Genomic DNA, 52,775 nt, shown 5'->3' with positions numbered 1-52,775 from the left:
ACTCCCGCCATCCGTACCCGGGGTGCGGGGTCACTCCACGGTGACGGACTTCGCGAGGTTGCGGGGCTGATCGACGTCGAGGCCCTTGGCCGTGGCGAGTGCCATCGCGAAGATCTGCAGCGGCACGACGGCGAGGAGCGGCTCGAAAAGGGCGCCGGTGAGCGGGATGCGGATGACCTCGTCGGCATAGGGCAGCACGGCCGCATCGCCCTCTTCGGCGACGACGATCACGCGGGCGCCGCGAGCGCGGATCTCCTGGATGTTCGATACGACCTTCGAGTGCACCAGCGATGAGTGCCGCGGCGACGGCACGATCACGAACACCGGCTGACCCGGCTCGATCAGCGCGATCGGACCATGCTTGAGCTCACCGGCGGCGAAGCCCTCGGCGTGGATGTACGAGATCTCCTTGAGCTTGAGCGCGCCCTCGAGCGCGATCGGGAAGCCAACGTGGCGGCCCAGGAACAGCACCGAGCGGGTGTCGGCCATCCAGCCGGCCAGCTGCGACACGTGTTCGGTCTCCTCTGCGAGAACCTGCGCGACCTTCTCGGGCAGGGACTGCAGCTCGGCGACAGCGTCGGATGCCACAGCAGAGGTGAGCGTGCCGCGCACGCGCCCCATGTGCAGACCGAGCAGCAGCAGCGCGGTGATCTGCGCCGAGAACGCCTTGGTCGACGCGACGGCGACCTCGGGGCCGGCGTGGGTGTAGACGACAGCATCCGATTCGCGGGGAATCGTCGCGCCCTGGGTATTGCACACCGACAGCGTGCGCGCACCGCGCTCGCGGGCGTACTTGACGGCCATCAGCGTGTCCATCGTCTCGCCCGACTGGCTGATCGACACAACAAGAGTGTCGTCGCCGATCACCGGGTCACGGTAGCGGAACTCGTGCGCAAGCTCGACGTCGACCGGCACGCGCGCCCACTGCTCGATGGCGTATTTGCCGACCAGCGCCGCGTACGAGGCCGTGCCGCAGGCCGTGATGATGACCCGGTTGATTCCGATGAAGAGCTCGTCGAGTCCATCGAGTTCTGGGATGACGACGGCATCGCCCTGAATGCGGCCGCGGATCGTGTTGGCAACAGCATCCGGCTGTTCGGCGACCTCCTTGGCCATGAAGCTCGGCCAGCCGCCCTTCTCGGCGGCAGCGGCATCCCACGACACCTCGAACGGCTGCGCCTCGACGGTGTTGCCCTCGAAATCGGTCACCGAGACGGCAGCTGGAGTGATGGAGACGATCTGGTCCTGACCGATCGCGAGCGCGTTGCGGGTGTGCTCAACGAAAGCGGCGACGTCGGATCCGAGGAAGTTCTCGCCCTCGCCGAGGCCGATCACCAGCGGAGAGTTGCGGCGAGCGCCGACGACGAGACCCGGCTGGTTCTCGTGCATGGCGAGCAGGGTGAAGGCACCCTCGAGGCGGTTGACGACGGCGCGGAACGCCTGCTGCAGGTCTGCGGATGCTCGGTACTCGCGCCCGAGAAGAGCTGCGGCAACCTCGGAATCGGTCTCGCTGACGAACGTCACCCCTTCGGCTTCGAGCTCTGAGCGCAGGGCTGCGAAGTTCTCGATGATGCCGTTGTGGATGACGGCGAGCTTGCCGTCATCGGCGAGATGCGGGTGGGCGTTGACGTCGGTCGGTCCGCCGTGGGTCGCCCAGCGGGTGTGGCCGATTCCGGTGGAGCCGTCGGGAAGGGCAGCATCCGTCAGCGAATCGCGCAGCGCACTGAGCTTGCCTGCTTTCTTGCGCATCCCGAGCTCGCCGCTCTCATCGATGACGGCGATGCCGGCGGAGTCGTAGCCACGATATTCGAGGCGGGCGAGCCCGGCGAGCAGGATGTCCTGGCTGGGCCGCGAGCCCACGTATCCGACGATTCCACACATGATTTAAATCGTAAACGCCCGATTTTGCGAGGACTCCGAACGAACCTCGCCCCGCGCGCCGGCCTCCCGCTCACGTGCCCCAAATGGTCGCCTCAGCAGAGCGGATGCGGCAATACGCGCCGCCTGAACCAAGGATGCAAACCAGGGATGCAAGCCACAAGATCAGAGCTTGCGCAGGCTCACACTCTCCACCGCGTGGTCGGCACCCTTGCGCAGCACCAGGTTGGCGCGATGCTTCGTCGGCATGACGTTCTCGACGAGGTTGGGCATGTTGATCTCGTTCCAGTACCCGAGCGCCGTGGTCACCGCTTCGTCATCGGTGAGGTGCGCGAAGACGTTGAAGTACGACGACGAATTCGTGAACGCACCTTTGCGCAGCGCCAGGAACCGGTCGGTGTACCAGCGCTCGATGTGCCTGATGTCGGCGTCGACGAAGATCGAGAAGTCGAAGAGGTCACTGACGGCGACCTCGTTCGGCACGGGCGGCGGCTGCAGCACGTTGAGCCCCTCGACGATCACCACGTCGGGCCGACGCACGACCACGTTCGCGTCGGGCACGATGTCGTACCGCATGTGCGAATAGAAGGGCGCCCGCACCTCGCTGGCCCCGCTCTTCACCTCGGTGAGAAAAGTCAGCAGCGCACGGCGGTCGTACGATTCCGGAAATCCCTTGCGGTCCATCAGCCCGCGACGCTCGAGCTCAGCGTTCGAGTAGAGGAACCCGTCGGTGGTGACCAGCTCCACGCGCGGAGTGCCCGGCCAGCGGCTCATCAGCTCGCGCAGCAGCCGGGCGATCGTCGACTTGCCCACGGCGACCGATCCCGCGACGCCGACGATGAACGGCGTCGTCGAGTCCTCCTCCTGCAGGAACTCGCTGGTCGCCGCCCCGAGCCGACGAATCGAACTCGCATACAGGCTCAGCAGCCGGCTGAGCGGCATGTAGACCTCGCGAACTTCATCGAGGTTGAGCCGGTCGCCGATCCCGCGGATGCCGACGAGCTCGGTCTCGCTCAGAGGCTGGTCGAGCCCCGCAGAGAGGCGCGCCCAGTCTTCGCGGTCGATCTCGCGGTACGGCGACAGCGGCAGGTTGGCGGCAACGGACACGGGTACATCGTATCGGCGGGGGCGGATGCCGCGAACCGGCCCACCAACAGCATCCGTCGCGACCATTCCCGCCGACCCTCTCGGCACCGATAGCATGACGCTCATGGTGAGTTCGATACGGCCGATGCGCGCGTTCGCGGCAGCGGTTGCATGGCGCCGCTCGTGAGACGTCGAGTTCGCGCGAGAACACGCATGACCATGAACAGACGCATCGTGGTCATCATCGCGGCAGTCGTCGTTGTCCTCGTGGTGGCTGCGGTGATCTTTGCGATAGCTTCCACCCAACGCTGGATTCTCGCTACCGTGGCGCAGCCCCCCAGCACGACAACCGCCATACTGGCCCCCGAGCAGTCGAAAGCACGCGATGCGCTGAGCGGCGAGAAGATGGACGCTCGCGAACGCGCCGCAGCCGAGTACCTCGCCGACCAGCCCACGGCGTACTGGCTCACCCCTGAGCAGGATCCGATCGGCACGGCCGGCAAGACGGTGTCGTCGCTGACGACCCAGGCCCGCGATCAGGAGGTGGCCATGGCCATCGTCATCTACGGACTGCCCGAAAGAGACTGCGGCAACCACTCGGCCGGAGGATTATCCGGCGACGACTACCGGACCTGGATCGACGAGATCTCGGCGGCGCTCGAAGCGGCCCCCGACGTGCAGAAGCTCGTGATCCTCGAACCCGACAGCCTTGCCCTCGCCCCGGAGTGCGGCAACCTCGACGAGCGTGCGGCGCAGCTGCGCTCGGCCGTCCACGAGCTGACCGCTCCGCACACCTGGATCTACCTCGATGGCGGTCACAGCGCCTGGTTGCCCGCCGCTGAGATGGCGTCGCTGATCGAAGCTGTTGACGTCGCGGACGAGGTGCGGGGCTTCGCGACGAACGTCTCGAACTACCGCCCCACCTACGACGAGTTCACCTACGCGCACGCGGTGGCAGCGCAGCTGCACGGGATGCATGCGGTCATCGACACCTCCCGCAACGGCGGCAGCGTGGATGCCGGTGCGCAGTGGTGCAATCCGCCCGACCAGCGCGTGGGCGAGCCCAGTGGCACCTTCGGCGATGAAGTCGTAGATCTGAATCTCTGGATCAAACCGCCGGGTGAGAGCGATGGCCCCTGCGAGGGCGGACCCGCAGCGGGCGTGTGGTGGCCCGCCGCGGCCGCAGAGCTCGCGCAGGACGCGCGATGACGCTGACGGGTGAATACGGCCTGTAGCATGAGCGGAAGCACGCATCTGCTCCCTTCTCCTAAGGAAACGACATGCTCGATGACGACGCAGCGCCGAAGACAGCGGTCATCGTCGAAGACGATCCAGATGTCCGCCACCTCTTGGCAGAGGTGCTTGAGGCAGCCGGCTTCTCCACGGTGTCCGTGGGCAATGGCATCGACGGCGTTCGGGCTGTTCTCAACTATCAGCCGCTGATCACGACTCTCGATGTGAACATGCCGGGCATCGACGGGTTCGAAGCAGCCCGTCGCATCCGTGCGCAGAGCGACACCTACATCATCATGCTCACCGCACTCGACGAGGAAGCCGATGTTGTTCTGGGCCTCAGCGCTGGCGCTGATGAGTACCTGAACAAACCGTTCCGCCCACGGGAGCTGCGTGCGCGCATCGACGCGCTGCTGCGCCGCCCTTCTGACCGTTGTCGGGGGTGACTTTGGTGATCAGCGAGATGCTGATCGGCTTCACTGCATCGGCGGTCCACCGGTCCATCGACAGTGTCGACCAATAGTCGATCTGGGCGGCGATCGGGCCGGCTGTGAGCTCGCGCTCGGTGCTGCCGCTGGAGAGGTCGTTGGGCACGGGAGGCGCCACGGTCGGCGCGGTGGTGGCTGACGCCTCAGGATCGGGCTCAGTCCAGGGGGCGGGACCGCATCCGACGAGCGCGATGCCCACCGTCATGGCGATGATCACGGTGGTGCTGCGCCGTGCGACTCGTCTGCGCATCTGTGTCCCGCTGTTCGGTGCTGCAGGCTCGGTCCAATCCTAGAGGGCCGCCCGGCTGGCCCGGCCGACCGCGCTGCCGACACCAGCCGGGCAGAGCCGGCCCCTGCGGGCTATGATCGCCGTGGGTAGTCGATGGCAGGGGGGCCGACGATGAATTCGTGGAATGAATCCGAGACCATGGCGACGGTTCAGCACTCGCCGGGCGCGCGCGAAGCCGACAGCACAGCGACGACGAATATTCAGCATCCGGGGCTCAAAGATGCTGATACCTCGCAATGGGAGGCTGAATTCACGGCCCCGACAACGCCCGTCAAACGTCCTGACGTGCCCACTCTGCTGCGCACACTCCGCGATGAGGGCCCGCAGGAGCGCATCGCCGCGGTCTTCGAAGAGCACTACATCGAAGCGTGGTTTGGACTGGATCCGGTAGAGCTTCGCTCTGTGCTGAACGCCGCTACCGAGCGCGAGGTGCGGACCCGACCCATCGTCGGGTACATCCGATCACTCCTGCGCGGCGAGACGGTGCCGCTGCTGAGCGACGTGCGTCAGAACGGCGTCAAGACGCTCCGCGCATCGGAACGCGGCGCGGTCGTCGCCATGGCCGTGCTCGAGTCGCGGCTGCGCGGCGAGTTGAGTACAGCGATGCAGTTGGCAGAGCGGCTCGGTGCGGATGCTCCCGCAGCGAACGCACTCGTGGACGGGTCGCTCGGCACCGCCTCGTTCATGTCCCTGCAGGCGGGCATCACCCGCATGCTCGCCGGCGACTTCGCCCGGGCCCTCGCCGACCTCGAGCGCGTGAAGTGGACCGCCCCGCCCGCAGCCCTGACATTCTTCGTGCGCGACGCGCACGCGAAGGCGGCTCTTGTGCACGCCATCGTCGGTGACCCCGAGCTCGCTCGCCGCGCGCTTGCCAGCGCTCGGCAGGTGCAGAGAACGAACAGCTGGGCGGAGGCGCTCGTCGACGCCACGGCCCAGCTCGCCGAGGTGATCATCGACCGCAACGCCGACTCGACAGCGCTCGGTCAGCTGCTTGCGACAGGGCGCACGGAGATCGGCGAGATGTGGCCGCTGTTCATACTTTCCCTTGCGCCCACGGTGCTCTCCGGCGATGCTGGCGCCGCGCACATGCTGGCGGCAATGGAGGGGGCTGCGCTGCCCGGGTCGAAGAGCAGCCAAGGGCTGACCGGAAGCGCGGCAGCTCTCGTGCGCGCAGCCCAAGCGGCAGAGGCCGGGCACCTCTCGGAGGCGCGTGCGGCGCTCGCCGCCGCCGACCCCGACCTGCCGCTGACGAAGCTCGTGCAAGCAGGAGCGGCACTTGACAGCGGGATGCCGGGGCAGGCGCTGGCCATCGCGCTGGACGTCGCTGCGCACACGGCGGGCCTGCGCCAGCTGGAGCTGTGGCGGCTCAGCATCCTGCACCTTGGGCATCGTGCGCTGGGAGAAGAGGATGCCGCGCAGGCCTCTCTCGATCAGGCCCGTCCCCTCGCCGCTGGTCTTGGGGCCATCGCTCTGCCGGTGAGCGGATCAGCTCGAGCCCAGATTCAGTCGCTGCTTCACGACGTACCGCTTCCCACGACCGCCCCCACGGCTCTGTCGCTCACACCGCGTGAACTCGAGGTGCTCGTGCGCCTAGCGGCGGGAATCAGCCGGCGCGAGATCGCTGAGCAGCTCTTCGTCTCGATCAACACCATCAAGACACAGGTGTCGAGCCTTTACCGCAAGCTCGGCGTGCGCGGCCGGGGCACCTTGTTGGCCGAGGCCTACCGCCGTGGCCTGATCTGAACCGGCGCATGCGAGCGTGTCGCAGGCTCACTCAGCGATTCCACAACGATCCACACGAGATACTGAGGCATGACTTCTCTCGATGACAGCTTCGGTTCGGATGCTGCGCCGACCCGCCGCCGCAGATGGCCGTGGGTCATCGTCTTCGTCCTGGTGGGCGCACTGATCGCCATCGCCGCTGTCGCCGCGGTCTACCTGTGGAACCTCAACACGTCGTATGAGAAGGCCGAGACGCTGCCGACCGAAGAGGTGTTTCCCACGGTGCGCCCCGTCGAAGCGAACCCCGAGGACACCAACATCCTGCTGCTCGGCTCAGACTCGCGCTCGGGCTTGGATGGCGACCTCGACAGCATCCGGGGGCAGCGTTCTGACACCATGCTGCTGGTGCATATTCCGGCCGATCGCTCGGGCGTGCAGGTGATCTCTTTCATGCGCGACAACTGGGTCGAGATTCCCGGGTACGGCAACCAGAAGCTCAACGCCGCGCTCGCATACGGCGGGGTGCCGCTGCTGGTGGAGACGCTCGAGAACATCGTCGACGTGCCGATCAACCACGTCATGATCACTGATTTCGAAGGTTTCAAGGGCCTGACCGATGCGCTCGATGGCGTGACGGTCAACAATCAGGTCGCGTTCACACGCGGCGGGTTCACCTTCGCGAAGGGCCCCGTCACCCTCAGCGGCGACAGCGCACTGCTCTACGTGCGCGAGCGCTATTCCTTCCCCGACGGCGACTATCAGCGGGTGCGCAACCAGCAGGCGTTCATCAAGGGCGTGATCGACAAGATGCTCAGTCGCGAGACCCTCACCGACCCCGGCCGGGTGGCAGCAGCCGTCGATGCGATCTCGCCGTACTTGACGGTGGATGCTGGACTCACCGGTCCGACCGTGGCCAGCCTGGGTGTGAGTCTGCGCAATCTTCGCAGCGACGACATCATGTTCCTGACCTCACCCACACTGGGCACCGACACAGTCGCCGGTCAATCGATCGTGCGACCCGACTTCGATGGCCTGGCCGCACTTTCTGAGGCACTGAAGAACGACACGGTGCCGGAATACGCGGCGGCCCATCCCGCACGCTGACACCGCGCCAGTACCAGGGCTGGGTGTCTGAGCCGGTTCTCACCCTTTCGAAGGCCCCACTGCACCCGAACAGTACGCTGGAGCAATGACCGACGCCGACGGCACGACCCGCCCCAGTCTTCGACGAGCCGATCTTCGTCGGCTCCGTGACTCGCTCGATCGCGGCGACGCTCCCCTGCCCGCCGACCTGCCCGCGGCCGCACAGAGTGCCGCACCCGCGCGAGAGATCTCCGCAGCGAACGGCACCATCCTCACGGTCTGCACCGGCAACATCTGCCGCTCTCCCATGGGCGAGGTGCTGCTGCGCGCGTCGCTGCGCGATCTCGGCGTGCGCGTGCACAGCGCCGGCACGCATGCGCTCGTCGATCACGAGATGACTGAGCAGGCACAGCAGCTCGCGGTGGCCAATGGAGCGGATGCGGCCGAAGCCGCCGCCCACCACGCGCGCCTGCTGGTCGATCCGCTGCTCGCCGAGACCGACCTGGTGCTGGCGATGTCGCGGGAGCACCGCTCTCACGTCGTGCAGATGATGCCCTCGATGCTGCACCGCACCTTCACCGTGCGCGAGTTCGCTCGGCTGGCCGCGACGCTGACCGATGATGAGGTGCGTCGTGGCCTCAGCAGCGCCGGAACGGATCCCCGCACGCGGTTGCGGGCGCTCGCGCGATTGATCGGCGGCCAGCGCGGCCTGGTGCCCGCACAGCCCGAAGACGATGACGTGATCGACCCGTACCGGCGATCGCAGACGACCTACGAGCTCTCGGCGTCGCAGCTGGCACCGGCCGCAGCCGAAGTCGAGCGCGTGGTGCGCGCCACGCTCGTGATCTGAGCCGAACGCAGCTGCTGTTCGGGCTCCGCATCGGCCGGTCCTTCAGCGCACCCTGGTGCCAAGCAGTCCCTGCGCAACCGCCGCGGTGAGTGCCTGCTGGCGCGAGGTCACGCCGAGCTTGCGATACAGCGAGCGACGCTGCGACTTCACTGTGTTCACCGATACATGCAAGTGGTCCGCTATCGCGCTGGCGCTAGCGGTATCGACCAGCTCGCGGAGGATCACGCATTCGCGGTCAGTGAGTGACGCGGTCGCTTCTCCGGCTCGGATCGTCGGGGTGGGCCACGGCATCTCGATGTCGAACAGCTCGCGATCGTCGACGGGAACTAGCAGGAATGGCGTCGTGAGTTCGTACGCCTCGGCAACGGTGACAGCGTGCTGAGCAGCACGCGCGGCATCGGAGGCGCGCCCGAGTCGGTGCAGCACGACGGCTTCGAGTACGGCTGCGTGAGTGCGTTCTGCCGGGCTCACGGCGGTGATGCTTCCCAGCATCCGCAGCGCACGCTCGTACTGCCCGGCGAACATCACCGCGCGCGCAGCCCCGAGGGCCACGAGTGGCGAATCGCTCGCGCGCGGGACGAGCGTGCTCGCGGCGACGGGGTCTCCGGCAGCGAGCGCGAGGCCCGAATCAGCGAGATCGAGCAGCCGGGTGTATTCGCGTGAGATCCGTGCACTCCGGTGACGGCGCAGTGCGCGCAAGCGCTCGAGCCCGACCCCGGCCCGACCGCGGCAGATGTCGATCTGGGCGCGCACGTGGGCGAGCAGTGGCCAGTACTCCACGGTGTCGATCATGTGCCATACGCTGTTGATGGCGTTCTCGGCTGCGTCGAGTTGCCCTTTCTCGATGCAGATCTGTGCCTCAGCGATCCGCAGCAGACACCCCAGGTAGCCATTGCGCTGGTCATCGGACCACGGTCGCGCCACCGCGGTCTGCACCCACCGCTGCGCGGCCATGACGTCTCCGGAGTGCGCGGTGATCCACGCGATCGCACCGAGCGAGAGTATCTCGGTGGCAGGCCTGGCAGCCGTCGCGAGAGCTCGTTCGAATTCTGCGAGGGCTTCAGCATGCTCGCCCGCACTGAGAAGGCTCACCGCAGCGTGCGAGTGCATATCGCCGAGCAGCCCGTGCACGGACTGAAATTCGTCTGACGGCAGCTCGCGGATCATGCGCGAGCCGTCCCGGGCCGCCTTCACACCGGAGTCTCCCGTGCCGAGCAGCCGCTGCAGCACCGATTCGATAACACGCAGCAGCGCACGCTCGGCAGATCCGCTTGGGGCCGTGCGGGCGCCGAGCAGTGCGACGCCCATGAGCTCGACGGCGCGCACCCTGTGCTCGTGTCGCGCGTTGTAGATGAGTGCCAGAGCCAGCGCGACGATCGGCCAGCGTCGCAGCTCCCAGACGTGGAAGCCGCGCAATCGCGCCGCGATCGAGACGCCGTGCATCTTCAGCAGCGGCATGCCTGCACCGCGCAGCGCAGCATCGATCACCGGCAGCGATCGCGCTGCCGCACCTTCGATGAGCGCGCCGTACCAGGCGCCCTGCTGCAGCAGAAAGCGGCCGGCTTGTTCGCGCACGGTCTCGACCCGATCACTCGGATGCGCTTGTGCCGTCGCCGCGCGCACGGGTGCGGTCAGCATGAACAGCGGATGCTCCAGAGTGGACGTCCATTTGCCCCAGCCGGCGCGTTCAGCCCGGTCGATGAAGTCTGACGGACCGCCAAGTTCGACGACCAACTCCTGGGTCAGCGCTTCCGGAGCGGCGAGCACCGCGAGCTCTGCGTCAAGAGGGCCCGGGCTCAGCGTCGCGAGGGCGCTGTCGACGATCTCGCTTCGCATGGTCTTCAGGTGAGCAACGGCCCGCACCGCGGCGGGCAGGCCGCCTGTCGCGAGATGGACGGCGCGCGGGTCGAGATGAGACGCAAGGCGGTAGAGGTATTCACTCGTCTCCTCCAGAGTGAGAGACAGGCTGAATACGAACTCGGCATCCTCCTCCGGCGGAACTTGGCGGAAGCTGTGCACAGCCGTCCGAATCAGCAGGCGCGGATGGGTGCGACGCAGTGCGCGAACCTGCTCCCAGCCAGCGGCGTCGATCGATGTGGCGTCCTCAATGATCAGCACGTCTTCTGCGGTGTCGGGAATCGCCTCGGCGACCGCCCAGGTGATGCTCGCGCTGGTCTGACTTGCCCATTGCCGCAGCAGTGTCGCTGCCTCCGCACCGACGGGCCCCACTAACGCGACGAACGTCGCCGATGAAGAGAGCGCGCTGATCAGCCGGGGACGCTCCAGTGCCGACGGCGCGGATGGTGACGATGGGAAAGGCGAAAGTGCTCTCGCTGACCCTTCCGCCCCCGCTGATGCCATGCCCCCACTCTAGCTAGAGTGCTGTAGGCATCGATCGAGAGGGACATCTTGTCTGCACACGCCGAGGTCGGTCGCGCCGACCAGCGTTCCGTCTATCTGCTGGCCGCCGTGAACCTCGTCACTTTGGGTTCACTCACTGCCCCGGTCGTGGCCGCGATTCCCTTGAAGATTGCAGCGATGCTGCCCGAGCAGCACCGCGCCACGGCATTGGCGACGGTGCTGACCCTCGGCGGCCTCGCCGCTCTGCTCGCGAATCCGCTCTTCGGTGCCCTCTCCGACCGCACTCGAGGACGGCTCGGCAGGCGTCGGCCGTGGATGCTCGGCGGCGCCATCGCCGGGTTCGGCGGCATCGCCTTCCTCGCCGTTGCAGATTCGGACCCCGCCATCATCGTCAGCTGGGTGTTCACGAAGACCGCGTTCAACGCCGTCTTCGCCGCAGCCGCCGCACTGCTCGCCGATACGGTTCCGCCACGACGACGAGCGGCCGCGTCGGGGGTCTTCACGGCGGCGGCATTCGTCGGCACGCTCCCGCCGCTGCTCCTCGCCGCGCTCTTCCCCGAACATGTCGTCCTCGTCTCGTTCATCATGCCGCTGACGGCGCTCGTGGTCGTCGCGGTGGCGATGACCGTGCCCGACCGGGCGGATGCTGGATTCGCCCGCGCTCCTCAGGGCATTCGCGCAGCATCCTTCCGCGTGCCCTTTCCGAAGGCATTCATCGCCGTCTGGCTGCAGCGGCTCGCGATGCAGCTGGCGTTCACCCTGGCGACGGCCTTCACGCTCTATCTCGTCATCGATCGAATGTCGAAGAGCCCGGTCGAGGCGACGCCGATCGCGATGGTTGCCACCCTCATCGGTGGTGCGGGGGTCGTGGTCGGCGCCGCATTAGGAGGCGCCTGGGCCTCGCGCATACAGCGCTACCTTCCGTTCCTCGTCTTCGGCTCGCTGGGCCTGGCGGCAGGAGCAACCGTGCGCTCCATCGCTGATGCCCCCGTGCTGCTCTGGGCCGCGGCGGCGTGCGGTGGCCTCGCGGTCGGCACCTACCTTGCCGTCAATCTGGCGTTGGCGATGCACGTCATTCCCCGCCAGCGGGCTGGCACATACCTGGGTCTTCTGAATGTCGCCGAAGCATTTCCCCAAGTCGTCGCGCCACTGACCGCCGCCGCCCTGCTGCACATCGGCCCTGCCGACCCGATCTCCGGCGTCGCCGACAACTACGTGATTCTCTACGCGACCGCAGCGGTCATCGCGCTGCTCAGCCTTGCGACGCTGCCGGCTCTGCGCCACACAGCGCGCGACCTCGAGAACAACACCGGCACCACCACACCACTGCATGCAGAAGCGGGCGCCCCATCCTCTCGGATGTGACGCCCGCCTCTGGCATAGCTGCTACTGGATCGCGCCTCGGCGTCGGCGCAGTACGAGCACTCCGCCGCCGATCAGCAGCAGCAGGGCCGCCATCAGCACCCACGGTGCGATCTGCCCACCGGTGATCGCCAGCGGCGTGAGCACCGGGTGCTCCGTGCCGCTCGGAGGCGGCGTGATCGTCTCACCACCGGGGGGCGTTGCCGACGCGGTGGCCACGTTGGCCAGCGTCTCGCCGGCGGCATCGGCGTTCACGGTCACCGCGTAGGTGATCGTGACCGTCTCGCCCTCGGCAAGGCTGCCCGTCCAGCTCAGCTCGTTGCCGTCGATGACAGCCGGGGCGACCTCACGGTCTCCGACGGTCACCGTGGCGGCGCCGTTCAGCTTCGCGTGGTTCAGCACCTTGCTGAGGTCATCGGTGATGACGACCTCATCGAGACCCGTCTCGCCGGTGTTGACGCCGGTGAGGGTGTAGGTCACGGTGCTGCCCGTGGCGATCTTCGTGCCGGATGCCGGGTTCGAGGTCTTCTCGAACTCGAAGCCTGGCGTGCCGACAGGGTGCTCGGTGGTCGCCGGAGGAGGCGTGAGCTCCGCACCGCCCGGAGGCACCGCGACACCTTCCACCGTGTTCTGCAGCGTCTCGCCGCCGGCGTCGCCGTTCACCGTCACCGAGTAGGTGATGGTGACGCGCTCGCCGATTGCAAGGGCGCCGCTCCACGTCAGCTCGCCGTCGACGATGGCGGGTGCCGCGGCATCCGTCTCGCCGATGACTGCCGCCACGTCGTCGTTGTAGACGCTGTTCGCGAGCACCGCCGACAGGTCGTCGGTGATCGTCACCGGCTCGAGTGCGGTCTCGCCGGTGTTGATGCCCGTCACCGTGTAAGTGATGACGCTGCCCGGGTCGACGCGCGTTCCCGTTGCCGGGTCAGCGGTCTTGACGATCTCGAAACCGGGCTCGTTGACCGGGTGCTCCGTCGTCGACGGAGGCGTCTCGATCGGCGGCGCGCCGCCGGGAGGGTTCGCCGTGCCGTTTACGGTGTTCGCGATGGTCTCGCCGCCGGCATCCGCGTTCACGGTCACCGAGTAGGTGATCGTGACTGTCTCGCCGACTGCGAGCGCACCGGTCCACGACAGTTCGCCGTCAGCGACGACGGGTGCGGAGGCATCCGCGCCGTCAATCATTGCGGTGACGTCGTCGTTGTACGAAGCGTGCGCGAGCACGTCCGACAGGTCGTCGACGATCGAGACCGGGTCGAGAGCCGTCTCACCGGTGTTGACACCCGTCACCGTGTAGGTGATGGTGCTGCCCGGGTCGACGCGCGTTCCCGACTCCGGATCGGCGCTCTTCGAGACCGAGAATCCAGGCACGTTCACCGGGTTTTCGGTGGTGCTGGGCGGCGGGGTGATCTCGTTGCCACCAGGAGGTGTCGCGGTACCACTTGCCGTGTTCTGCAGCACTTCACCGGGTGCGTTGCCACCCACCGTCACCGAGTAGGTAATGGTGACCGTCTCGCCCACGGCGAGTGCTCCGCTCCACGCCAGCGAGTCGTCTCCGACCACAGGATCCGCAGCTGCGGATCCGTTGATCATCGCGACGGCGTCACCGTTGTAGGTGCCGAACTCGAGCACGCCCGAGAGGTCGTCGCTGATCGCGACGGGATCGAGCGCCGTCTCGCCGGTGTTCACGCCGGTGAGGGTGTAGGTCAGCACGTCGCCCGGGTCGACTGCCGTTCCGGATGCCGGGTCCACGGTCTTATCGAAGGTGAATCCGGGGGTGTTGACCGGGTGCTCGGTGGTCACCGTCGGTGGAACCACCGGGGTGCCGGGCGTGGTCGGGCTGTCGGGGTTGCTCGGGTCTTCGGGCATCAGCGGGGTCGCCGTGCCGTTGACCGTGTTCTGGATCGTCTCGCCACCGGCGTCTGCGTCGACGGTCACCGAGTAGGTGATGACGACGTTCGCGCCGGGTGCCAGCGTGCCGTTCCAGGTGAGCGTGTCACCGTCGACGGCGGCAGAGCCGGTCGTCGCAGAGACGTCACCGTTGTACTCGGCGTGTGCGAGTGCGCCGGCGAGGTTGTCGGTGATCTGGGCGGGGTCGAGCACGGTGTCACCGGTGTTGGTTCCGGTCACGGTGTACTCGATGACGCTGCCCGGGTCGACACGGGTGCCCGATGCCGGGTCAGCCGTCTTTTCGACGGTGAATCCGGGGTTGATGACCGGGTGCACAGTCTCCGCCGGCGGCGGGTTGATCGGGTCACCCGGAGTCGTCGGGCTGTCGGGGTTGGTCGGGTCGGTGGGGATCAGCGGTGTCGCTTCGCCCTCGACCGTGTTGCGCAGCAGCACGCCGGTGGCGTCCTCGGACACGGTCACCGAGTAGGTGATCGAGACGGTCGCTTCTGGCTGAAGCACACCCGTCCAGGTGAGGGCACTCCCCGTGACCTCGACCGTCCCCACGGTCGAGGTCACGTCGTCGTTGTACGACGCATCAGCGAGCACGGCCGACAGGTCATCAGTGATCGATGCGGGGTCAAGGACCGTGTTCCCCGTGTTGGTGCCCGTGATGGTATAGGTGATCGTGTCGCCGCCGCGGACGGCGGTTCCGGATGCCGGGTCGGCCGACTTCGCGATCTCGAAGCCGTTGTCGACGACCGGGTGGGTCGTCTCGGCGGGCGGAGGCGTGATCGGGTCGCCCGGAGTGGTCGGGCTGTCCGGGTTCGTCGGGTCGGTCGGGATCAGCGGTGTGACCGTACCGGTCGCGATGTTCGTCAGCAGTGCGCTCTGCACGCCTTCGTTCACCGTGACGCTGTACTGGATGCTGACAGCAGCACCCACCGGCAGCGAACCGTTCCAGGTGAGGGTGTCGCCCGTGACTTCGACATCACCACGGTCGGCCGTGGCGTCGTCGTTGTAGCCGGCGTTGTCGAGAACAGCCGACAGGTCGTCGACGATCTCTGCCGGGTTCAGCTCGGTGTCACCGATGTTGGTGCCGGTGACCGTGTAGGTGATGGTGTCACCGGCCTGCACTGCGCTGCCCGATGCCGGGTCGGCCGACTTGCTGATCGTGAAGCCCGATCCGATCACCGGGTGCTCGGTGGTGACCGTGGGCGGGTTGATGGGGTCTCCCGGCACCGGCGGACCGTTCGGGTCTTCGGGGTTGGGAGTGATCGGGGTGGCGGTGCCCGAGACCGTGTTGCGCACGATCTCGCCCGAGGTGTCGTCGCTGACGGTCACCGAGTAGGTGATCGTGACAGCGTCGCCGGCCTGCAGCGTTCCGGTCCACGCGAGGTCTTCTCCCGTGATGGATGTTGCGCCGCTGGTGACAGTGGTGCCGTTGATCTGGGTGGTGATGTCGTTGTTGTACTCCGCGTGAGCGAAGACACCGCTGAGGTCATCGGCGATGGATGCAGGGTTCAGCGTGGTGGCACCGGTGTTGGTGCCGGTGACGGTGTAGGTGATGGTCTGTCCGGGCTGCACGACGCTGCCCGTCGCGGGGTCAGCGGTCTTCGCGACCGTGAAGCCGGCGACAGGGTGTTCGGTGATCACAGCGGGTGGCACGATCGGGTCGAACCCGGGAGGGGTACCGGATGCGGTCACGCGGTTGGCGATGGTCTCACCCTCGACGTCTTCGTTCACGACGACCGAGTAAGTGATGGTGACGATCTGCCCGGGCTCGAGAGCACCGGTCCAAGCGAGGTCGGTGCCGATGATGGCGGCTGCCCCTGAAGTGACTTCGGTGCCGTCGATCGATGTGGTGACGTCGCCCTGGTAGTCGGCGTTGTCGAGGACACCGCTGAGGTCATCCGCGATGGTCACAGGGTCAAGTACGGTGTTGCCGGCGTTCTCGGCTTCGACGGTGTAAGTGATCTGCTGGCCGGGCTGCACGGAGGCGCCGGTGGATGGATCCGACGTCTTGCGCAGGTCGAGACCGGGAGTGAGCTTCGCGTTGACGAAGGTACAGACCATGTCTGTGCCGAGCGGACCGGCAGGCTGGTTCGCGACGTTTCCGGTCACGGGAACCGGCGTCGTGCCGGCGGCTGTCACCTGCTCGCACGAGAGTGACGATGCGTATTGACCGAGGTCGGCGGTACCGGCTGCAAATTCAGCAAACGTGAAGGAGTCGCCCTGATTGACGAAGATCGGGCCCGCATAATCGGGCTGCACCCCACTCGCATTGCCGGTGGTGGTGGCCTCGACGGTCGGGACCTGGTAGTCCGAAGGCCCGTCGATGCGCAGCGCGAACTGGTCGCTGGCCGCCTGACGTCCCTCAGGAAGGCTCTTCTTCAGCGTGAGCGTGTTCGGGAACGTGCAGCTCGCCATGTCAGTCGGCGAGAAGCTGCCGAGACTCGTGGTGTTGACGACCTCACCACGAGGCAGGTCGACCTCGATGATGCGGTTCGGGTTCGAGCCGCGAGCTGCCGCCGAGACCAAGATCCGGCCGAGGTTGCCGAAGGCGATGCCGTTGCCTTCGACGCCAGCCGCCATCTGGAAGACTTCCTTGGCGTCGACCATCGCTGTGCTGCCCGAGACGTCTTCGGGCAGATCAGCCGAATAGATGACGTTGTCAGCGACGAGGAGCAGCTGGCCCGACGCGCTGAACGCCATGTCGCCATTCGCTCCGAAGTCTGCGCTGCCGGTGGTGGGGCTCAACGTGCCGACCTGCACCGGTGTGGACGTGCCCTCGTTCCAGGCGTAGATCTTGATCTCGTTGTCCGCGGTGCCGCTGGCGAAGTAGTACACGCCGGTGACGGGGTGCACCGCCCCGCGAAGCAGCGACGCGTCGAGCGGCGCGGTGATCGGGTCCGAGACCGTCGTCACGTTCGTCTGCCGGTCGTGCTTCGACACGCGCTTAGGAGTGCTGCTGTTGGTGATGGTGTACGCGTAGCGTCCGTTGGCAGAGATGCCGAGGCCGTTGTTCTGGTGGTTGGTTCCGAGGCTGGAGGGGTTGAGCGTGCCGCCGGTGGCGCTCACCTGGAACTCGCGCACCTCGGTTGCGCTCTGCACGTAGACCGAGCCCGGTGTGCACGAGAACGGATCTGCCGCCGCGGCGGGTGCCGCACCGACCGTTCCGGCGAAGAGGAACGACGTGGTGATCAGCGCTGTGCTCGCGACGCTGCTGACCGCTCTCTTCAGTCGGCGACCGAAGCGACTATTCAGCCACGGTTGCCTCTCATCTGGCACGTGTTGTTTCTGCCCAGCACGAAATATCAAGATTGCCCCTCCCCTGGTACGAGTCCGATGCCGGTCGGGCGCTCGGACAGCCTCAGAGGCAGGCTGCGAAGTGTAGGTCGTCGGGTAACGACAGGCAGTATGCGGTCTGGGGCCTCTGACAGGTTGGCCTCTCGCCCGCCCGGCGCTGAGGGATTGCGCCGGAATTCACCCCGGAATTCACCCTCTCGGTTCGCGCGGGCGCGGCCGCAGCCTCAGTGCGCGCACATTCCTCTCGCCTAGGCTCTGGCTCATGCCCGTCCCCCGCCTGCCGCTGGTCACGATCGCCGCGCGCGTGATGCTCGTGCCGTACACCGTGGCGCTGGCGCTGATCGTCTGGTTGCCCGCATCGGCGGCGGCGAAGGCCACCGGCATCGTGTTCCGATTCGCGCGCTTCGTGAGCGCACATTCCGAGATCTCGCTCTCGACCAGCTACACAGTCTTCGAGTTCTTGGCCAACATCGCGCTGTTCGTGCCGCTGGGGCTGCTGCTGGTCGCGGCGCGCCCGCGTGCTAATGCCGGGGTGGTGCTGCTGATCGGCTACTCCGCCAGCGCAACGATTGAGCTTGTGCAGACATTGCTGCCCAGCCGATTCCCGACGCTGTCGGACGTCATCGCCAACACGATCGGCACGGCGATCGGATGCCTGACCGCGCGGATGCTCGTGCGGCGGCATCCGCCGCGCACCTACTGGGTGGTCGAGCCCAGTGAGCGCGTGGGACAACGGCAGTGACGAGCCTCCGCGCGCATCTACCTCGTCACCACACACACTTACGATTGAGACCATGTCTTTGACGAGAGCCGAGCTCCGCGCCCAAAAGCAGCGCCGACCCCTGTTGCGCAGCTTCCGCTTCTGGGTTCCGGTCGGAATTCTCGTCTTACTGTTGGCCATCGCCATCCCGGGCGCCATCATCGGCAAGCAGGTATACGACCGCGCCATGTCGGCGAAGACTTCTCTCGAGAAGGCCATGCCTCTTGCGTCGACGGCCGCACAGCAGGTGCTCGCTGGCGACGGCGAGGCCGCGAAGGCGACGACCGCACAGATCGCGAAGCTGACGGCGGATGCCAAGAAGCAGACCGACGACGGCATGTGGAAGGGCCTGGAGTGGGTGCCGGTCGCAGGCCCGAACCTGTATGCGGTGCGCACGGCGGCGGCGGTCACCGATGATCTCGTGCGGGAAGCACTGACTCCGGCGACGGCCCTGTCACTCGACGCAGTCCAGCCGAAGGATGGCGCGATCGACCTGACTGGCATCACCGCGATGCAGAAGGTGGCCGATCAGGCCGCCGCGGCTGTGAACAAGGCATCGACGGATCTCGCTTCAATCGACCGCGGACCGCTCATCACCGAAGTCGATGGCGCTCTCGAGAAGCTCACGAGCGCAATCGGTGAGGTGCAACCGGTGCTTGGCCCCGCCTCTGAAATTCTTGGGGTGCTGCCGCAGGCGCTGGGAGCCGAGAAGCCCCGTCATTACCTGATGATCTTCCAGAACAATGCCGAATCGCGCGGCACCGGCGGTAACCCTGCCACCCTTGTGATGATCGACGTTGACAAGGGCAAGATCAGCATCGGGCAACAGGCGTCCAGCGCGGACTTCGACAACGGCCGCTCCACGCCGGTAACCGCGCTCGATCCCGAAACCGCCGCTCTGTATGGCGACAAGATCGGGCGTTGGATACAGGACTCCACGCTGAGTCCCGACTTCACCGAGACAGCGGGTATCGTGCGCGCATGGTGGTCTGAAGCGTTCGGAACTCCGGTCGACGCAGTCGCCTCGTTCGACCCGGTGGCACTCAGCTATCTACTCGCCGCGGCGGGCCCAGCCGTAGTGCCGAACAAGACAGTTGAGATCGAAGAGCACAGCACGCCCGTGCTCAATGAGCCGCTGACCCTGACAGCCGAGAACGCGGTGCCATTCCTACTCAATGGTGTGTATTCGCAGTACCCCGACCCGCTGCGTCAAGATGCGGTGTTCGGCTTGTCCGCCCAGGCCGTGTTCAATGCCGTGACGTCGGGTGACGTCGACCCCAAGGCTCTTCTCGAGAGCTTGACCCGTGCCATCGATGAGGGCCGGCTGATGTACCAGCCAGCCACCAAAGCCGAGGCAGCTTTGGTTAGTGAATCACGGCTCTCAGGAAAGCTGCCGCGCACGAATTCGGATGAAACGATGGTCGGCGCCTACGTGAACGACTACACCGAGGGAAAGCTCGACTACTACATGCAGCTCGATCTAGCGGCGTCATCCACTCAGTGCAGTGCCCCGGCAGCACCGACGTTCACGGTGAGCGCCACCCTGACGAATACGCTCACGCCGGAGCAGGCACCGGAGTTGCCGAGTTACATTGCCCCTGGCCGGTTCTTCAAGAAGGGCGACGTCGCTACGCGCCTCGTGCTGTATGGCCCCGTCGGTGCGACGTCGGCCACTGTGACGGTCGATGGCAAGTCTGTGAACCGCGTGGCGCGCCCGCACCTCGGGCGACCTGCCGTGCTCGTGCCGATCATGAATGCACCCGGACAGAAGCACACGGTGACGGTGGAATTCGACGGCGCGAAGGGCAAGTACGGTCCGCTCGAGGTACGCCACACACCGATGGTGCGCGATACACCGGTAGCGATCGCCATGCCCGACTGCGGCTAATCGGTTCGTGCGCGAGCGCGCCGCCGGGTCGAAGCGTCGAAAGACCACCCTCTCGGTCGCCTGTGCTCATAAACAGTGCCGACGGCATCACTCGCCCGACTCTGCGTCGGCCTGACCGTGGCCGGGTGCGCGAGGTGCTGATGCACTCTTCACTGCGTTGTCTCGACGCGCGCGCAGGGTGGCCGTGCGCAAGCGCTGGTCAATCACGAGATAGCCGAGCAGACACAGCAGCTCGCTGCGTCGAAAGGAGTGAATGCCGGTGAAGCCGCCGCCCACTGCGCTCGGTTGCCGCCGAAAGTCTGCTCGTCGAGCGCGACCCGGTGCTAGCGACGGCCCGCGAGCACCGCTCGCAAGTGGTGCAGCTGGCACCGGCGATGCTGCACCACCCGTTCACTGTGCGCGAGTTCGGGCACCTGGCAAGCACTCTCGCCGACGCCGCGCGTCGGGGCGTGGCATCGGTAGGTTCAGATGACGTCGCAAGCGCACGACATATGACCTGTCCACTTCGCAGAACAGTAGAGCAGAGCGCTAAACTTTTGGGCGGAGATGCGCACTCGGGCGCAGAGGATCGGGGAACACATGCGAATTGCCGTCGTCGGCACTGGCTACGTCGGACTTTCGAACGCGGTTATTCTTGCACGACATAATCATGTCATCGCGGTCGACATCGATGCGGATCGCGTTGAAATGATCTCGAATCGCCGATCCCCGATCATCGATGCAGAGTTGTCAGAATATTTCGCGAACGTCGAGCTGAACCTGGTGGCTACCCTCGACGCTGAAGCCGCCTACCGCGACGCTGACTACGTCATCGTGGCGACGCCGACGAACTACGACCCAGACACGAACGCCTTCGATACTTCGTCAGTTGAGGAGGTGACAGCCGCAGCGCTGAAAATCAACCCGGCGGCCCGGATCGTAGTCAAGTCGACGGTTCCGGTTGGTTTCACAGAACAGCTGCGCAGGCGGCACCCAAACCGAACTATTCTCTTCTCCCCGGAATTCCTGCGCGAGGGTCGCGCGCTCTTCGACAACCTGCATCCTTCCCGAATCATCGTTGGAGACCAGAGCGAGATCGGGGAGTCGTTCGCGCAGATGATGCTCTCCGGCAGCCTGGAAACAAATGTGCCGGTACTTCTCACGAACGCGACCGAGGCCGAAGCCATCAAGCTGTTCTCAAATACATACCTCGCGCTACGCGTGGCCTACTTTAATGAACTCGACACCTACGCAGCTTTGCATGGACTCGATTCCCGCCAGGTGATCGACGGCGTGGGGCTAGATCCGCGCATTGGCACCCATTACAACAACCCTTCCTTCGGCTACGGCGGATATTGCTTACCCAAGGACACCAGGCAGTTGCTCGCCAATTACGACCAGGTGCCTCAGAATCTCATCACGGCCGTGGTCGATGCCAACCGCACACGCAAGGACTTCGTCGCTGACGACATTCTGAGCCGCCATCCTCGGACAGTCGGCATCTACCGACTGATCATGAAAGAAGGTTCGGACAATTTTCGTGAGTCCGCAGTACAGGGCATCATGAAACGCATTAAAGCCAAGGGAATCGAAGTTATAGTCTACGAACCATGCCTTGAACACGACTCGTTCTTTGGTTCGAAAGTGCTGTCCGACCTCGATGAGTTTAAACTCGAATCGGACCTGATCATTGCCAATCGCCACACGGGACTACTCGACGACGTCGCGGCCAAAGTGTACACCCGTGATCTCTATGGGCGAGACTGATTTCACCTGGGCCTGTGCGCCAAGCAGTGGGTCAACAACAGCTGAGAACCGTCCCCATTTGTGAGCGATCGCTAGCTTCGGTTCTTCATCGCCCGGTAGATCGCACGGATCCAGGCCTCTTTCAATGGCGATGATTCCAAAGGATCGCAATTAGTAGTTCTCCGCGACCGGCCAACGATCGGCGAAGGTGCTGGCGAATGCGCTGCAACTGAACATACATCGCATCGTCCATCGAGTGCGGCTGCGACCAGTGGGGCGAGGCTACGGGGACAAGACGCAGGAGCTTCAACGCGGCCTGCTCGGTCGGGAACCGGTCTCGCGGACGGACTACGCTGCGGTACGTCGCGTTAAGAGACCCCAACGCGTTCGCGGAATAGATCCCGGCGCGGATCTCGAGGTCGGCCCCAGTCGACAAGTACACGAAGCAACTGGATAAACCGGCCCGTCGGCCCGAAGCGCCGATTCACTGCTTCAGAACATCTCGGTCTTTCATCGCACTCGCCGCCCAGCGGTGCGCATCTCGAAGATGGAGAGCTACGCTGCGCGAGGGCCAACGCCCGATAGAACCGTGAGAGCGGTGGCTATAGCGAATCCCCTCATCGTACACACAGCGAAGGCCAGCGCGCTCAGCCTGCAAACCTACAAATATCTCTTCAGCGTACAAGAAGCACGGGAAATCAAACCCACCCGAAGCTTGCAAATACTCAGCGGTGAAAATCATTAAGGCTCCGTGCGGCGCGAACACCGAGGAGCCATCTAGGATCCCGGCAGACCCACGCCCAATGCGAGCAAGCAACTTGCGCTTAAGATCACCGGCCTGCTTATGGACCGACAACGCGAAATACGACTCGTACATACGACCAAGGCGCGAAAGATGCCGAACCGTCGGCGGCTCAATTAGATGGAGCTGCCTCGTTCGGTGGCCCTCAGCCGACACCAGTTGCGGAGCGATAACGCCTACATGGCGCTCACGCATATGCACCTTCGTCAGATCCAAATGATCAACAACAGCACCCAATTCAAACATCAGATCGGTGTTGCTGACAATGAGAAAGTCTACCTTCGCAAGGTGGGGCATCCGAGTGATGGCATGTCGAACCGCACCCAAATAGCCAAGATTAGCGGCGAACAGGACAGATACTCCATCGTGCGATGCGATACGATCAAGCGCGGCGTGATCACGCCTATCCGATTCCGTATTATCCACCACGACGATATCGCATGCAGTATTGATTTGCTGGCTACGTAAGAACCTTTCGAGATGCGAATAGTCGCGGTAGTTCACGAACACAATAGCCGTAGATGAGTCATCCATGAGAACCCTTTCGAGTACTGGTCAGAAGCGGCCAATCTGATGTGGTGCTACCTTGGCCGAATATTTTCATGAGCAACGGGATCAGCACCGCCGCCAAGACATTCCCGACAAAAGCCCAATAGCTAAAAATGAAGCTAGTTAGTATCCATGTCTGAATAAGGAAAAACAATGAAACCTGAATGCTACGTGAGGAAATACGATTTGACATGGCTGCGCGCCCCAGAAAACCCACGAACCCCATGAACAGCACAGCGCCCAACAAGCTGAAGTCATGAATCAAACCTCGAAAAGATGTATAAATGTTCGCGGGTTCGGTGGGGGTAAGCCAAACATACCCAGTATATCCACCTACCGTCCGTTCCTCTATCCCGAGGTTGTCGTAGAAACCCATGAACGTGAAATCGCCGGGCAAATGGGGTGGCTCCTCTGGAGCAAATCCGTCCCACCACAGCGAGAATCCCGGCAAACTGCCCCAAGGCCACCGTCGCAGATGTTCTAACACCTCGGAGATCGAGCGAGCCCCCGATTCGCCGAATCTCATCACCTGGAATCCCACAAAAACGACTACCAGGAAGCAGGCACCTATTCCCATAATCAGGAGCATGCGTGGCGTGAATATACCTGGGTATCGCAGTTCGCGACTCAACTGCGCACGGGCATAGACGTAGGCGAGCACTGCGATAAACAGCAGGTACACTAGCGTTGACCGAGTTGTCACAATCGCGTTGCCGAGCGCAAATATACCCACAGGTAGCAGCAACGGTAGGCGCAACCTGCGCGTCGTGGTCGCGTCCATCACTATGACAGCAACATAAGCAAGAACGCATGCGCTTGCCACGCTCCCGTAGAGAGGTATTTCGACACCTTCGGTATATCTTTCGCGTGTCGCAATCTGCGCAATCGCCGCCAACCGGCCAAGGTTAAAGAATATTCGATAGTCAATGCCAACAGACGACGCAACGGCGTGGAAGCTGACCAGCGAAACAACCAGGCCGAACGCGAAAAGAGCCTTGGTTGACCTTAGTCGGAAACCATAGGTGTCCTTTTGTACACGCTCAGGCAGTACTCTCGACAGACAAGACCCGCACACGGTGGCTAGGACAAACCCCTGAAGAACCAGGTTGGCCACACCAGACATATAGTACTCCGGAGCGAGCACGCGCGTCGCAATGGCGCTACCACCCAAGAGTAACGCAAGCAGAGCACCGGGCGACCACCATGTCCGCTCGACCACGCGTGCAATAAAAAGCGTGCACAACCACGACAAAATAATCACTGCTTCGCGTGCCTTCGGTCTCGCGCTGAGGGCACCGCTAGCCAAATGTGAACCTGGAGATATCGACCCAACCAGGAGATTTGCAAGACATATTGCACAGCGAAGGCGGCAACCGTCGCCCAGGCAGCGTTCACCGGACCTATGCCGGGATCAACTATAAGTATCAAGACCAACAGGCCGGCGCTCAAGGCAAGAGTAGTCAGGACTACCCATGCCCGGCCGGTCATCTTTAGAATTTCATCGGACAGACCGCCAATGGCCTCAGCGTATATGCCGACGAGTAGCACGCATAGTACGGCGACTGTGCCAGCGTACGCTGGCCCAAACACAAGAGGAATCAACCATCCCCCCATCGCTGCAGTCGCTATGATCGCGCTCGTTGCGACTGCGGCGCTAAAATACGACGCACGTCTCGATAGCCGCCCGATGCCCGGCCAATTATTGTCAGCCGCTAGCGTGACGATCTCAGGCCTTGATGAGAAGCGAATGGAGCCCAGCACGGCAGTTGCGACAACCGCAAGCCTTGATGCGGCCGCATAGGTGGCCGCTCCCCCGGGGTCTCCGTGAACAGCCAGTAGCCAAACCGGAAGCCAAGGCAACATCCCTTGTAGGAGACGCGCCGTCGCGATTGGCATTCCGATAGTGATCAATTTGCCCGCCGACCGGCACACCTGTACGAGTTCGTTCCATGCTGGCGCAATATCACCACAACGGGCAGCACGCGTGCAAATGACTACGATCATCAGGGACGCGCAAGACAATAAAGCACCCATTGTTGCCCAGTACACCATGCCACTTAGGGTGGGCGAGTCGGCGATAAACAAATACGGCACAAGTGTCAACATGTAGCCAATGTTGATGGAGGCGTACATTCCAAAGTTTCCCCAGGTTCCACTGCGGAAGGTAATCATCGCTTGACTTATTGCAAGAACTTCAGCGTAACCAAACAACCAGATGGCGAATAGTGTCGCAATGCCAACACTCTGTCCACAAGCTAACGCGATGAGCAACACGAAGCCGCACAATGGAATATTGATGATGGTAGAAGCCATCAGACCCATACTCCGCAGGCTGGCACTGTCTTCAGCGACAGGACACAGTTTAACAATAGCGTCGGGAATACCCAGCCCAGACGCGAGGTGAACGACGGCGACGGCACCGAAGAGCGCGAAGTATCCGCCTGCTATTTCCAAATCGACGGACCTGGCAACCAGAAGAACAATTGCAAACTGGAGCAGTAGTCCCACGTACCGCCACAGCATTGGTTGCGCCATTCGTTGCAGCGCGAATACCTGCGCCCGAAATCGCTGGCGCTTGCTCTGGACCAATGTAATCACCTGCTTCCGCCTCGCGTAGCAGCCTAGCGCGACTTCGCTGGAGACCAGGTAGCCACAGTCTGGCCCCGCATCGCCCGAGCGACGCCGAGAAGTGTGGCGAGCAAAGCCAAAACAACCTCGCTGATCTGACCGACAACGCCATGTTGAATTCGTGCTCCAGCGAAGATCGAAATTGCAATCAAAACTAACGCCGCTGATCCACCCCAGAGGGAATAATGGAATGCGATGAGAAGGGTGAGAGCCACCCCGACAAGGAGGAAGAGCCCGCCAAACCATCGCACCGTTTTGCGTGACGTGTACTTAAATTTGTCCAGGGTAGACATTTGCTTCAACTGCGGGCGAAGAAAAAGGTGGGTATGGAACGCGCGAGCAGCGATTCGCACTTTTCTTGCGAATTCGTCACCTCTCGCCGACACTAACCGCTCGTACGCAATAACGTTATCGGCTTTGACAAGACGCCGGCCCTCGAAAACGGCCGTCATTGATACCGTGAGATCATCCAAAACCGTGTCGGGGAATTCAGGATAGATTTCGCGACGCAGCGAAAAGATCGAGCCGTCAGCACCCATGACGTTGCCGGTGCGCGATTCCCATGATTTTAGCTTTTCCTCTAGTCGCCAATACGCTCCGCCCACGGATGCCGTCGCGCTGTCCTGCGAGTTGAGATAGCGAAGCGTCCCGCATACGCCGCTCACATTTGGGTCCCGGTACCAGTCGAGCAGGTGATCGATTGCATCATCGTCGACCACCACGTTGGCGTCTGTAAAGATGAGGACTTCTCCCGTCGCGAGCCCCGCCAAATGTTTCATTCCGTGCGCTTTTCCCAGACGTCCACCGCCGTCAACGACCGTGAGTAGATCCGGGCGCATGCGCAAACGTTCCAGCGTGTCGTCGGAACTTCCGTCGCTGTACGCCAGGACTTCAAGCTGGTGATAGCGTTGCTTCAACATTTCGATGTTCCTGAGCTTCTCCGTCAGCGCCGCCCCCTCGTTATAAGCGCAGAACATCAACGTTGCTGATTTGGGGCGCAAACCGGTGTATTCGATCTCTACGGTAGGGATGAATCGCAGGACAATCGGGTAGATCACATACGGGTAGATCACCACGAGCATGCACAGCACGAACAGCATCGTTAAAACGATGACCATGTTCCCGTCCTCCATCGAGTTGAGTTCCTTTGAGTCGTTCCGCTTGTTGCGCTGTCGAATGTGTTGGTGAGCAGACTTCGGAGCTCCAGATTTCCGTATGGCACCGGGTCGTACCGGTTAATGTGCACCGTCTGCGGTGATAACAGCACGGAATGTTCTCCACAAAATGACGAGGTCGCCGACAAGCGACCAGTTCTCCACGTAGTACAAATCGAGCCTGATCGCGTCCTCCCAGGCGAGCGAGCTGCGCCCGCTCACTTGCCACAGTCCGGTGATGCCGGGCTTCACCAGTAACCGGCGGTGGTGGTGTCGATCGTAGAGTGTCACCTCTGCATCACGTTGCGGACGCGGGCCGACCAGGCTCATGGTACCGATGCTGACGTTGAACAGTTGGGGAAGCTCGTCTAGGGAGAAGCGACGCAGAATCCGACCTACACGGGTAATCCGCGGATCGTTGGTGACTTTGTGAAGTGGCTGATCTGACGTTCCCTGCGCGTCGAGCAAGGAAGCCAGTTGATCGTCGGCGTTTCGAACCATCGAACGAAACTTGAACATCGGGAACGTCTGGCCTCTGAATCCGACCCTCTCCTGCGAATAGAAGATCGGCCCCGGGCTGCTCAGTTTGACAGCAAGAGCCACGATCAACATCACCGGCGACAGCAGGAGGATAAGTATCAATGAACCGAGCACATCGAACAGTCGCTTGACGAACCGCTTGTACCCGGTGAGCTTGGGATAGTCAACGTAGATGAGTGGGAAGCCGACGGCCTGCCGCATATGGATCCGTGGCCCCGCGACGTCCGTGAGCGCGGCAGCAACGACCAAATCGACGTGGCGGTCATCAAGCTCCCACCCCAGCTTCTGCAAACGCTCGGGGGACAGGTCGTCGGCGCCGGTGATGATTACTGTGTCGACCTCAAATTCGCCGACGGTGTCGAGCAGATCGCTATAAGACCGCGCCGCTACGCCCTCCAGGTTGCGCGCGACTTGGTGCTGATCATTGGTAGCTGCCACGACGACATCGAACCCAGCGTTGATGTCGGCGCGCATCTGCGTGTGGACGTGACGCACCTTCGCAGCCTCACCCACCAACATGGTGCGATACACGTTGTTTCCCCTACGTCGCTGCCAATGCAGCCGGCGCCGCCACAAAAACCTTCCCAGCACGAGAGCGATGAGGCCTGTCGGTAGTGCGATGAGCAGGTAGCCACGGCCAATGTCCATCCGTAGTGCGAATGCGATGACAGCGAAGATCCCAAAGGCCATCAAAGTGGATGACACAACTCGACGATATTCAGATGAACCAACACCAAAGTTCTGAGTCTTCCTGGTCTCACCGATTGTGAGCATCAGGAGCCAGCCGACCACGAGCATCGCCGAAAGGAGGCTGTAAGACACCTCGATGGAGGTAGACGACACGGGCGTTGACAGATCTTCAGGGGTGGCACCAATCCGCAAGAGTTGAGCACCGAAGACGGCAATGAGAACGACGGCCACATCGGTGGCGGCCAGCTTGCGCCTGTAACGGTTCTCCCACGCGGGAGCCCCTACGCCCATCTTCCACCCGCACGGCCGCACTCAGGCGCACTAAAATAGAGCCCGTCAGTGTTCATGACCCCTCAAATACCCCCGCAGTTGATTTACCCTCAAGCTATTTTCTCACATGTCATTCTCTGCTGAGTACACTACTCGGCAGGACTCTCCTGGATGGACGAGTCGGCTGGCGGGTCGGTGGGTGGGGCTGGTTCAGACGGTATCGGTTCTGTCGGTGGGGAATTGTCCGAGCCGGGCCCGGTCGGCGACTGTTGCTGACGCTGACGCTCGCGTTCGATGCGCTCCTGCTCTTCGCGCTCTCGCTCGAGTTGGCGGGCTGCGCGCACCTGGTCAGCTACCAGGGCCACGACTGCGTCGCGATAGGTGCTCAGCATCGCCGATGCACCCTCGGCCCGCAGATCAGCTGCGGCGATCGTGGCGGCTGACGCCGTGACGGCATCCTTCAGCGCCTGATCGGCATCGGGATGATCATCAATCGCCTTCTTCGCTACGGCGGGAAACGTGTCGGCGAACGTCGCGAGCTGTGCGGTGAAGGCCGTAGTACGCGCATCGACGGCGGTGCGCACAGTGCGCACGTCTCCACTGGCGTGGTCGATGTCGTTCAGGTGTTGCTGCGCGGCGTCGATCGCCGCCCCGACTTCGGTCAGCGAACCGACGTCGATGTCATCGCGCGCATAGTCAGCAGGGAGCTCAGGCAGTTCGAACGCCGCGAGGTCGGTGCGATAGGCATCGAGCGCCGCCAGCACGGTGTCGAGCGCCGCCGCGTCTGCGATAGGAATGGTTCCCGCATCCTCCGGCGCATCCGCCCACCCCTCCGGGATGTCAGCCGGATCGGTCGCGTCGCGCACCTGCTCCAGCACTGGACGCAACTGCTCGGCGGCAGCATCCGCGCTCTCGATCGCCTCGGAAAGACGCGCCGAAGACGCAACCAGACCGGCGGTCGCGCTCTCGATCGTTTTCTCATCGGTCGTCAGCACGCGCAACGCGTCGGTGGCGGGGCTTGCACTCGCAGCCTGAATCCCGCCGATCGACGCCGCAACAGCCAGTGCGACTACCGCGAGAGACCCCGCAGCGACGTTGATGAGGTCGAAACGGCGACGCGGTCGCCGCTGCTTCGCCGACGACGACGGCGGCATCGTGCCCAGCGGTTTCGCGTCGGCAACCGCGTCACTCACCATCGCGACGAGAGCAGGGCGCCCCGATGCACGGTGCGTGCGATCGAGATCGACTCGGCGATCGCCGAACATCTCATCGAGACGCCGCATCGTGTGGCGATCGTCGCCGGTCACCGCCGCGCTGTTGCGGTGCTTGCCATCCGGAAAGAGTTCATCGAGTGTGCTCATCAGAGTTCCTGTCGCGTGGGAGCCGCCGCAAAGTGGGGCACCCGATATCCTCAGTAGGATACCCGGGGGGAAGGCCCCCGTGTTGTGCCCACCGGGAGCCCTATGGATCTGCGCGACTTCATCCGCGTCTTCCGACGACAGCTCGTCGTGATTATCGCCATGACCGTCATCGGCTTATGCGCCGGAGCCATCGTCGGCTTGGTGACGCCGCAGCGGTACGAGGCGTCGACGCAGCTGATGGTGTCGGTCGATGCGGGCAGCACTTCGAGCCCGGTCGAGCTGACCCAGGGCAACAGCTACGCGCAGCAGGTCGTCGAGAGCTACCGCAGCGTGCTGACCAGCTCACTCGTGTTGCAGCCGGTGATCGATGATCTGGGGCTCGACCTCACCACCGACCAGCTGGCCGCGAAGGTGAGCACCAGCCTGGGCACCCGCGGCGTGATCATCACCACCACCGTCAGTGACGCGAACCCCGGCCAGGCCGCGCGCATTGCGAACGCTATCGGCGACAGCTTCGCCACGGTGATCACCGATGAACTCGAGCGACGCGAGCAGGCCACTTCTTATCGCATCCGCATCATCCCGGTGCAGCCGGCGACCGTGCCCACCAAGCCCGTGGCCCCGAACCTGCCGCTGTCGATCATGCTGGGCGCCGTGCTCGGTCTCGGCGCGGGCATCGGCATCGCGCTGCTGCGCCAGGTGCTCGACCGTCGCATCCGCACTCTCGACGATGTCGAGAAAGCTGTCGCGGCGCCCGTGCTCGGCGGCGTGGCGCTCGACCCCGAAGCATCCGCTCGCCCGCTGATCGTCGCGAACGCACCGCACGACCCCCGCGCCGAAGCCTTCCGCAGCCTGCGCACCAACGTGCGCTTTCTCTTTCCGCCGCACGGCACCGGCGTGTTCGTGGTCACCAGCCCGGGGCCGAGCGAAGGCAAGTCGACGACCGCCGCGAACCTGGCGATCGCGCTCGGCGAATCGGGCTACCGGGTGGCGCTCATCGACGCCGATCTGCGCAAGCCGCGCGTCGCGAGCCTGTTCGGCATCGAGGGCGCGATCGGCCTCAGCGACGTGCTCATCGGCCGGGTCAGCGTGAACGACGTGATTCAGCGCTGGGGCCGCGGCACCTTCTTCGTGCTGCCGTCTGGGACTGTTCCACCCAACCCCGCTGAGCTGCTCGGATCCGATCAGATGAGCACGCTCATCGACGACCTCAAGGCCGCGTTCGACGTCATCATCATCGACGCGCCGCCGGTGCTGCCGGTGACGGACGCTGCCGTGCTCTCGCGCCTGACCACCGGCGCGCTGCTGGTCGCCGCCGCCGAAGCGACCACGACCGACAACCTGACAGCGGCCGCAGAACGCATCGTAGCCGTCGACGGCAAGGTGCTCGGCACCGTCGTCACGATGCTGCCCGTGCGCGGGGCCGACAAGACCGCCTACGGCACCTATGGCTACGGAGCGTTGGCGAAGGCCTGACGCTCCGCGGCGATCCGCCGCATATGTGACAATCGACGAGTTGCCTAACTGAGGAGAAGACCCGCGTGGAGCTTCGCGACTACGTACGCATCCTGCACAAGAACTGGATCATGATTCTGATTCTGCTCGTGCTCGGGCTCGTCGGCGGTGCCGGTTATGCCGCGCTGCAGGCCCCGAAATACGTCGCGTCCACCCAGCTGTATGTCTCGGTGCGCACCGAGGGCGCGGCCACCGGTGACCTCGTGCAGGGCACCACGTTCGCCCGGCAGATGGTTACCAGCTACGTCGATGTGGTCAACACCGCGCTCGTGCTCGAGCCCGTCATCGACGAGCTGAAGCTCGACACCACGGTCTCGGCGCTCGCCTCGCGCGTCAGCGCATCGACGCCCCTTAATACAGTGCTCATCGACATCTCGGTCACCGACGGTGATGCCGATCAGGCGGCCGAGATCGCCAACGCCGTCGCCGACAGCTTCGGCACGGTCGTGCAGGGCACTCTCGAGCAGCCGACCGCTGAAGACGCGGCCAGCCCGGTCGTCATCACGGTCACCGAGCCCGCAGTTACCCCGGTTGCGGCCTCCAGCCCGAACGTGCGGATGCTGATCATCCTCGGCGGGCTACTCGGCCTCGCGCTCGGCGTGGGTGTGGCGATGCTGCGCACGGTGCTCGACACCCGTATCCACACGCAGCACGACCTCGAAGACATCACCGACCGGCCGATGCTGGGTGGCATCGCGTACGATCCTGAAGCGCAGAAGCGTCCGCTGATCGTGCATGTCGACCCGCGCAGCCCGCGGTCGGAGTCGTTCCGCACGCTGCGCACCAACCTGCAGTTCCTCGACGTCGAGGGCGGCGCGCCCGTCTTCGTCGTCTCAAGTGCCGGGCCCGGCGAGGGCAAGTCGACCACGGCCGCGAACCTCGCTATCGCGCTGGCCGAGACCGGTGCGCGCGTCGCGCTGGTCGACGGCGACCTGCGCCTGCCGCGCGTGGCCGACTACATGGGCTTGGAAGGCGGAGTCGGCCTGACCGATGTGCTCATCGGACGCGTCGACGTGGCGGACGCCCTGCAGAAATGGGGCCAGAACGAGCTGTACGTACTCACCAGCGGCCGCATCCCGCCGAACCCGAGCGAGCTGCTCGGCTCGTCGGCGATGACGCAGGTGCTGGGTCCGCTCGGCGAATACTTCGACTACGTGCTGATCGACGCCCCTCCCCTGCTGCTCGTCACCGACGCGGCGGTACTGGGCAAGAAGACGCGTGGGGTCATCCTCGTGGCGGCCTCGGGCAAGACGAAGAAGCAGGAGTTGACGGGCGCGGTGCGCACGCTCGCCACCGCCGGCGTCGAGCTGCTCGGCACCATCGTCACCATGCTGCCGACCAAGGGTCCGGACAGCTACGGCTACGGCAGTTACACCTACGGGGCGAAGCACGTTGCCGACCAGGCCGCGCCCGAGATCAGCCGCGCGCAGGCGAAGCCGAAGCGGCGGACTACCGCGAAGGCAGGTTGATATGAAGGGGATTATTCTTGCTGGGGGCTCGGGTACGCGACTGCATCCGATCACTCTAGGAGTGTCGAAGCAGCTGGTGCCGGTGTACGACAAGCCCATGGTCTACTACCCGCTGTCGACCCTCATGCTCGCCGGCATCGACGACATCCTCGTGATCACGACCCCGCATGACGCCGCACACTTCGAACGTCTGCTGGGCGACGGTTCGCAGTTCGGCGTACGCATCACGTTCGCCGAGCAACCGTCACCCGACGGCCTGGCGCAGGCCTTCACGATCGGAGCCGACTTCATCGGCGATGACTCCGTTGCACTCGTACTCGGAGACAACCTGCTCTACGGACCAGGGCTCGGCACGCAGTTGGCGCGGTTCCGCGAGATCGACGGTGGTGCGGTGTTCGCCTACTGGGTGGCCGAGCCTTCTGCCTACGGCGTGGTCGAATTCGACGGCGACGGTCGTGCGGTGTCGCTGGAAGAGAAGCCCGCCCAGCCGAAGAGCAACTATGCGGTACCCGGGCTGTACTTCTACGACAACGACGTCATCGAGATCGCTCGCGCGCTGAAGCCATCTGTGCGGGGCGAGTACGAGATCACCGATGTCAACCGCGAGTACCTGACGCGCGACAAGCTACAGGTTGAAGTGCTGCCTCGCGGCACCGCCTGGCTCGACACCGGCACGTTCGATCAGATGACTGACGCGGCTGACTACGTGCGCACCATCGAGCGGCGCACCGGCATGAAAATCGGTGCGCCCGAAGAGATTGCATGGCGGCAGGGATTCCTCTCCGACTCGCAGTTGCGAGAGCGCGCCGAGGCACTGGTGAAGTCGGGGTACGGATCGTACCTGCTCAAGCTCTTGGAGAGGGGCGCTCGGTGAGGATGCTGGTCACGGGCGGTGCCGGATTCATCGGATCCAACTTCGTGCACCACGTGGTGGCGCACACCGACCATCAGGTGACCGTGCTGGACGCTCTGACGTATGCCGGCAATCGCGCATCGCTGGCCGGGCTGCCCGAGAACCGCGTGCGGTTCGTGCACGGCAACATCACCGACGCGGGCCTGGTCGACGAGCTGTTCGCCGACACGGATGCGGTGGTGCACTATGCCGCCGAATCGCACAACGACAATTCGCTGCACGACCCGCGACCATTCCTCGACACGAACATCGTCGGCACCTACACGCTGCTCGAAGCAGCGCGCAAACACGACGTGCGGCTGCACCACATCTCTACCGACGAGGTGTACGGCGACCTCGAACTCGATGACCCGCAGCGCTTCACCGACACCACGCCATACAACCCATCGTCACCGTACTCATCGACCAAAGCCGGGTCAGACCTTCTGGTGCGGGCCTGGGTGCGCTCGTTCGGGGTGCGGGCGACGCTGTCGAACTGCTCGAACAACTACGGTCCGTACCAGCACGTGGAGAAATTCATCCCCCGGCAGATCACGAACGTGCTCCGCGGCATCCGCCCGAAACTGTACGGGGCAGGGCTCAACGTGCGCGACTGGATCCACGCCGACGACCACTCCTCGGCCGTGCTCACCGTGCTCGAACAGGGGCGCATCGGCGAGACGTACCTGATCGGCGCCGACGGCGAGAAGAACAACAAGGATGTCGTCGAGCTGATCCTCACTCTCATGGATCAGCCTGCAGATGCGTACGATCACGTCACCGACCGCGCCGGACACGACCTGCGGTACGCGATCGATTCGGCCAAGCTGCGCACCGAGCTGGGGTGGACCCCTCAGTACGACGACTTCGATCGCGGGCTCGCCGCGACCATCGACTGGTACCGAACCAACGAGCACTGGTGGGCGCCGGCGAAGGACGCCACCGAGGCGTTCTATGCGGAGCGTGGGCAGTGAGGCAGACGCAATGATCACGCAGACTCCGATCCCCGGACTGCTCGTCGTCGACCTCACGGTGCACGGCGACAGCCGCGGCTGGTTCAAAGAGAACTGGCAGCGCCAGAAGATGACCGCCGCGGGCCTGCCCGACTTCGGCCCGGTGCAGAACAACATCTCGTTCAACGACGCCGTCGGCACCACCCGAGGCATCCACGCCGAACCCTGGGACAAATATGTCTCGGTGGCCAGCGGACGCATCTTCGGCGCCTGGGTCGACCTGCGCGAGGGTCCGACCTTTGGCGTCGTATTTACCGCCGAGATCGATGCTTCGAAGGCGATCTTCGTGCCCCGCGGCGTTGGCAACAGCTACCAGACGCTCGAACCGGGTACCGCATACGCTTACCTCGTCAATGATCACTGGTCTGCAGATGCGACCTACTCCTTCCTCAACCTCGCCGACGAGACGGCCGACATTGCCTGGCCGATTCCGCTCGACGAGGCAGAGCTGTCTGAGAAAGACAGAGCGCATCCGGGCCTCGACAACGTCACCCCGGTGCCCCGGCGCAAGACCCTCGTCACCGGAGCCGACGGGCAACTCGGCCGCGCGCTTCGCGCGCTGCATGGCGATCAGCCGCACATCGAGTACGCCGACCGCGCCGATCTCGATCTCACCTCAACGCGTCTCGAAGACGCACGCCGCTGGCACGACTACGACACGATCATCAACGCCGCCGCGTACACAGCAGTCGACACCGCCGAGACAGCCGACGGTCGCCCTCTCGCCTGGGCTGTCAACGCTGCCGCGCCCGCACAGCTCGCACGCATCGCCGACGATCACGGTATTACTCTCGTGCACGTCTCGAGCGACTATGTGTTCGACGGCACCTCCGAGCGCGCCTACCGCGAAGACGATCCACTCGGCCCGCTCGGCGTCTACGGCCAGTCCAAGGCCGCGGGTGACCTCGCCGTGGCGACCGCGCGTCGCCACTACATCATCCGCACCTCGTGGGTCATCGGCGATGGCGCCAATTTCGTGCGCACCATGGTCTCGCTCGCTGCACGAGGCATCCACCCGAAGGTCGTCGATGACCAAACCGGCCGGCTCGCCTTCACCGCCGACATCGCCGCCGGCATCCGCCATCTGCTCGATTCGGCCGCCCCGTACGGAACCTACAACCTCACCAGTGCGGGTGAGCCGAGCACATGGGCCGACATCGCACGCGATGTCTTCCGACTGACGGGGCACGATCCGACACACATCACCCCGACGAGCACCGCCGACTACTTCGCTGCTGCAGCTGGGGCGGTCGCGCCGCGCCCGCGCAACAGCGTGCTCGACCTCGACAAGATCGAAGCCACCGGCTTCATTCCTCGCGATTCCGCGAACGCCCTCGAGTCTTACCTGGCATCTGACCTCTGAAAACCGAACCGGCTCACGAACCAGCATCCGGCGGCGCACACACCCGATAGCGCCCACTCTCGATGAGCACGTCGGTTTTGCATGCCAGCCCGGTCAGCCGCGGCGCATCCGCCATCGACGACGCATCCGCAAGCCCCACATGTGCCCCCGAGAGCACGACCGGTGCCACCGCAGCACCCCACGGGTGTGCAGCAAGCCACGCGGTGCCGGTTTCTTCGACCCACTGCTTGATCGGCGCGATCTCGGCTCGCTGAGTCGCGAGGGTCTCCGACCGCGGCAAGGTCGTCTGCATGGCGTGACCCGCGAGGCTCCACGCGAGCGAGAGACTCAGCAGCGCCATGAGCAGCACTCCCCCGATCCTGGCCGCACCGCCGCGATCGATCAGCACCCGCGCACCCCAGATGGCAGCGATCACCAGCATCGGCAAGAACGCGAGCACCCCGACAGCCGGATGCCGCACCCACAGCGGAAGCTGCGACGCCGTCGCCCACCAGCCGACGAACGCCAGCGCACCGACAGCAGCGGTGGCGGCCAGCAAGAGTGCGCGCGCCCTGGCATCCGCCTCCACAGCCGTCGCGCCACGCGACACAACGAGCCCCGCAACCGCCAGACTCAGACAGACGATCACAGTGACCACCGCCACCCAGGCGGGCACGAACCACGCCCCGGCCAGCGTCTCCAACTTCTGCGACACGCTCGTCGGCGCGACATGTTGCCCACCGCCGCGCACGAAGTGCACCATGCCGCGCAGGTGTTCGATGTACCCGTTCATCCCCATCGACAGCAGCGCTGCCAGCTCGAACAGCAGCGTCGGCACCCCCACCAAGATCAGCGGCAGCCACGAGCGCTTCCAAAGCCCGACGATGCGCTCACGCGCGCGCCCCGGCGTGAGCAGCCACAGCGCCACCGCAAATGCGGGCAGCGCCAGCAGCGCGATCAGCTTCGCCTGCACGGCCAGACCCACCAGCAGTCCGGCCAGCCACGGCCGGCCCCGCAGCACGATCACCGCCCACACCAGCAGCGCCGCCGCGGGAATCTCACCCAGCAGATCAGCCGGCCCCTGAATCGGCGAGACACTGCCCAGGCCGTTAAAGCACAGCGGCACCGCCGCCGCGACCAGCCCCACCCACCGCCCGGCGGTGCGGATGCCGAGCAGCACCAGCCCCACAATCAGCACCGCCCAGAAAGCCACCGGCACCAACCGCGCACCGATCACCGGATCAGCCCCCAGCGCGAGCACGCCGATAACCGGCACCAGCACCGTCGGCCCCGTCGAGATACGCGGGTCGAAGGGCGTGATCACCGAACCAGACAGCGCACCATCGCTCGAATAGCCGAGACCGGCGAGAAAGTTCAGCGGCACGGTGAGGTTGAATGCCTCGTCTTCCCAGAAGCGGGCGCCGAAACCGTGCACGATCACGACCAGGTGGCAGGCGAGCAGCCCCGCCGCCAGCAGCCAGAATGCGATCGTGCGAGCCAGCCTCATGAGCGTGAATTCTCGAGACGGATGCTGCGCAGCGGCGCTCCCGGGCGCAGTGACAGCTGCCATGCCTCTTGCAGCGCGGCATTCGCAAACTGGCGCAGTCGCGGCGGCGGCACCAGCGCCTTCACTCCCCCACCCCACATGGTGCCGCTCGTCGACGAACCTCGGCGAGGGATGCTGCGCACCGACAGGTAGCGCACGGTGAACCCGGATCGCGCCTCAGCCAGCGAGAAGTGCACATGCGGCACGAGCACCTCTGCAGGCACTGCGTCGAGCAGCATCCGCAATGCCTCCGGCCGGTACGCGCGCAACGGGGTATTCACGTCGGGCACCCGGCGCCCGGCGGCGAGCGCGATCAGCATTCCCACAGCACTCGTCAACGTGCGGCGATACCAGGGGTCGGTGCGGCTGTGGCGCACACCGTGCACGACATCTGCCCCGGTGCTTTCCATCGCCTTCAGCATCCGCGCGAAGTCTTCGCCGACGAACTGACCATCACCGTCGACGTGAACCAGCAGATCGGGGTGCAACGCCAAACCGGCGCGGTAGGCGGCGAGCGCCGTGGGGCCATGCCCGCGGTTGACCTGCTGCGGCTCCACCCGCACATCATCGATGTTCTGGAGTGCCGCGACCGTGGCATCCGTCGACCGATCATCGGCGACCACGAACGTGAGCTGACCGACCAGCGGGCCGACGTGCTGGCGGATCTCGTCGATGAAACCGCTGATGCCCTCGGCCTCGTTGTAGGCGGGCATCACGATGGCGAGATGGGCTGCGGTCACGCGATTCCTCCGGTCGGGAGCGCGCGGTCGCCCTCCACTAGTAGCCTAGTGAAGCCATGCAGAATCATCCCCGACTGCGCCGACTCGCCTCCATCGGCAGTCGCTTTCTCATCGTCGGCGGACTCAGCACCCTCATCGAAGTGGGTGTCTTCAATCTGCTCGTCTACGTGATGGGTGTCGACGTCGTCTGGGCGAAAATCATCGCCTCTCTCGTCGCCCTCGTGAACGCGTACATCGGCAACCGGGAGTGGACCTTCCGCCACCGTGACCGTCGTGGCCGCACCAGCGAGCTCGTGCTCTTTCTGCTGACCAACGCCGCGTGCACCGGTCTCGGCGCACTGCTGCTGTGGGCGGGCGTCGAAGCGGCCGGCAACGCTCTGGGGCACGCCCCTGGTCCGGTCATCGTGAACGTCGTCAACCTGGCGAGCATCGCCATCGTCGTCGTGGTGCGATTCGTGCTGTACCACTCGATCGTCTTTCGCGGTGCGAAGCCGCCACCTGCGGGCGAGGCCGCAGCCGGCTGAATCACTGGCAGCCGGCGGCATCCATCTCTACGTGGGTCTCGCGCACCATTGGCGTGTGGCGCACATCGAGCGGACCGTACTTGCCCGCGTCGCCTGCGAACTCGACCGTGACCGTGTGCTTCTGACCGGGGTTGTTGTAGATCGGCACCAGCACCGCTGGGCGCCCCAGGTGCGGGAGTGTCTTAGCCGCCAGCTCGGTACCGTCGACCGTTACCTTCGCCGTGGTGGCGCCGACCGGACCGTACAGCACGAGATTCGTGGCGACGCGTCCCTTGTCGAAGAAGCGGCCCGGAGAGATATACGACGGCAGATCGGCGACCTGCTCGGGCTTCAGCGTGTTTGTCAGCGTGGCGCTGAGTGAAAAGGACGGGTCGTTCGCGGCCGCGCACTGCGTGGACTCCGCGACGAGGTCGAGCTGCATGTAATAGTCGAGCTTGCCCTCGGTGAAGTCGTTGACGTACGCGCCGAGCATCGTCGAGTTCTTGTTGGTACTGGGCAGCTTGCCCGCCAGCTCGGTCTCGCCGACGAGCTTTGCCTCGTCTTCGTTCGCCGGCTGATACATCAGCCGGCCCTCATCGACTGCGCGGGTGAGCGCCTCGAGCAGAGCCTTCGGTTCGGCCTTGCCCGAGGTCACGGTGTCGAAGACGGCACGAGCGGATGCTGCGAACACGGCATCCTGCTGGGCGGGGATCGGATACTTCCAATAGATCTCGTTGAGCAGAAACGGCGTGGCGTTCTCGGCCGTGAGTGTCAGCGGCTCGGTGAGCAGGTTGATCGTGCGGCCCTTGATCTCTGTCTGCTCATTCGGCACGGATGCCGGGCCCGTCGCTCCGAGCAGGTAGCTCAGCGCCACTGGGTCGAACGAGGCGACCGCGTCGATCGGTGTGCCGTATTGCTCGGCCCACCAGGCGCGCACGATGTCGGCCGTCTCGGTGAAGTCGGGGCTGAGGGTGGAATCCATGATCCACCGGCCGATCTTGTCGCCGTACAGCGCCTGGGTCTCGGGGTTCAGCGCCGTGATCGGTTCGGCACGGCCGTTGTCGAAATCGCTGCTCGATGCCTGCTGGCCGATGCTGATGCGCCCCTTGTCGACATCGATCATCACCAGCGCTGCCGGGTTGCCGCCGGTGCCGCGCGACTCGGCGTTGTTCTGGAACATCATCAGGTAGTGGCGCGGCTGGTCGGCTCCGAGCGCCTGCGGCAGCACACCGAGAATGTCGGATGCCGGGCCGAGCATCGGCTGCAGCTCGTCGACGGCGCTGGTGAGCTTGCCGATCGCGCCGCTCACCTGCGAGATCAGTGCATCACGGTCGATCGTGGCGAGGTCGCGCGCGGCAGCATCCACCGACTTCTGCGCCTGCCCGACGATCGTGTGCATCTCGGTGATGCCGGCGAGATCGATCGCGCCGTCTTTCGGCTTCAGCACATCAAGCGACAGGGCGGTGGCGGGCGTCAGTGCATCGCGCACGAGGTCATCGGTGACGGCGGCCGCGGTGCGCACCGCGTAGAGGTTGGGTCCCGCCACGGGAACCCACTCGACGCTCTTCCACACGCCGTCGTCAGTCTGCTCACGCGCGTCGGTCGTCAGTGCGGCGAGTTGGCCAGAAAGCTGCTGTGCTTTCTCGGTGTCGCCGTCGAGCACAGCATCCGCCGCCTGAGATGCCAGCGGAACCGCCTTCTCCAGCGAACCTTTCGCCGACATCGCACGGTCGTACACGTGCTTGCCGACAATGGCGCCGACGATCGCGATCACGAGCAGCAGCAGCACGACTCCCATCGGAATCCAGAAGCGATAGCTGCGCAGCAGCGGTCGGCGCGTGCGTTCGGCACGGCGCTCGGCTCTCGTCGTCATTCCTCAATCGTAGAGTTGCGAGACCGAGGGAATCCTGCACGCACCACGAGCACAATCGCCAGCAGCAGTGCGGCGCCGATGATCACCGCCCACCATGGGAAGCCGGGGACATTGGGCTGCTCGCCGGCATGTTCGATGTCTTCGATGGGCGTGGGGGTGACCCGCGTTCCCGTCACGAGATAGCGGTGCGTGTTGATGCCCAGCGGGGTGCAGGTGACGAGCGTGACCAGGTCTTCACCGGCGACAGCGCGCAGCGTGTCGGTGTCGTCGGGTTCGACGACGCGGGTGTCGACGACCTCGTAGGTGAGCACCTCGCCGAACACCTCGATCGTGAACCGGTCGCCCTTTGACACCTTGTCGAGATCGTTGAACAGCGTCGCTTCCGGCAGACCACGGTGCGCGGTCAGCACCGAATGCTGCGACGTTCCGCCGACGGGGAGCGACGTGCCCTCGAGGTGGCCGACGCCCTTCGCGAGCGTGGCGTCGGAAGTGCCGTGATAGATCGGCAGATCGACGTCGATCGACGGGATGCGAAGGCGCCCCATCACACCGGTCGGCGTGGCGCGCAGCAGTCCGTCGTACTCGAAGCGGCTGACCTCGGCCGCGTCGGAGGTGGGTTTGTTCGCGTTCGGAGCGAGCAACGCGCCGCTCTCGAGCAGGTCGTTGTACTCGTGCGCCCGCTGCACTTCAGCGGCCAGCGACGGCGGATCTTCCTGCTGCAGCTCGCTCGAGACGTCGACGATCAGCTGCGACTGGTAGTACTGCGAGAACCACCCGGCGACGTCGGGGTACTGCATCAGGCCGACGCCGGTGAGCATCACCATCATCACCGCGAACAGCCCCCAGGGCATACGCCACCGTCGGGTGGCTGCGGGTTCGTGCCGCGGAGCCTCGGGCGTCTGCACCGGGATCATGCTGCATCCTCTCATGGCGGAGGGCGGGAAGGTCAATGCCTTCCCGCCCTCCGTGTCAGGCGGTGATCGTCACCAGATCAGCTGTGGTTGCGCGTGCGACGCACCATCAGGAATCCACCTGCGGCCATCACGATCAGCGCGATTCCACCGACGGTGAACCACAGGGTGCCGTTGCTACCCGTGAGGGGCAGGATCGGTCCGGGAACCGGCGTGTTCGCCACCTCAATGTGCGCGGTCGTCGTCGCCGTGCCTTCGGCCTTCACCGTGATCATGTGCGGCGTGGTGTCCTTGATGAAGCCGAGCGGCTCCTGGGTCTCCACGACGCAGTACACCTTTTCGAGAATCGACTCGTCATTGCTGACGAATAGACCCGCGATCGTGACGATGCCACTGGCATTCGACTCGAACTCGGTCGCACCGTTGACGGTCAGTGCCGCACCGAGCGTGCCCGTGCAGTCGGTGCCGTTCGGCGAGTTGAAGACCGAGAACTTGGCGCCAGCCAGCGTCTTGGTCTTGTCGCCGGCCTGGTGCTTCAGAACCTCAGCCGGACCCCACTGCGTGCTCGCCTCACCGAGCGTGACATCGTCACCACCGGAGTTCTGGAAGCCCGTGTTCAGGATGCTGCCGACGCCGGTCACCGTGGTGCTGAAGGTGAACGTGAAGATCGTGCCGGCCGGACGCTCGTTCAGCCACGTCAGGTTGGTGAAGTCGACGACTACGTCGCCACCAGCACCCGCCGGAGGGGTCAGCGTGTAGTTGGCCGCAGGCACCGTCTGCGCCGAGCCACCGGGCTCGGTGTAGGTGAGCACCGGGGCCGGCGTCGCCGAGTAGGTCAGCTTCGCGTCGAGACGGTCGATGATCTTGAACGAAGTCAGCTTCTGACCGTCGTTGAACGATCCGATCGGCTTGGTCGTGAGCGTCCACGGGACCGTCGAGCCCAGGCCCGGCGCGGTGGGGTCGCCGACCGTCTTGTCTCCGTCACCAGTCAGGGTGTTCTTCGGGTAGGTGTGCACCGTGTACAGCCAGTCGGTCACACCGTTGTTGGTGCTCGCGTACGGGATGCTGACGTAGAACTCCACCGAAGGGGTGACGCCCGTAGGTGCATTGGTCTCGTTCACGTGGTAGAGCCCGAGCGGCAGTCCCGCGAACGTTGCTGTTCCCGAGCCATTGGTGATCTGCGTCGTGGCACCCGCCGTCACGAGACAGTACGGAGCGGCGGGCGGCATGCTGTCGTCCGCTGCCTGCGCGTCGGTCCATCCGGCAGCGGTGCCGAGGTCGAGCGCGACGCAGCCGCTGCCGGTGTCCTTGCCGACCGGAGTGACGACGAACGTCACGCCTGCCAGCGGCGGACGGTCTACCGTCTGCTCGGTGCCGTCGGGCGCGTCCTGCGACGTGGGCGAGCCCGCGTACTTGTGGACGATGAGGGTTCCTGCATCGGGAGCCCCCTCCTGACCCGGTGCTGCTGCGGCACTTGCCATGCTCGCGCCACCCATGAGCCCAGCCGCAACGAGGGCGATGACGCCTACTCCCGATGCGAGCCGCCCCAGTGGCCTCTTCTTGGTGTTCATGCTTTCCTTCTTTCTGGTCTTCTGCTGCCCCAGCAGCCGAAGTGAATGTGAATATGAGTGTGAAAAATCCGGTTTCGGGTTTCGGAGGTTTAGATCAATGGCTCATCGCGCCCCCGTCGCGGGATGCCTGGCGGAGCCATACACGCCGAGTGATCAGCAGTGCAATGGCGAGCAGCAGCACGCCGAGTCCGAGGAAGGAGTAGAAGTCGCCGCCCAGTCCGCCGGTGAGCGGCAGGGTTGGCGGGGTCCCCAGCGAGTTCTCGAAGGCGCCGAGTGCGATGGCCGCACCCACCGTCGTCTTATCGATGGTGAACGTGTGTGGCGTCGAGTCGACGATGTAGCCGAAGGGTGCCGCTGTCTCGACGATCGTGTAGGAGCCCCAGGCGAGCCCGGTGATCTTGAACACGCCGGCGTCGGAATCTTTGTCGAGGCCGGTGCATTCAGCATCCGACGCAGCGACGCAGTCGACGATCACGTTGTTCGGCGCCGTGAAGCCGGGGCCGGTGATTGTCCACTCCGAGCCTCCGAGAAGGGTCGTCGTGCCGTCTGCGACCTTCGTCCATCCGGCCGTGCCGAGCTTGCGCACGTTGACTACCGGGTTCATCGTGGCGCCGGCTTGCGCATTCGCTGCCGTCACGATGACGGTGCGCGGCGTGGTGTCGAGCTCGAAGCCGTCGGGCGCGATGGTCTCGGTGATCGTGTAGGTGCCCCAGGCGAGACCGGTGACCTGCAGGTACCCGGCGCGGTGGTCCTTGTCAGCGGATGCTGCGCACGCCGCCGCATTCGCGCCGACGCAGTCTGCGACGGTCGCAGTAGGTCCGGCGATGTCGGGCCCTTGGACAGTCCACGTGCTGCCGCCGATGTTGGTAGCCGGGGTGTCGTTTGTGACCTTCTGCCAGGAGATCGAGCCAGGGATCTTCTTGTTCACGTAGGCGCAATCGACGTCATCGCCGGGCTTGATGTCGGTCAAGGCCTGCGCGGCGGGCCCCTGAAGGTCAACTTCAGTGAAGCTACCGTCAAGGCTTTCGATCAGGCATTGTCCGCTGACGAACTCGTAGCCAGGCTTCTGAACCTCTGACACAGAGACATTCGTCTTATCAGCCGCATTCTTGAACTTCAGCGACCATGCTGCGTTGCCCTGAGCATTCGTCGACTGCGTGATTCCCGTCGGCGTCGAGACGATCGTTGCGAGCGAGGGAGCCGCACCTACTGTCCACCCCGCGCCGGGCTGAGGATTCTCGCCATTGGTGTCGAGCACCGTTTTGGATACGTTCACGGTGGCGATCAACGGGGCATTCGTGATGCGACATTCGATAACGTCGCCACTCGCTGGAATCGTGACGCTCCCAGAAGTGCCTTGACCGTTGCTCATCGGCTCACCGTCAGCGAGGCAAGTCCAGCTCGACACATAGTTGCTGAGGACGGTCGTACCCGCCGCCGCTTCCTTGAAGGACAGGGTGACGCCCCGCACCGTGGGCTGAGGACCAACCTGTTCGTTCTGCAGGCCGACCGCGCTACCGGTTGTGACCGCCGTGCCCAACTCGGTCGTGCCCTGAGAGAGGGTGAGCTTGAACTGGTCGCCGCTGCTCACCCGGCCCCCCTGGACGAACTTCTGGACGGTGATCGTCGCTGGCGAAGAGCACGAAGCGAGGTCGCTGGTGCCCAGCCCGGATGTCACCACGTTCTGCTCGCCAGTGAAGCCCGGCATTGCAAAAGACTTCATCTGCGAGCCGCTGCCGAGGTAGGCGCGGCCGGCGGAGTCGAAAGCGACACCGTTGACGTCAGTCATGGTCGTGACCGTTGCGGATTTCGATGAGGCGATGTTGCCACCATTGGCTGCTGCCAGGTTCGCGGCGGTGACGCTGTAGATGGTGGTCTGATTGCCATTTCCGTGCACGACGAAGAGGTCGCCGTTCGCGTTGAAGGCGATATCGCCGTTAGCGCTGGAGTTGCTCTCGGTGACGATAGTCCCCTTGAACTTGATCTTGGTCGCGGCGCTGGGGTTGTACTGGTACACCTTGAAGTCACCGTCGCTAGTGAAACCGCCGAAGTAGTACAGACCAGTCTTCAGGTCGACGGCCCCACCGACCATGTTCGTTCCGCTGTTGCCGCCGAGGCTGCTCGTGCTCTGCGACGTCGTGGCCCAGACGCCCGTCGTCGTGTTGTAGACCCACACGGTCGCGTTCTGGGCGGTGCCACTCGTGTCTGTTCGCTCTATGGCGTACACGGGGGAGCCGCCACTGCCGATGCCGAGACCATTGAAGATCGATACACCCGAGGCCTTCGTTCCGAGGGGTGTCACAACGCCCGCTGACGAAATCGCTCGGAGCTGTCCTGCCGCGGTGACGCCGTAGATCTGTCCGGCCGTGCAAACCGGCGACATCGGCGGGATCTTCTTCACCATGAAGTCACCGAAGTCGTAGGTGCCGTCGGCGGTCCAGCCGGAGGGCGTGTTGCGCGAGCCCGGGATCGTAACCCAGTCGTTGTTCGTGTCAGTAAAGGTGTATCCGGCCGGAGCGGTCTGCTGGCGAACCCGATAGCGGTTGCTATCGGACACGCGGTGCGACCCGATGTTCATCACCAGGAACTCGCCCGGATCCGGATCCTGATCGGCTCCGGTGCAGGGTGTGGAGACGCAGTCGGTCACGGTGACCGACGAGTTCCACTTCACGTTGTATTCACCGCGCCACCAGTTGTAATTGGATGTGCGAGGGCCCTGCACCTCAAGAGTCGCACCGCCGCGCAGCGCGTTCCCGGTGGTGTCGCGCACCTCCCAGTAGAGATAAGGCTTGGTGACGCCCGGGCCGTCAGGACCGACGAGCATCGGGGTGACGATCGCATCATTTGACCGAGCGGCGGGCGCAGCCTGAAGCGTTACGTCCGTCGGTTTCACCGTGTCGTCGGTGAGAACGGTAAGCGAGGCCCAGTCCGTAGCATCCGCCGTCAAGAAACCATCTGCCTCGAGAACTCGCACCCGGTAGTCAAAGGCGACATCCACCGGAACAGAGACGTCAGGGGTGTCATCGTCGGCGAAGCTCTCGATGCGGAACAGGCCGGGAGCCGGGTCGAGGTCAGCACCGTCGTAATTGGCCTGACCGACGTTGTCGAGCACAGTTGCCTCGGGGGAATCTGCCCACTGTTCGTCGTTTCCGCGATCGGTGACGTCGGCATCGCGAGGGCCCTGCAGGGTGAGCGTCGTGCCCGCGACGATGCGGCCTTCGGCGTCGATTGCCTGCCAGCGCAGTGCAGGAACTTCGGCCTTCCTCGACTGGGTGGCCTCGTCTGCATCGTCAGCGGGAGGCGCTGGCTGCTCAGCAGGCGGGGTGCTCTGCTCGGCCGGCGGCGTGGCCTCGGCCGGAGGCGCGGGCCGCTCGGAGGGGGGCGTCGACTTGGCCGGTGGCGGTGTCTCGGCGGGCGGCTGCTCAGCTGGCGGCTGCTCGGCAGGAGCCTGCGGCTCTGCGGGCTGCTCGGTGGCAACGGGCGCCGTCGGCTCCGTGGACGGAGACACGTCGGGCGTATTCGCGCCCTCGGCAAGAGCAACGCTGGCCCCACCGAACATCAGTGCCGACGAGAGTACAGCGATTGCGGCGATGCGCGCGTTGCGCGCAAATTTCGTCGCAGAAAAAATCCCCATTGGGTCCCCAAACCCTAGATTTCTGGTCTGCCGCTGATAACCATCCCCACGATGGTCACGACATTCCAGCCCCAGTTGCGCATCGTTCACTCGGGAGTTGAATCGATGCGACTCAAACGCTAGTGCATGGGGAGCATTGGCGACCTACACCCCCGCAGCTATCGTTACTGGTTCGTTATTTAAGCGATTGATTTCGCGCGCGTTTTCGCCACTCCTGCGCGGCGACGATGATGACGAGCCCGAGGCACGCGCCCGAGACGTTCGCGACGATGTCGTAGATGCTCGGGGTTCGAGCGGCAAGAAAGATCGCCTGTGCGGCCTCGATCCCCAGCGATACCAGCAGTGCGATCGGCATGACGAGATAGCGTAAGCGCGGCATCAGCAGAGCGAGTCCGATGCCCAGGGGCACGAACAGCAGAATGTTCGACCCGAACTCGATTCGCGCGTAGGTCAGCCCAGGAACCGTCTTGGTGATCCACCGCAGCAGCGCGCCCGCACTGGAATCCACCGGCTCCGGCCAGAATGCGATCAGCGCCAGAGCAACACCATAGACGGCCACCCAGCCGGGCGCGCGGCGCCACCGGGGCACCGCGGCGTCACGTCTCGACGACCCCGCTGTCACAGAGCCAGGTGCTGACGCACAACCGCGGCAAGCCTCACGCTGACTGCCGCTCGTCCTCGACAGCAAAATAGCGCGAGTGAGTACTCTTCAACGCCTCGAGCGATGAACTGTTGAGAGAGACGATCTCCCAGTCAGAGTCAGTCCGCTCGCCTTCGAGCTGCAGCCGGTATCGCATCGCATCCCGGTAACCCTCTGCACCCGGGAACTCATGCACTCGGTGCACGCCAGTGGGACGGTAGTACTCGATAACGAATCCCGACACTGTCACCGGCCCCCCTTGCATTGTTCTGAACTGATCATGAAGTTTGCGGAGCGCATCTCGAAACTCGTTCTCCGAAGTGCGTCCCCGCTTCCACTCGGCTTCCAGTCTATCGCGCACCTGTTTGTCGAAGATCGGAGATCCGGCATCGGCATATTCCTGCAGCCTGAGTAGCTCGCGCGCCTTGCTGTTGCGCTCCTCCTCCATCTTGGCGGTCGCTACGACGGAAAGGCTCTGCAGCGAGTCGACGATGTTGCGCTGCACGGGGTCATCAGGACGAACTCGATACCGAATATCGCGTCCGAAGACATCTGCCGCTGCCTCATACACGTTGGCCCACGCACCCTGCATATGCGTCCGTACCTGAACTTCGACGCGAGCTGGCAGCCGCAACCACACATGCACAGCGCGATAGCCACTGTGAGGTTGCGCACGCATGTCTTTGACGCTTGACGGATCCTGTCCGTACATTCCCGCAATGGCGTGTGCGACCGCATCCTGCTCATCCAGCGACATCTCGCCTTCGAAGCGCACTCCAGCCACGTCCTGGACTGATGGCAGCGGCGTACCCGAATCACGTTGCAGCTTCTGTCGAAGCGTATCTAGCGTCTTTGAACGTGAGGTCACCTCCTAGGGGCGATTCCCCAGAAGCGGCTTCCAATCCAGTGTCTCGATCGACCGCTGGACCTCCGCAGCGACATCGTTGTACCAAAGCATGACCTCGTCGTACTGCGGCAACTCAGGAGGTATAGGCGTTTCGTCGCGAATATGCCGACCTAAGCTCTTCAGCCTGTTGTTCGGCCACGGGGATTTCATGCTCACGATGGTAGATCGCGCCGACGACATTGCGGACGCTGAACGCTCGGTCCGCGACTCAGAAACCCGCTGTCACAGAGCCAGGTGCTGACGCACGACCGAGGCGAGGGCCTCCGCATGGGCACTGGCTGTCTCAGCATCCGCTGCTTCGACCATCACCCGCACGAGCGGCTCCGTTCCCGACTTGCGCAGCAGCACGCGACCGGATGCACCGAGGTCTTCCTCGACGGCCTTGACCGCGTCTTGCACAGCGGAGTGATCCGAAACGGCGTCTTTGTCGACGTCCTTCACGTTGATCATCACCTGCGGGTAGATCGTCATGATCGAGGTGAGCTGGGCCAGCGTCTTCTTCTGACGGGCCATCTCAGCGACCAGGTGCAGCCCCGTGAGCAGGCCGTCACCGGTGGTGGCGAAGTCGCTCATGATGACATGGCCCGACTGCTCACCGCCCAGCGAGTACTTGCCGCGGTTCATGTCTTCGAGCACGTAGCGGTCGCCGACACCGGTCTTGCGCACGGTGATGCCTTGCTCGCGCATGGCGATGTGCAGCCCGAGGTTGCTCATCACGGTCGTCACCAGGGTGTCGTCGACGAGTTTGCCGCGGCTCTTCATCGCCACGGCCAGCACGGCCATGATCTGGTCGCCGTCGACGATATTGCCGTCAGCATCCACCGCGAGGCAGCGGTCAGCATCCCCGTCATGAGCGATGCCGACGTCGGCGCCGACGCGCACGACCTCGGCAGCCAGCTTGTCGAGGTGAGTCGATCCGACACCGTCGTTGATGTTCAGACCGTCAGGGTTGGCGCCGATCACGGTGACCTTGGCGCCCGCGCTGGTGAAGACCTCGGGAGAGGCTCCGGATGCTGCGCCATTGGCGCAGTCGAGCACCACATGGATGCCGTCCAGCCGGTGCGGCAGCGAGCCCAGCAGGTGCAGCACGTAGCGATCTTCGGCATCCGAGAAGCGCATCACGCGCCCCACGTCGCCACCGGTCGGCTGCAGCTTGGTACCCGCCAGCATCGTCTCTTCGATGCGCTGCTCGACCTCGTCGGGCAGCTTGACGCCTCCACGGGCGAAGATCTTGATGCCGTTGTCGGGCGCTGGGTTGTGCGATGCCGAGATCATCACGCCGAAGTCGGCGTCGATGTCGGAGATCAGAAATGCTGTCGCCGGGGTCGGCAAGGTGCCGGCATCCAGCACATCCACGCCCGATGACGCGAGACCAGCCTCGACAGCAGCGCTGAGGAAGTGACCCGAGATCCGCGGGTCGCGAGCGACCACCGCGGTGAGCCGTTTGCCGACAGTGCGACGCGCGTCGGCGATACGGCCCTGGCCCAGGACGACAGCAGTCGCCTGGGCCAGGTTGAGCGCAAGTTCAGCGGTGAGGGTGCCATTGGCAAGCCCTCGCACGCCGTCCGTACCGAACAGTGCCATTGAAGGAACTGCGCGGATCAGCGCTTCGAGTACTGAGGAGCCTTGCGGGCCTTCTTGAGACCAGCCTTCTTGCGCTCGATGACGCGGGCGTCGCGCGAGAGGAAGCCGGCCTTCTTGAGGGTCGGGCGGTTGTTCTCGACATCGATGCCGTTCAGGGCACGGGCGATGCCGAGGCGCAGTGCGCCGGCCTGACCGGAGTCGCCGCCACCCGAGATGCGGGCGATGACGTCGTATGCACCGGCGAGGTTCAGCGCGGTGAACGGGTCGTTGATCAGCTGCTGGTGCAGCTTGTTCGGGAAGTAGTCCTCGAGCGTGCGGCCGTTGACCGTGATGGTGCCCGAGCCGGGGATCAGACGCACGCGGGCAATAGCCTGCTTGCGACGGCCCACAGCGGCACCCGGCACGGAGAGCACGGGGCGAGGAGCAGACTCCACAGCCTCGGCCTCAGGGCTCGAGGTGGAGAAGTTCTGCGGGAATTCGGTGGTGTCCTGGATGTCAGCCACGAGTATGTCCTTAGTCTTTACGGCGCTTACTGGGCGACCTGGTCGAGGGTGTACGGCGTGGGCTGCTGAGCGGCGTGCGGGTGCTCAGCACCGACGTACACCTTGAGCTTCGACAGCTGCTGGCGCCCCAGGGTGTTCTTCGGGAGCATGCCGCGAACGGCCTTCTCCACGGCGCGAACCGGGTTCTTCTCGAGGAGCTCGGCGTAGGAGACAGCCGTCAGACCGCCCGGGTAGCCGGAGTGGCGGTAAGCCATCTTCTTCTGGAGCTTCTGTCCCGTGAGAGCGACCTTGTCTGCGTTGACGATGACGACGAAGTCGCCCACGTCGACGTGAGGAGCGAAGGTCGGCTTGTTCTTGCCGCGCAGGATTGCTGCTGCGTGCGAAGCCAGGCGGCCGAGAACGACGTCGGTTGCGTCGATGACGACCCAGTCACGCTGGATCTGCCCGGCCTTCGGGGTGAATGTGCGCGTCACAATAGTGCTGCTTTCTTGATTCGAACGGAGAGGTTCGTGAATCCCACTCCGGGGTGGTTCTCTGTCTCTTTGGGAGACTGGGGAACACGCCAGTGGAGGGCTCACGTTCGTCGTGCCGATGCTCAGACAAGCTGGACAATAGGCACCAAGGGGATAGCTTACAGCATCCGACTGCCCTACCCAACCTCTCGTGCTGCGCGAGGTGCCTCCGACTCGTCGCCTTGCCTCGGTGTCTTACCTCGGTGCCCTGCCTCGGTGTCTTGACTCGGTGCCTTGACGCGTCGGGGTGCCGAATTGCCTTCTTGCGCGATGAATCGCGGCCACCTGGCACTCCGACGCTCAAGAGTCGGGGCATGAGCTTCGTTCTGCACATCTTGGTGGTTGCGGGAAGCTCTGCACAGGTTGTGGCGTCCTGGCGATTGGAGGTCATCGGCCTGACACAGAGTGAGCACATGCCGAAGAAGCACTCACCCCTGCCGCCGCAGCTCGGCGTCCGCTTCAGCACTTCGCAGGCGATGGCTCAGGGGCTCACACGACGACGACTGCGAGGCAACGACCTGCAGAAGCCCTTCCACGGCACTCGCCGGACGCACGCCGACATCGCCGCCGAGAAGAAGAGACTCGACCAGGACTTTGGGCCACTCGCACTGAGCCGCCGCCGGGCGGAGGAGCTGCTTTCCAGGGTGCTCACGTACATGCAGGTGATGCCCGCCGGTGCGTTCATCTGCGGCCGCAGTGCCGCCGTGCTGCGCGGATACCCGCTCGGCGCCGCGCGGGATCGTCGCCGGAAGGACGATCTCGAGGTCGGGGTGATCACGCCGCGCACCGCGCCTCGCGGCAAAGGTGTGAAAGGGCGCAGGCTCGCGGAGCGCTTCGTTCAGATCGAGGAGTTCAAAGGTGTTCCAGTCATGACTCCCGCGACCATGTGGGCGATGCTCGGCCGCGAACTCGCTCAGCGCGAGTTGACGATTCTTGCGGATGCCATCGTGCACATCCCCCGGGACTCCTTTGCTGTTCGGCATCCGGAGCGAGCGGATGCCACACTCGCCGATCTGCAGGATGCCATCGAAGCCGGGCCGCAGAAGGGCGTCGCGAGACTGCGCGCGGCGCTGGCCAGAGCGCGCACGGGCAGCGCGTCGCCTCTCGAGACGGAGTACCGGCTCGATGCGGAGGATGCTGGACTTCCCACTCCCGAGCTTGACGTCGAGATCCGCGATGAGAACGGGCGCCTGCTCGGCATCTCGGAGTTCGTATACCGCAGGTATCGGCTCATCGTCGAGATCGAAGGCGATCACCACCGCACCTCCCGCGAACAGTGGAATCGCGACATCGAGAAGTATCGCGCCTACGCGGAGGCCGGCTGGGAAGTGGTGCGGCTCACTTCGACGCACATCCGCGGCCGGAGAACCGCCGTGGGGATCGTGCGCACCGCGCTGATCCGCCGCCACAAGGCTCTCACTGCCTGATGCCCCGGGTCGTGGCACGGGTGCCCAGCGCGTCGGAGTCACAAATGGTCAGCATCCGACCCTCGAGGCGACCACTTGCGACGCCAGCACGCATCGCGCATCGGGCACCCAGCGCATCGGAGTCACAAATGGTCAGCATCCGACCCGCGAGGCGACCACTTGCGACGCCGTCACGCATCGCGCGTCGGACGCCAGCGCAGCGGAGTCACAAATGGTCAGCACCCGACCCCCGAGGCGACCACTTGCGACGCCGGCGCGGGGCGAGGGGCGTGGGGCGTGGG

Annotated in this window: 37 protein-coding genes and 1 pseudogene; 16 read left to right on the top strand and 22 right to left on the bottom strand. The window is 64.6% G+C overall.

Going from position 1 to position 52,775, the window contains the following annotated elements; genetic code table 11:
* Positions 1 to 30 precede the first annotated feature (30 nt).
* Together glmS and coaA are read right to left on the bottom strand one after the other, a co-directional pair.
* Entirely contained in the window at positions 31 to 1,881 is a 1,851-nt protein-coding gene (gene glmS / locus FM104_RS11145; protein WP_087132320.1) for a glutamine--fructose-6-phosphate transaminase (isomerizing), read from the bottom strand.
* Positions 1,882 to 2,043: 162 nt separating this feature from the next.
* Entirely contained in the window at positions 2,044 to 3,081 is a 1,038-nt protein-coding gene (coaA, locus tag FM104_RS11140; protein ID WP_373407848.1) for a type I pantothenate kinase, read from the bottom strand.
* A gap of 96 nt (positions 3,082 to 3,177) precedes the next feature.
* Here coaA and FM104_RS11135 point away from each other — a divergent pair, with 96 nt between their 5' ends.
* From FM104_RS11135 to FM104_RS11110, 5 genes and pseudogenes are all read left to right on the top strand, one after another.
* Positions 3,178 to 4,173 carry a glycoside hydrolase family 6 protein gene (locus FM104_RS11135; protein WP_256971626.1) on the top strand — a complete coding sequence of 332 codons (996 nt, stop codon included), beginning with the start codon at positions 3,178 to 3,180 and terminating at the stop codon, positions 4,171 to 4,173.
* Positions 4,174 to 4,244: 71 nt separating this feature from the next.
* Positions 4,245 to 4,622: pseudogene (locus tag FM104_RS11130) on the top strand (response regulator transcription factor); the annotation flags it as partial.
* A 463-nt stretch (positions 4,623 to 5,085) separates the two neighbouring features.
* The gene (locus FM104_RS11120; protein WP_143738350.1) at positions 5,086 to 6,717 is read left to right on the top strand and encodes a helix-turn-helix transcriptional regulator; all 1,632 of its coding nucleotides are present in this window, start codon (positions 5,086 to 5,088) and stop codon (positions 6,715 to 6,717) included.
* Between the two features lie 69 nt (positions 6,718 to 6,786).
* Complete coding sequence (locus tag FM104_RS11115; RefSeq protein ID WP_087132315.1) at positions 6,787 to 7,800, top strand: LCP family protein; 1,014 nt, start codon at positions 6,787 to 6,789, stop codon at positions 7,798 to 7,800.
* Between the two features lie 85 nt (positions 7,801 to 7,885).
* Positions 7,886 to 8,629, top strand: a complete 744-nt coding sequence (locus tag FM104_RS11110) for an arsenate reductase/protein-tyrosine-phosphatase family protein (protein WP_087132314.1) — start codon at positions 7,886 to 7,888, stop codon at positions 8,627 to 8,629.
* 42 nt (positions 8,630 to 8,671) lie between these two features.
* Here FM104_RS11110 and FM104_RS11105 read toward each other — a convergent pair whose 3' ends face one another.
* On the bottom strand, positions 8,672 to 10,990 hold the full coding sequence (locus tag FM104_RS11105; protein WP_087132313.1) for a response regulator transcription factor: 2,319 nt from the start codon (positions 10,988 to 10,990) through the stop codon (positions 8,672 to 8,674).
* A 48-nt stretch (positions 10,991 to 11,038) separates the two neighbouring features.
* On the opposite strand from FM104_RS11105, the gene FM104_RS11100 reads away from it, so the two are divergent.
* Entirely contained in the window at positions 11,039 to 12,355 is a 1,317-nt protein-coding gene (locus FM104_RS11100) for an MFS transporter (protein ID WP_087132312.1), read from the top strand.
* Between the two features lie 21 nt (positions 12,356 to 12,376).
* On the opposite strand, the gene FM104_RS11095 is transcribed toward FM104_RS11100, so the two are convergent.
* Positions 12,377 to 17,527: an isopeptide-forming domain-containing fimbrial protein gene (locus FM104_RS11095; RefSeq protein ID WP_256971625.1), complete on the bottom strand. Its 5,151-nt coding sequence runs from the start codon at positions 17,525 to 17,527 to the stop codon at positions 12,377 to 12,379.
* Positions 17,528 to 17,807: 280 nt separating this feature from the next.
* On the opposite strand from FM104_RS11095, the gene FM104_RS11090 reads away from it, so the two are divergent.
* The 3 genes from FM104_RS11090 (at position 17,808) to FM104_RS11075 (ending at position 21,939) form a co-directional block, all read left to right on the top strand.
* On the top strand, positions 17,808 to 18,287 hold the full coding sequence (locus FM104_RS11090) for a VanZ family protein (protein ID WP_087132311.1): 480 nt from the start codon (positions 17,808 to 17,810) through the stop codon (positions 18,285 to 18,287).
* A gap of 52 nt (positions 18,288 to 18,339) precedes the next feature.
* Entirely contained in the window at positions 18,340 to 20,193 is a 1,854-nt protein-coding gene (locus tag FM104_RS11085; RefSeq protein ID WP_087132310.1) for a DUF4012 domain-containing protein, read from the top strand.
* Between the two features lie 579 nt (positions 20,194 to 20,772).
* Positions 20,773 to 21,939 carry a nucleotide sugar dehydrogenase gene (locus FM104_RS11075; RefSeq protein ID WP_087132308.1) on the top strand — a complete coding sequence of 389 codons (1,167 nt, stop codon included), beginning with the start codon at positions 20,773 to 20,775 and terminating at the stop codon, positions 21,937 to 21,939.
* A 121-nt stretch (positions 21,940 to 22,060) separates the two neighbouring features.
* On the opposite strand, the gene FM104_RS16895 is transcribed toward FM104_RS11075, so the two are convergent.
* The 7 genes from FM104_RS16895 to FM104_RS11035 form a co-directional block, all read right to left on the bottom strand.
* Positions 22,061 to 22,360: a transposase gene (locus FM104_RS16895; protein WP_087132307.1), complete on the bottom strand. Its 300-nt coding sequence runs from the start codon at positions 22,358 to 22,360 to the stop codon at positions 22,061 to 22,063.
* Between the two features lie 42 nt (positions 22,361 to 22,402).
* Positions 22,403 to 23,254, bottom strand: a complete 852-nt coding sequence (locus tag FM104_RS16300) for a glycosyltransferase family 2 protein (RefSeq protein WP_143738348.1) — start codon at positions 23,252 to 23,254, stop codon at positions 22,403 to 22,405.
* Entirely contained in the window at positions 23,247 to 24,530 is a 1,284-nt protein-coding gene (locus FM104_RS11055; protein ID WP_087132304.1) for an O-antigen polymerase, read from the bottom strand. Before FM104_RS11055 ends, FM104_RS16300 begins: the two co-directional genes overlap by 8 nt.
* The gene (locus tag FM104_RS11050) at positions 24,527 to 25,867 is read right to left on the bottom strand and encodes a lipopolysaccharide biosynthesis protein (protein WP_087132303.1); all 1,341 of its coding nucleotides are present in this window, start codon (positions 25,865 to 25,867) and stop codon (positions 24,527 to 24,529) included. Before FM104_RS11050 ends, FM104_RS11055 begins: the two co-directional genes overlap by 4 nt.
* Positions 25,868 to 25,890: 23 nt before the next feature.
* On the bottom strand, positions 25,891 to 27,015 hold the full coding sequence (locus FM104_RS11045) for a glycosyltransferase (RefSeq protein WP_087132321.1): 1,125 nt from the start codon (positions 27,013 to 27,015) through the stop codon (positions 25,891 to 25,893).
* A gap of 117 nt (positions 27,016 to 27,132) precedes the next feature.
* Entirely contained in the window at positions 27,133 to 28,572 is a 1,440-nt protein-coding gene (locus FM104_RS11040; RefSeq protein ID WP_087132302.1) for a sugar transferase, read from the bottom strand.
* Between the two features lie 128 nt (positions 28,573 to 28,700).
* Positions 28,701 to 29,912, bottom strand: a complete 1,212-nt coding sequence (locus FM104_RS11035; RefSeq protein WP_087132301.1) for a hypothetical protein — start codon at positions 29,910 to 29,912, stop codon at positions 28,701 to 28,703.
* Positions 29,913 to 30,014: 102 nt separating this feature from the next.
* Between FM104_RS11035 and FM104_RS11030 the strand changes: the two genes are divergently transcribed.
* The 5 genes from FM104_RS11030 (at position 30,015) to FM104_RS11010 (ending at position 36,164) form a co-directional block, all read left to right on the top strand.
* Complete coding sequence (locus tag FM104_RS11030; protein ID WP_087132300.1) at positions 30,015 to 31,388, top strand: polysaccharide biosynthesis tyrosine autokinase; 1,374 nt, start codon at positions 30,015 to 30,017, stop codon at positions 31,386 to 31,388.
* Between the two features lie 65 nt (positions 31,389 to 31,453).
* On the top strand, positions 31,454 to 32,896 hold the full coding sequence (locus FM104_RS11025) for a polysaccharide biosynthesis tyrosine autokinase (protein ID WP_087132299.1): 1,443 nt from the start codon (positions 31,454 to 31,456) through the stop codon (positions 32,894 to 32,896).
* Between the two features lies 1 nt (position 32,897).
* Positions 32,898 to 33,770: a glucose-1-phosphate thymidylyltransferase RfbA gene (gene rfbA / locus FM104_RS11020; RefSeq protein ID WP_087132298.1), complete on the top strand. Its 873-nt coding sequence runs from the start codon at positions 32,898 to 32,900 to the stop codon at positions 33,768 to 33,770.
* Positions 33,771 to 33,772: 2 nt separating this feature from the next.
* Positions 33,773 to 34,762 carry a dTDP-glucose 4,6-dehydratase gene (rfbB, locus tag FM104_RS11015; RefSeq protein ID WP_087132297.1) on the top strand — a complete coding sequence of 330 codons (990 nt, stop codon included), beginning with the start codon at positions 33,773 to 33,775 and terminating at the stop codon, positions 34,760 to 34,762.
* Positions 34,763 to 34,772: 10 nt separating this feature from the next.
* Entirely contained in the window at positions 34,773 to 36,164 is a 1,392-nt protein-coding gene (locus tag FM104_RS11010; RefSeq protein WP_218778577.1) for a sugar nucleotide-binding protein, read from the top strand.
* A gap of 13 nt (positions 36,165 to 36,177) precedes the next feature.
* On the opposite strand, the gene FM104_RS11005 is transcribed toward FM104_RS11010, so the two are convergent.
* Both FM104_RS11005 and FM104_RS11000 read right to left on the bottom strand, forming a co-directional pair.
* Positions 36,178 to 37,650 carry a hypothetical protein gene (locus tag FM104_RS11005; protein WP_087132295.1) on the bottom strand — a complete coding sequence of 491 codons (1,473 nt, stop codon included), beginning with the start codon at positions 37,648 to 37,650 and terminating at the stop codon, positions 36,178 to 36,180.
* Entirely contained in the window at positions 37,647 to 38,429 is a 783-nt protein-coding gene (locus tag FM104_RS11000) for a glycosyltransferase family 2 protein (RefSeq protein WP_087132294.1), read from the bottom strand. The genes FM104_RS11005 and FM104_RS11000 overlap by 4 nt, the downstream gene beginning before the upstream one ends.
* A 56-nt stretch (positions 38,430 to 38,485) precedes the next feature.
* Between FM104_RS11000 and FM104_RS10995 the strand changes: the two genes are divergently transcribed.
* Complete coding sequence (locus tag FM104_RS10995) at positions 38,486 to 38,953, top strand: GtrA family protein (protein WP_087132293.1); 468 nt, start codon at positions 38,486 to 38,488, stop codon at positions 38,951 to 38,953.
* Between the two features lies 1 nt (position 38,954).
* On the opposite strand, the gene FM104_RS10990 is transcribed toward FM104_RS10995, so the two are convergent.
* From FM104_RS10990 to rplM, 9 genes are all read right to left on the bottom strand, one after another.
* On the bottom strand, positions 38,955 to 40,805 hold the full coding sequence (locus tag FM104_RS10990; RefSeq protein WP_087132292.1) for a DUF4012 domain-containing protein: 1,851 nt from the start codon (positions 40,803 to 40,805) through the stop codon (positions 38,955 to 38,957).
* On the bottom strand, positions 40,802 to 41,719 hold the full coding sequence (locus FM104_RS10985) for a class C sortase (protein ID WP_087132291.1): 918 nt from the start codon (positions 41,717 to 41,719) through the stop codon (positions 40,802 to 40,804). The genes FM104_RS10990 and FM104_RS10985 overlap by 4 nt, the downstream gene beginning before the upstream one ends.
* A gap of 77 nt (positions 41,720 to 41,796) precedes the next feature.
* Positions 41,797 to 43,287: a SpaH/EbpB family LPXTG-anchored major pilin gene (locus FM104_RS10980; RefSeq protein ID WP_087132290.1), complete on the bottom strand. Its 1,491-nt coding sequence runs from the start codon at positions 43,285 to 43,287 to the stop codon at positions 41,797 to 41,799.
* A gap of 94 nt (positions 43,288 to 43,381) precedes the next feature.
* Complete coding sequence (locus FM104_RS10975) at positions 43,382 to 46,921, bottom strand: MSCRAMM family protein (protein WP_087132289.1); 3,540 nt, start codon at positions 46,919 to 46,921, stop codon at positions 43,382 to 43,384.
* 175 nt (positions 46,922 to 47,096) lie between these two features.
* Positions 47,097 to 47,510, bottom strand: coding sequence for a VanZ family protein (locus tag FM104_RS10970; protein WP_256971624.1), 414 nt, complete (start codon positions 47,508 to 47,510; stop codon positions 47,097 to 47,099).
* 67 nt (positions 47,511 to 47,577) lie between these two features.
* Positions 47,578 to 48,429, bottom strand: coding sequence for a hypothetical protein (locus tag FM104_RS10965; RefSeq protein ID WP_087132287.1), 852 nt, complete (start codon positions 48,427 to 48,429; stop codon positions 47,578 to 47,580).
* A gap of 261 nt (positions 48,430 to 48,690) precedes the next feature.
* Positions 48,691 to 50,052, bottom strand: a complete 1,362-nt coding sequence (gene glmM / locus FM104_RS10960) for a phosphoglucosamine mutase (protein WP_087132286.1) — start codon at positions 50,050 to 50,052, stop codon at positions 48,691 to 48,693.
* A gap of 17 nt (positions 50,053 to 50,069) precedes the next feature.
* Positions 50,070 to 50,555: a 30S ribosomal protein S9 gene (gene rpsI, locus FM104_RS10955; protein WP_087132285.1), complete on the bottom strand. Its 486-nt coding sequence runs from the start codon at positions 50,553 to 50,555 to the stop codon at positions 50,070 to 50,072.
* 26 nt (positions 50,556 to 50,581) lie between these two features.
* The gene (gene rplM / locus FM104_RS10950) at positions 50,582 to 51,028 is read right to left on the bottom strand and encodes a 50S ribosomal protein L13 (RefSeq protein ID WP_087132284.1); all 447 of its coding nucleotides are present in this window, start codon (positions 51,026 to 51,028) and stop codon (positions 50,582 to 50,584) included.
* Positions 51,029 to 51,381: 353 nt separating this feature from the next.
* On the opposite strand from rplM, the gene FM104_RS10945 reads away from it, so the two are divergent.
* On the top strand, positions 51,382 to 52,494 hold the full coding sequence (locus tag FM104_RS10945) for a DUF559 domain-containing protein (protein WP_087132283.1): 1,113 nt from the start codon (positions 51,382 to 51,384) through the stop codon (positions 52,492 to 52,494).
* Positions 52,495 to 52,775: the final 281 nt, after the last annotated feature.

The sequence above is a fragment of the Microbacterium esteraromaticum genome (assembly GCF_900163815.1).
GTDB classification, from domain to species: Bacteria; Actinomycetota; Actinomycetes; order Actinomycetales; family Microbacteriaceae; genus Microbacterium; species Microbacterium esteraromaticum_B.
Note: the sequence above shows the minus strand (reverse complement) of the source record. Positions and strands in the feature narration are given on the sequence as shown.

Coding starts and splice junctions, on each gene's coding strand:
- glmS (WP_087132320.1), bottom strand. CDS start 1,881: ATGTGTGGAATCGTCGGATACGTGGGCTCGCGGCCCAGCCAGGACATC.
- coaA (WP_373407848.1), bottom strand. CDS start 3,081: ATGCTATCGGTGCCGAGAGGGTCGGCGGGAATGGTCGCGACGGATGCT.
- FM104_RS11135 (WP_256971626.1), top strand. CDS start 3,178: ATGACCATGAACAGACGCATCGTGGTCATCATCGCGGCAGTCGTCGTT.
- FM104_RS11120 (WP_143738350.1), top strand. CDS start 5,086: ATGAATTCGTGGAATGAATCCGAGACCATGGCGACGGTTCAGCACTCG.
- FM104_RS11115 (WP_087132315.1), top strand. CDS start 6,787: ATGACTTCTCTCGATGACAGCTTCGGTTCGGATGCTGCGCCGACCCGC.
- FM104_RS11110 (WP_087132314.1), top strand. CDS start 7,886: ATGACCGACGCCGACGGCACGACCCGCCCCAGTCTTCGACGAGCCGAT.
- FM104_RS11105 (WP_087132313.1), bottom strand. CDS start 10,990: ATGGCATCAGCGGGGGCGGAAGGGTCAGCGAGAGCACTTTCGCCTTTC.
- FM104_RS11090 (WP_087132311.1), top strand. CDS start 17,808: ATGCCCGTCCCCCGCCTGCCGCTGGTCACGATCGCCGCGCGCGTGATG.
- FM104_RS11085 (WP_087132310.1), top strand. CDS start 18,340: ATGTCTTTGACGAGAGCCGAGCTCCGCGCCCAAAAGCAGCGCCGACCC.
- FM104_RS11075 (WP_087132308.1), top strand. CDS start 20,773: ATGCGAATTGCCGTCGTCGGCACTGGCTACGTCGGACTTTCGAACGCG.
- FM104_RS16300 (WP_143738348.1), bottom strand. CDS start 23,254: ATGGATGACTCATCTACGGCTATTGTGTTCGTGAACTACCGCGACTAT.
- FM104_RS11045 (WP_087132321.1), bottom strand. CDS start 27,015: ATGGTCATCGTTTTAACGATGCTGTTCGTGCTGTGCATGCTCGTGGTG.
- FM104_RS11040 (WP_087132302.1), bottom strand. CDS start 28,572: ATGGGCGTAGGGGCTCCCGCGTGGGAGAACCGTTACAGGCGCAAGCTG.
- FM104_RS11035 (WP_087132301.1), bottom strand. CDS start 29,912: ATGAGCACACTCGATGAACTCTTTCCGGATGGCAAGCACCGCAACAGC.
- FM104_RS11030 (WP_087132300.1), top strand. CDS start 30,015: ATGGATCTGCGCGACTTCATCCGCGTCTTCCGACGACAGCTCGTCGTG.
- rfbA (WP_087132298.1), top strand. CDS start 32,898: ATGAAGGGGATTATTCTTGCTGGGGGCTCGGGTACGCGACTGCATCCG.
- rfbB (WP_087132297.1), top strand. CDS start 33,773: ATGCTGGTCACGGGCGGTGCCGGATTCATCGGATCCAACTTCGTGCAC.
- FM104_RS11010 (WP_218778577.1), top strand. CDS start 34,773: ATGATCACGCAGACTCCGATCCCCGGACTGCTCGTCGTCGACCTCACG.
- FM104_RS11005 (WP_087132295.1), bottom strand. CDS start 37,650: ATGAGGCTGGCTCGCACGATCGCATTCTGGCTGCTGGCGGCGGGGCTG.
- FM104_RS10995 (WP_087132293.1), top strand. CDS start 38,486: ATGCAGAATCATCCCCGACTGCGCCGACTCGCCTCCATCGGCAGTCGC.
- FM104_RS10990 (WP_087132292.1), bottom strand. CDS start 40,805: ATGACGACGAGAGCCGAGCGCCGTGCCGAACGCACGCGCCGACCGCTG.
- FM104_RS10985 (WP_087132291.1), bottom strand. CDS start 41,719: ATGATCCCGGTGCAGACGCCCGAGGCTCCGCGGCACGAACCCGCAGCC.
- FM104_RS10980 (WP_087132290.1), bottom strand. CDS start 43,287: ATGAACACCAAGAAGAGGCCACTGGGGCGGCTCGCATCGGGAGTAGGC.
- FM104_RS10975 (WP_087132289.1), bottom strand. CDS start 46,921: ATGGGGATTTTTTCTGCGACGAAATTTGCGCGCAACGCGCGCATCGCC.
- glmM (WP_087132286.1), bottom strand. CDS start 50,052: ATGGCACTGTTCGGTACGGACGGCGTGCGAGGGCTTGCCAATGGCACC.
- FM104_RS10945 (WP_087132283.1), top strand. CDS start 51,382: ATGAGCTTCGTTCTGCACATCTTGGTGGTTGCGGGAAGCTCTGCACAG.